Genomic DNA, 55,543 nt, shown 5'->3' on the forward strand with positions numbered 1-55,543 from the left:
CTGTCGCTGATTGCCGGCGTCGCGCTCGGCGTCGGCCTGGTCTACGGCCCGGCGCCGCTGCGCTGGGCGGTGCGCATCTTCTCCGACACCATCCGCGGCATCCCGATCCTGGTGCTGATGTTTTTCGTCTATTACGGCCTGCCGGCCATCGGCCTGCATCTGCAATCCTTCTCGGCGGCGGTGCTGGCGCTGACCTTGTTCAAGACGGCGCAGGTCATTGAGTATCTCCGGGGCGCCGTCGGCTCCATTCCCAAGGGCCAGTCGGAAGCGGCGATGGCCATTGGGCTGACTTTTCGCCAGCGGCTCACCTACGTCATCTTTCCGCAGGCCTTCCGGCGCTTCCTGCCGCCCTGGATCAACGGCGTCACCGATGCGGTCAAGGGCAGCGCCCTGGTCTCGCTGCTCGGCATCACCGACCTGATGCAGGCGATCAACCAGGTGATCGGCCGCACCTATGAGGCGATGCCGCTCTACATCCTCGGCGCCTTGATCTATTTCGCCGTCAACTATGCGCTTTCCTACGCCAGCCGGCGGCTGGAACGGCGCTTTGCCTTCATCCGGGACTAGCACGATGGCCACAAGCTCGAACGACAATGCCGCCCTTCTTGACATTGCCGGGGTCTCGAAAGCCTTTGGTTCCGTCGAGGTGCTGCGCTCGGTCAGCCTCAAGGTGGACAGGGGCGAGGTGGTCACCGTCATCGGCCCTTCCGGCAGCGGCAAGACGACGCTTTTGCGCTGCGTCAACTTCCTCGAAGGCTACGACTCAGGCTCGATCCGAATCGACGGCAAGGAGGTCGGTTTTCGTGAGGCCGGCGCGCGCCAGCGGCGCAGCGAGCGCGACCTTGCCAATATGCGCGCCGAAACCGGCATGGTGTTCCAGAGCTTCAACCTGTTTCCGCACCTCACCGCCGCCGGCAACATCATGCTCGGCCTCACCAAGGTGCGCGGCAAGAGCAAGGCCGAGGCGCGCCAGATCGCGGAGCATTGGCTGAGCCGCGTCGGCCTCGCCCACAAGGCCGACAGCCTGCCGGCGGAACTCTCCGGGGGCCAGCAGCAGCGCGTCGGCATAGCGCGGGCAGTCGCCATAGAGCCAAAGATCCTGCTGCTCGACGAGATCACCTCCGCGCTCGATCCCGAATTGGTCGGCGAGGTGCTGGCCGTTGTGCGCAGCCTGGCCGAAGACGGCATGACAATGGTGATGGTCACGCACGAGATGGCCTTTGCCCGCGACGCTTCGAGCCGCATTGTCTTCATGGCCGACGGCGGTGTCAGCGCTGTTGGCCCGCCGAAGGAGATCCTTGCCGAAGAGACCACCAATGAGCGCCTGCGCTCTTTCCTGGCGCGCTTCCGCGCCTCGCATTTCTGACATGGGCGGCCCAAAGCAATTCCAAGAAAAGTGTAAGCGGTTTTCCCGGGAAAAGCGCGAAGCGCTTTGCCTTGGGAATTGCTTAAAACAACAGGCCGGCCCAAGGAGAATTCTTCCATGACGCCTTATATCCGGCTCGCCGAGCTCGGCCTGACGCTGCCCGAGCCGCCGACGCCGATCGCCAATTTCGTCACCCATGCGGAAAGCGGCCGGCTGATCTTTCTTTCGGGTCAAGGGCCGCTGCGCGCCGACGGCACGCTGTGCACCGGCAAGGTCGGCGAGGACGTCACCGTCGAGCAGGCCTATGAGCATGCCCGCCTCACCGGCCTCAACCTGCTCGCCGTCATGCACGCCGCCGCCGGCGATCTCGGCCGCATCGTGCGCGTCGTCAAATTGCTCGGCTTCGTCAATGCGACGCCGACCTTCAGCGACCACCCGAAAGTGGTCAATGGCTGCTCGGACCTGTTCGCCAGCGTCTTCGACAAGATCGGCGGCCATGCACGCTCGGCGATCGGGGTCGGCTCGCTGCCTGGAAACATCACCGTCGAAATCGAAGCGGTCGTCGAGATCGCCGCCTGACCGTCAAGGGATTGCTGAACATGAAAACCTATTCCGACACCGGCTCCAACACCACGATCCGCGAACGGCTGGGACTGAGGCCGATCATCAACGTCTCCGGCACGATGACGACCCTCGGCGCCTCGATCATCGTTCCCGAGGCGATCAGCGCCATGGCCGAGATCGCCTCGCAATGGGTGGAGATGGACGATCTGCAGCGCGCCGCAAGCGTGATCACCGCCCGCCTCACCGGCGGTGAGGCCGGCTTCATCACCGCCTGCTGCGCCTCAGGCATCACCATGGCGATCGCCGGGGCGATGACCGGCACCAATTTGCTGGCGATCGAACGGCTGCCCGACGATACCGAAGGGCTGAAGTCCGAAGTCGTCATCCAGCTTGGCCATATCGTCAATTACGGCGCACCCATCGACCAGTCGATCCGCGTCGCCGGCGCCAAGGTCATTCCGACCGGCACGGTCAGCGTCACGCAGGATTATCATGTGCGCGAGGCGATCAACGAGCGCACTGCGGCGGCGCTCTACGTCGTGGCGCACCACACCGTGCAATACGGCATGCTTTCCCTCGAGGAATTCTGCGATATCTGCCACGCCAGGGGCGTGCCGGTGATCGTCGACGCGGCTTCCGAATATGATCTGCGCAGCTTCCTGGCCCGCGGCGCCGACATCGTCGTCTACAGCGGCCACAAATTCCTGTCGGGGCCAACCAGCGGCATCGTCGCCGGCCGCAAGGATCTCGTCCGCGCCGCCTATCTGCAAAACCGCGGCGTCGCCCGCGCCATGAAAGTCGGCAAGGAAAGCGTCGCCGGCACGATGGCTGCGCTCGAAGCCTGGGAAAAGCGCGACCATGCCGGCATCCGCCGACGCGAGGAAGCGGCGCTCCATCTGTGGAGGGAGTCGCTGCAGGGAATACCCGGCATCGTCGCAAACATCATTCCCGACCCGACCGCCAATCCGCTCGACCGGCTGCAGATCTTCGTCTCCCCCGAAAGCCGCTTCAGTGCCGCCGGCCTCGCCTCCGCATTGGCGGCCGGATCGCCGCCCATCATCGTGCGCAACCACGAAGTCGAGCGTGGCCATTTCTTCCTCGACCCGTGCAATCTGCACCCAGGCGAGGCCGAGATCGTCGCCGAACGCCTCCGCGCCGTGCTCACCGCGGCCGACAGGCCGGCGGATGCGATGAGACAGCCGCGAAAGGATTCATCCGGCGCCCTGCGCTGGCCGGACTAGGCTGCGGCGGCCGCCATCCTTGCGGGCCAGCCCGAATTCCGCTAAGGCGCGCCTTTACCGCCGGGAGCATGCGCTTGACCGACCACCGCGCCGACGTCGCCATCATCATGGGCAGCCAGTCCGACTGGGCGACGATGCGCCACGCCGCCGAAACGCTGGAGGCGCTGGGCATTCCGCACAAGCGGCTGATCGTCTCCGCCCACCGCACCCCGGACCGCCTCTATGATTTCGCCAAGGGCGCCAAGGCGGCCGGCTACAAGGTGATCATCGCCGGCGCCGGCGGCGCCGCCCACCTGCCCGGCATGACGGCGGCGATGACGCCGCTGCCGGTGTTCGGCGTACCGGTCGAATCGAAGGCGCTGTCAGGCCAGGATTCGCTGCTCTCCATCGTCCAGATGCCGGCCGGCATTCCGGTCGGCACGCTTGCCATCGGCAAGGCGGGTGCGGCCAACGCCGCCCTTCTGGCGGCCGCCGTGCTGGCGCTGAACGACGAAGAACTTGCCGCCCGCCTGGATGCCTGGCGCACCGCCCAAACCGCCAGGGTCGCCACCGAACCGACGGATGCGCCGTGAGCCTGCCCGCGGGATCGAGCATCGGCATCATCGGCGGCGGCCAGCTCGGCCGCATGCTGGCTGTTGCCGCAGCGCGCCTCGGCTACCGCACAATTATCCTCGAACCGCAGGCCGATTGCCCGGCGGCTCAGGTCGCCAACCGCCAGATCACCGCCGCCTATGACGATGCGGACGCCCTTGCCGAACTGGCGGCAGTCAGCGCCGTCGTCACCTACGAATTCGAGAATGTGCCGGTAGCGGCTGCCGGCGCGCTCGCCGCCAAGGTCCCGGTCTATCCGCCGCCCAGGGCGTTGGAAGTCGCCCAGGACCGGGTGGCGGAGAAGCTATTCCTGAACGGCATCGGCATCAGGACAGCGGATTTCCGCTCCGTCGACAATGACGACGAGCTGACGGCGGCGCTGAGAGAGTTCGGTGGCAGCGGCATCTTGAAAACCCGCCGCATGGGCTATGACGGCAAGGGCCAGCGCGTCTTCCGCAACATGGAGACGGGCGGCTTTGCCGGCACATGCGAGACCATGGGCAATGTGCCGCTGATCCTCGAATCCTTCGTCGCTTTCGAGCGCGAAATCTCGGTCATCGCCGCGCGCGGGTTGGACGGCGCGGTCGCCGCCTACGATCCGGCTGAGAACGTCCACCGCGACGGCATCCTGCATACCTCGACCCTGCCGGCCCAGATCAGGCTGGAGACGGCGGCGACGGCACAGGGAGCGGCGGCGAAAATCCTGGCGGCCCTCGACTATGTCGGCGTCATCGGCGTCGAGTTCTTCGTTCTTGCCGATGGCACGCTGCTGGCCAACGAAATGGCGCCGCGCGTGCACAATTCCGGCCACTGGACGGAAGCCGCCTGCATCCTTTCGCAATTCGAGCAGCATATCCGCGCGATTGCCGGCCTGCCGCTGGGCAACCCTGGCCGGCATTCAAACTGCATCATGGAAAACCTGATCGGCGACGATGTGCTGCGCGTACCCGCTTTGCTCGCCGAGCCCGATCTGATGCTGCATCTCTACGGCAAGGCGGAAGCGCGCCCAGGCCGCAAGATGGGCCATTTCACGCGCATCAGCCGCCGTAGCTAAGCCATTCCGGCACTTTGCGCGAGGGCGTGGCTCGAGCCCTATTGCAGCTCGTCGTTCAGATCCCCGTCTTCGTCGGGGCTGGCGCAACTCGCATCGCCTTCCCTACAATTGGCGCCCGCGGTGAGCTGTTTGATGCGCTGGTCCGTCAGTTCGGTCAGGCATTGTGAAACCTCCATCGGATGGATGGAGCCGCCCTCGCTGTCTGTCGTCGCATAGGCGCATTCGGCGTCGCGGAAGGCGATCCAGGCGCGTTGCGCGACCTGCAGCAGCTTCCTGCCCTTGTCGTCGTTGCGACCGACGAGATCCTTGTAGGCCTGGTTGAGCTTGGCATCGGCCGCCTGATAGTCCTCGCCGGCGCAGATGTTCATCATCTGCTGGCTGTCGTCGTTGCGGTCGCATTCCTGCGCCTGCGCGGTGGATGCCGCTGCCACAACGGCAAGGCAGGCGGACACAAACAACAGGCGCATGGAGGTCTCCAAATCGGCTTGCGGGTGCCGCACCATTCCAGCCCGTCTTCGGCTGCGCAATGGCGTGGAGCCGAGATGGCGGATATTTGATGGCCAAAGCCATTCTCGGCCTCTATCCAGCACGCTTGCGGTTGACACGGGCAAGGCTCCTCGTTTATGAGCCACCGCAAGTTCAAGGCGCGCTTTTCAGGCGCGCCTTAATAATTCGGCCCGGATAGGGCCCAGACTGACGGGCAAGACCATGAAGATCAAGAATTCGCTCAAGGCGCTGAAGGCGCGTCACCGCGACAACCAGCTGGTTCGCCGCAAGGGCCGCGTCTACATCATCAACAAGACCGCTCCACGCTACAAGGCGCGCCAGGGCTGAGTGTTCGGCCGGAGGCTCGTTGTCTCCGTCCATACGATGGTAATTGCCTGGTTCCAGGCACTTTCACGCTAATTTCAGTTTGACGATCCGCCGTCCGGGGTTAGATTCCGGTGATGCGGATTCTTTTTGCATTTTTGGCGACCCTGTTTCTTTTCGGCGTCGCTCCGGCGTCGGCGGACGATCCGCCGGCAAAGCCGCCGGTTGCCCTGACCAGGGAAGCCAGGCTCGACCAACTGTTTGCCGAGCTGAAGCGCGAGCGCAACGAAAAGGCGGCCGAGCGCATCGCCGGGCGCATCTGGGGCGAATGGTTCCAGTCCGGCAGCGCCTCGATCGACCTGATGATGCAATGGTCGCAAAAGGCGATGGACGACCAGAAGTTCGACGTCGCCCTCGACTTCCTCGACCAGGTCGTCGTCCTGCAGCCAAAATATGCCGAAGGCTGGAACCGGCGCGCCACCGTGCATTACATGATGAAGAATTTCGGGAAGTCGATGTCCGACATCGACCAGACGCTGCAGCTGGAACCACGCCATTTCGGCGCGCTTTCCGGCCTGGCCCAGATCATGGCCGCCACCGGCCACAAGCAATCGGCGCTAGAAGCCTGGCAGAAGGTGCTTACCATCTATCCGATGATGCGCAGCGCCCAGGACCAGGTCGCGGCAATTTCGGAAGAGCTTGCCGGCGAAGGAATTTGATTAGGCAGTAGGAATTAGGGATTAGTGAGTAGTCAGTAGAGAAGATTGGTCGAGACGCCACCTCCCTACTCCCTAGAACTTATCCCCCTCCACCCCCGTATCTCCGCGCATGAACCTCATTTACGCCGCCTGTGCTTTGCTCCTCGCGCTCGTCTTTGCCCTGGCCGGTGTCACCCGGGCCGGCGCGTGGCTGATCGAGTGGCGCAACCCGCCGGCCGGCGAATTTGCCGACATCGACGGCACCCGCATCCACTATGTCCACGTGCCGGCTCCGCAAAATGCAGAGCTGCCGGCCATCGTCTTCATCCACGGCGCCAGCGCCAATCTCAGGGATCAGATGCTGCCGATCAGGCCTTTGCTCGAAGGCCGCGCCGAGATGGTTTTCCTCGACCGGCCGGGCTTCGGCTGGTCGGCACGCGGCCCCGGCAACAATGAGAGCCCGTCGGCGCAGGCCGACACCATCGCCAGCCTGATGGACCGTCTCGGCATCCACAATGCGATCATCGTCGGCCATTCGTTTGGCGGCGTGATCACCGCCGCCTTTGGCCGCGAACACCCGGAGAAGACGCTCGGGCTGGTCTTTCTGTCGCCGGTCAGCCACCCCTGGCCGGGCGGCGCGACCGCCTGGTACTACAAGCTGACCGCCACCCCCATCATCGGCTGGCTGTTCTCGGAGACATTGACCTATCCGGCAGGCACGCTGCAGATGGACGGCGCCACGGCCTGCGTGTTTTCTCCCAACAAGGTGCCGGAAGGCTATGTCGGCAATGCCTCGATTCCGCTGGTGCTGCGTCCCGGCGCTTTCCGCGCCAACGCCATCGATGTCGCCGGCCTCTACGACTATACGCTGAATGCCGCGCCGCATTACCGCGACATCACAGCGCCGACCATCGTCATCTCGGGCGACCGCGACAAGGTGGTCTATGCCTCGATCCATTCGGTCGGCCTTTTCAGGGACATCCCCGGCGCCGAACTGATCTGGGTCCACAATCTCGGCCACAAGCCGGATTGGATCGCCTCCGACCTCGTCGTCGGCGCGATCGAGAAAGTCGCCGGCAAGGTCGTCGACCTGCAGGCAATGGCAAAAACCGTGGAAGCACGCATCGCCGGCGATGCCTACAACGATGCACAGTGCCCCGACATTACGGTGCCCGACGCGGAACTGGCCCCGACCTGATCGCAATTTATGTCCTGAAACACGGCATCAAGAGAAACCCGGAGAAGCGATGGGCGTTGCCGGACCGCATCTTCTTCGGCTATGGCGCGTGCGCCATTCTTGCCGGCGCCTTTCTCGAGCGTCCTCCTCTGGACGGCTTTTACGGCGAACGGATCATTCCTGGCGAGGGCTTTTCCGGGAACCATATTTACGCGACGAACGGCGTGATCGCGTTCGACTACCACGGCTATTCAGCCCGCGAGCGGCTTTTGGAACACCACAAGAGGGGCTGGGCGTCGCGCAATCCCGGGTGGCACTGCACGATCGCCACGGTCGATTTCGATCTGCTCGACACAGTCGAACTCAACCGGCGAAAGATGCTGGGTCCGGACCAGTACCTGCACGACCCCGTTCCTCGCGCACACCGCTTCCTTCAGCGTATCGATCACGCCGAAGGTGCGGCAAGAGCGCTGCGAACTGTGATGAGTTGAAGCCTCTGTCAACCTATGTTGCGGGTGGCCTGCACGTCCGACCCGACATAGGCGATGCGCAGCATGTTGGTCGAACCCGGCGTCCTCAGCGGCACGCCCGCCGTGATGATGACGCGGTCGCCCGGCTGACCGAACCCCTCTTCGAAAGCGATGCGGCAGGCGCGGTCGACCATGTCGTCGAGGTCGCTGGCGTCGGGCGAGACGACGCAATGCGTGCCCCACAAGAGCGACAGCCGCCGCGCCGTGTTGAGGATCGGCGACAGCGCGATGATCGGCACTTGCGGCCGCTCGCGCGCGGCGCGCAGGCCCGTGGTGCCCGACGCCGTATAGGTGATGATCGCCGACAGTTTCAGCGTCTCCGCAATCTCGCGGGCGGCGAGCGAAATGGCGTCGGCGCCGGTTGCTTCCGGTTCCGAGCGCTGCGCGTTGATGATGCCGGCATAGGTCGGGTCGGTTTCGACCTTGGTGGCGATGCGGTTCATCATCGCCACCGCCTCGACCGGATAGGCGCCGGCAGCGGATTCGGCTGAAAGCATGATTGCGTCGGCGCCCTCGAACACGGCGATCGACACGTCGGACACCTCGGCGCGGGTCGGCACCGGCGCGGTGATCATCGATTCCAGCATCTGCGTGGCGACCACCACCGGCTTGCCGGCGCGGCGCGCGGCGCGCGTGATCTGCTTCTGGATGCCGGGCACCGCTTCCAGCGGCATTTCCACACCGAGATCGCCGCGGGCGACCATCAGCGCGTCGGAGAGTTCGATGATTTCGGCCAGCCGGGCGACGGCCTGCGGCTTTTCAATCTTGGCCATGATCAGTGCCCGGCCGCGCGCGATCTTGCGGGCTTCCGCCAAATCCTCCGGCCGCTGCACGAAGGACAGCGCCACCCAGTCGACGCTTTCCGCCAGCACCGCATCGAGGTCCTTGCGGTCCTTTTCGGTCAGCGCACCGACCGGCAGGTCGGTGTCGGGCAGGCTGACGCCCTTCTTGTCGGAAATGGTGGTGCCGGCGACGACGGTGCAGGTGATAGACTTGCCGTCGCTCTTCACCGCCCTGAGCTCCAGCTTGCCGTCATCGATCAACAGACGGTGGCCGGCCTCGACCGAGCTCAGGATTTCGGGATGCGGCAGGTAGACCCGGGTCGACGTGCCGGGCTCGGGATTGTTGTCGAGGGTGAAGGTCTGGCCCGGCGTCAGAACCTCCTTGCCGTTGGCGAACTTGCCGACGCGCAGCTTCGGTCCCTGCAAATCGGCCAGGATGCCGATCGGACGGCCGACCTTTTCCTCGACCGCGCGGATGCGGCCGACCAGCGTGCGCATCAGCTCGTGATCGGTGTGGCTCATATTGATGCGGAAGACATCGGCGCCGGCTTCGAACAGCTTCTGCAGCATCTCCTCGGACGAGGAGGCAGGACCGATGGTGGCGAGGATCTTGACCTTGCGGCTACGTCTCATTGACTGTTTGTTCCCGGGGCGGCTGGAGCGCCTCCCGTTGTGGACTCATCGGTCAGCTGGACCATCCAGCTTGCCTGCTCGCCCGTGTCATATTCCTGGAATCCGGCGCGCTGGAAGCCCCGGGCGACGCAATCGGTAACGCCTGCGATCTTGAACTCTTTTTCAGCCACGCACATGTTGATCGGGCCATCCCAGCGCCCGCCGCGCTCGGCGTCTTCTGCATAAAGATAGTAAAACCTCGATGACAGCGGACCTTCGATCAGCGTCTTGCAGCTCGATCCTTCGATGTGCCACCACCCCTCGGTGATCCAGCCTGCCTTGGCGCGGTAGCCGATGCCGACGCCGACCAGGTTCTGCGTGGCGTTGCAGACGCGGAAATCGGCGCGGGCAGGCGAAGCCGCGACCAGCGCGGTGAGCCCTAGCGTCAGGGTCAGGAGCGGCACGGCAAAGGCGGTGCGCGCACGCGGCCTGCCGGCGGAACCCATCCCGAAACCCCTCAATAACGTCATCTGCATCTCTCAACGCCCCTTTTCGGAAAAGTCCGGGCGCATGTCAACGCGCCGTTCTGTCCAATTCCAATCGATTTAGAAAGGCCCCCGACACGCGATCTGCCGCGCGTCACAGGATTTTCGCAGAAACCGTGGCCAAACAACGGCATTGCGCAACAGTCCTCTTCGTGGGAATGACGATACCACCCTCCCCGGAAGCCAGCGAACAGACCTTTCCAGCCAATGACCCGATCCACAGTTTTCGCGCCTTTCGATATCGTCGAAGGCGACCGCAAGCGAGGCATCGTGCTTGTCGCCGACCATGCCCGCCGCGACCTGCCGGAGGAGTATGGCAGTCTCGGCCTGCCGGCGGCGGAACTCGATCGCCATATCGCCTACGACATCGGTGTCGAGACGGTGACGCGCGAACTGGCCGCAGCGCTCGACGTGCCGGCGGTGATCGCCAATTTTTCGCGGCTGCTGATCGATCCCAATCGCGGCGAGGACGACCCGACGCTGATCCGCCAGCTCTATGACGGCACTGTCGTGCCGGGAAACTACCCTATGGCGCCGCAAGAACGCGAAAGGCGGCTCGACGGCTTCTACCGGCCTTATCAGGACGCGGTCGGCGCCATGATCGCGTCGGTGGCGCACGCCTCAGGCAAAGCGCCGTTCATCTTCTCCGTACACTCCTTCACCCCTGTCATGCAGGGCTTCATCCGCCCTTGGCATGTCGGCATATTGTGGGACCTCGACGACCGCGTGGCGCGGCCGCTGATCGACATGCTGGCGCAGGATAAAAACCTCGTCGTTGGCGACAATGAACCCTATGACGGCGCGTTGCGCGGCGACACCATGTTCAAGCACGCCATCGTCAACGGCTTTGCCCATGCGCTGATCGAGATCCGCCAGGACCTGATATCAGACCGCAAGGGGGCGCTGGCCTGGGCGGAACGGCTGGCGCCGATCGTTGACGCCATCGACCGCCGTCCCGATATACATCAGGTGAAGATGCTCGGCTCGCGCACCGGGCCGCTGTGAGGATCCAAGGCAATGACCGAACTCAGCGATGACCAGAAACGCGATTTCGAGGCCGCGGCCTTCCGCCGGCTGGTCGATCATCTGCGCGAGCGCAGCGATGTGCAAAACATCGACCTGATGAACCTCGCCGGCTTCTGCCGCAACTGCCTGTCGAACTGGTATCGCGAAGCGGCCGAGGCTGAGGGCGTCGATCTCGGCAAGGATCAGTCGCGCGAAATCGTCTACGGCATGCCCTATGCGCAATGGCAGGCGCTGAACCAGACCGAGGCTTCGGACGCCAAGAAAGCGGAGTTCGAGGCAAGACGGCCGAGGGATCACTGAGGTAGCGCGCGGTTCACAGGATTGACGTCGGCGGGACAGCGCCTAACGGTTTCCCCTTAGATGTGGCCCACAAGCTTTTCGCAGCCAAGCGCTTGACGAGAAATTGAATCGATCTAATTTGCCGCGCAAAGCCATTCTTTGACCGGATTCGGGCCATGAACGCGCAAAACACCATGCAGAGCGCCCTTCAGGGGCGATGGGCCGTAGCAGCGATCTTCCTCGCCAACGGCTTCCTGACCGGCAGCTGGGCGCCGCAGATTCCGGTGTTCCTGACCCGGCTCGACATCTCGAAATTCACCCTCGGCCTGCTGATCCTTCTGTTCGGCGTCGGCGCGGTCGCGGCCATGAGCTGGTGCGGCCATCTGATCTCCAGGCATGGCTCGCGCACCGTGTTGCGCTGGTTCGGCCTGTGCGGCAGCCTCGGCCTGCTGATCGTGGCGCTGGCGCCCAACGTGCCGCTGGCGTCGATCGCCATGATCATCTTCGGCGGCTCGATCGGCGGCATGGATGTCGCCATGAACGCCAATGCCGTGGTGGTCGAGCGCCGGCTGTCCCGCGCCATCATGTCGTCCTCGCACGGCTTCTGGAGCCTCGGCGGTTTCGCCGGTGGCGGTCTGGGCGGTTACGCCATCCAGACTTACGGCCACCTCGCCCATGCGGCTGTGGTCACGGTCATAGCTTTTGCCGTCATTGCCGTGGCGGTCGGCTACCTCATCGCCGAGGACAAGCCGCAGGCCGCCGAGCATCACAGATTAACGCTGCCGGCCAACCCGCTGGTCTATCTTGTAGGGCTGATGGCGCTGCTGACGATGATTTCCGAGGGCGCCGTGCTCGACTGGGCAGCGCTTTATCTCAGGCAGGAGCTCGGCGCCGACCTCGCCATCGCCGGCCTTGCCTACGCCGCCTTCTCCGGCGTCATGGCTGTCATGCGCTTTTTCGGCGACGGCGTGCGCAACCGCTTCGGCGCGGTGGCGACGCTGCGCGGCTCGGCGGTGGTCGCCGCCGCCGGCATGCTGGTCGCCGGCCTGTCGCCTTCGCCCTGGATCGCCATCGCGGCTTTTGCTCTCTGCGGCTTCGGCATCGCCAATATGGTGCCGATCATCTTCTCGGCCGGCGGCAACCAGGAAGGCATGTCGTCGGGCACCGGCATGAGCGTGGTCACCACCATGGGCTATTCCGGTATATTGGTGGCGCCGTCGGCGATCGGCTTCGTCGCCGAGCATTCGAGCTTCGGCCCGATCTTCGTCGCCATGTCGGCGCTGCTGATCGTCGTGCTGTTGATGGCCGGGCTCGCTCACCGCGCCGAATTCGCGGCCGCCCCCGCCGAATAGCGCTTCAGCTCCTCATAGAGGAAATCCGCGACGCGGCGGATGCGCACGCTGGTGCGCACGTCACGATGCATGGCAAGCCACACCGGCAGGCTGGGCAGTGGCAGGCCGGGCAGCAGTTTTTCCAGCAACGGGTCGCTGTCGGCCAGCGGCTCCTGGCCAAGACCGACGCCGTTTCCCGCCCGCAGCGCTTCCCACAAAACGATCTGGTTGTCGGTCCTGAAGCGGAAGCTGCTGCGGGTGACGGGGATGCCGGCCTGGGTAAAGCCCCGGATCATCTCATCGCTGCGGTCGAAGCCGATCAGCGGATGGTCGAGAAGATCGGCGGGCTTGAGCGGGCGGCCGTGCCTGCCGAGATAGGATTTCGCCGCGCAGCAGCAGAGCTTGATATCGCAGACCTTGCGCGCCGTCAGCTCGTTCTGCGCCGGCTTGACCATGCGGATGGCGATATCGGCATCCCTTCGCAGCAGGTTCTCGACCTGGTTCGAGGCGACGATCTCGACCTCGATGCCGGGTTCCTCGATGCCGAGCCGCGCCGTCATCCTCGGCAGCACATAGGCCGCCACCACCTCGCTGGCGGCAATACGCACCGTGCCTTCGATCGCCTCGACCGAGCCCAATGCCAATAGCGAAAACGCGCTCGCCTGCTCGCTCACCGCTCTGCCGCGTTCGAACAGCGTGGCGCCTGCTTCCGTCAGAGCATAGCCGCGCCGCCCGCGCCGGAACAGCGTGACGCCGAGCGCCTGTTCGAGCTCACCGATGTGACGCCCGAGCGTCGGTTGGCTGGCCGACAGTTTGCGCGCCGCGGCCGACAGGCTGCCGGTCTCCGCCACGGTGACGAAACTCTTGATCAGGTTCCAGTCGATATCTCCCATTCATTTATGAATAACAAATCTGCATTCATAGTCAATTTTCATTCGCGTATGAACGCATCATATTCGCCGTGCAAACACAGACACGGAGAAGAAAAATGACCAAGATCGCTATTCTAGGCGCCAATGGCCGGCTCGGCCGCGTGGTTGGCAAGGCCTTCATCGACGCCGGTTTCGACGTCCGCGCCGTCACCCGCAGCGGCAAGGTCCCAGCCGAACTCAAGGGCGCCACCGCCGTCGCCGGCGATGCGCTCGACCGCGAGGCGCTGATCCGCGCCACGCAGGGTGTCGACATCATCTTCAACGGTCTCAACCCGATCTACACCGATTGGAGCAAATGCCTGCCGATGGCGGCGAACGTCATGGCCGCCTGCCATGCCAATGGCGCGCTGCATCTCTTCCCCGGCACTGTCTACAATTACGGCTCGCCGATGCCTCAACTCGTCACCGAAGACACGCCGTTCCGCCCGACGACCGAGAAGGGCCGCATCCGCTGCGCCATGGAAGCGCTGTTTCGCCGCGAGGCCGATGCCGGCCGCGTCCGCACCATCATCCTGCGCGCCGGCGATTTCTTCGGCGGCACCGGCAGCGGATCATGGTTCGACCTCGTCGTCACCGCCAAGATGAGCAACGGTGTCTACACCGCGCCCGGCCCTGCCAACCTCGTGCATGAATGGGCCTATTTGCCGGACTTCGCCATCGGCTTCGTCGGCCTGGCGCGTAATCAGGGCAAGCTCGGCTTCTTTGAGGCGCTCAACTTCCCCGGCCACGCCGTCACCGACATGGACATAAAGGCCGCGGCCGAGAAAGCGTTGGGACATCCGCTGAAGCTGACCTTCATGCCTTGGTGGGTGCTGCGCGCCGGCAGCCCGTTCGTGGCGATGTGGCGCGAGATCGTCTCGATGTCCTATCTGCGCTTCGAACCGCACCGGCTCGTGTCCGACCGGCTGGAAGGCATCATCGGCGAAGTCCCGCACACGCCGCTGGACGAGGCCGTGGCCGAGGCATTGAAGGACATCGGCATCAGCCTCGACAATGCAAAAGACGCCGCTTGAATGCATGTCGCCCAGAAGTGTGCGCGGTTCTGGGACAGCGACATGCATCAAAACAAAGACTTTAGACAAAAATCTCTCTCGCAGTGCTGGCCCAATCGCTGGAAATCAGCAACCGGATGGTCATTATGAGGAGACTGTTTATAACGGTCGGCGAGATCACCATCACCAAGGGGAGACGATGCGTTACATACGTCCGCTTTCAATCGAAGACGCCGTTGGCCTGCTGGCCGACGCTTCCGGCACATCAGCCATTCTCGCTGGAGGCAGTGACCTCCTCGTTCGGATGAAGGGCGGGTTTGTCGATCCCGACCTGATCGTCGACATCAAGGCGATCGAGGGCTTGAGCGAGATCAGGGAGACGGCCGACGGCTTCAGCATCGGCGCCACCGTCCCCTGCGCCGTCCTGGGCGAGAGCTCGGTTCTGAAGAAGGCCTGGCCCGGTGTCGTCGAAGCGTCGAAGCTGATCGGCTCGAAACAGGTCCAGGGCCGCTGCACCATCGTTGGCAATCTGTGCAACGCCTCGCCGGCCGCCGACAGCGTCCCGGCCTTGGTGGCCGCCGACGCCAAGGCAGTGGTTGCCGGCCCGTCGGGCAAGCGCACCATTCCGGTCGAGGCTGTGCCGATCGGGCCTGGCAAGACCTCGCTCACCAAGGGTGAGATCGTCGAGGCGATCCTGCTCGACAAGCGCGCGCCGCGTTCGGGCGACGCCTATCTCAGATTCATTCCGCGCACCGAGATGGACATCGCGGTGGTGAGCGCCGGCGTGAACCTGACGCTCGACGAGCATGGCGTCATAACAGCCGCCCGCGTCGCGCTGGGCGCCGCGGCCCCGACCGTGCTTCTGGTTGAAGAAGCAGCCGAGGCCCTCATCGGCCGGAAGCTGGACGAGGCGGCACTTGAGCGGCTCGCCAAGATCTGCGCCGGGGCCTGCCGCCCCATCGACGACAAGCGCGGCACCATCGAGTTCAGACGAAAAGTTGCGGGCGTGCTGGCCGGACGGGCCGCGACGACCGCCTACGCACGCGCAGGAGGCAAATGATGGCCGGTGTAGCAGTTTCAACGACAATCAACGGCGATCACGTCGAATACCTTTGCCAGCCCGACGAGACGTTGCTCGACGTCCTGCGCGATCGGCTCGGCCTGACCGGCGCCAAGGAAGGCTGCGGCACGGGCGACTGCGGCGCCTGCTCGATCATTCTCGACAATCGGCTGGTCTGCTCCTGTCTTGTGCTTGGCGCTGAAGCCGAAGGCCGGCATATCGAGACCGTCGAAGGCATGGCGCATGGCGATCAGTTGCATCCGCTGCAGCAGAAATTCCTCGAACACGCAGCCTTGCAATGCGGCATCTGCACGCCGGGCTTCCTGATCGCGGCGAAGGACCTCCTGGCCAAGAACCCCGATCCGACCGAGGAAGAAATCCGCTTCGGCCTCGCCGGAAACCTCTGCCGCTGCACCGGCTACGACAAGATCGTGCGCGCGGTCCAGGATGCGGCCAACGTGATGAAGGGAGCACACGCATGAACTTCGATCCACGCTTTTCGGGCCGCAAATTCTCATCCGTCGGCACGCGGCCTATCCGTCCCGACGGCGTCGACAAGGTGACGGGCCGCGCGCGCTACGGCGCTGACTTCAACATGGCGGGACAGCTGGTCGGGCGTGTCCTGCGCAGCCCGCATGCGCATGCCAGGATCCTCAAGATCGACACTTCGAAAGCGGAAAAGCTCGCCGGCGTGAAAGCGGTGATCACCGCCGCCGACCTGCCCGATCTCACCGATGGCGATGCCGCCATGTACGACGTCCTCGACAATTGCATGGCGCGCGGCAAGGCGCTCTATGACGGCCACGCCGTGGCCGCGGTCGCCGCCGTCGATGCCCGCACGGCAAGGCAGGCGCTGAAGCTCATCGAGGTCGAGTACGAGCTGTTGCCGCATGTGACCGATGTCGACGAGGCGATGAAGCACACCGCGCCGTTGATCAACGACACGATCTTCACCGAGGGTCTCGAGGAAAAGCCGGTAAAGCCGTCCAACGTCACCAAGCGCAGCCAGTTTGGCCATGGCGATGTCCATCAGGGCTTTGGCCACGCCGATGTCATCGTCGAGCGCTCCTTCAAGACCGAGCAGACGCATCAGGGCTATATCGAGCCGCATGCCTGCGTGGCGAGCGTCTCGTCCGACGGCACCGCCGACCTCTGGGTCTGCACGCAGGGCCATTTCGTCTACCGCCAGCATTGCGCGCAACTGCTCGGGCTGGAAGCCTCGAAGCTGCGCGTCACCTCGTCTGAAATCGGCGGCGGCTTTGGCGGCAAGACCCACGTCTGGGCCGAACCGGTGGCGCTGGCGCTGTCGCGCAAGGCCGGTCGGCCGGTGAAGCTCGTCATGACCCGCGACGAGGTGTTCCGCGCCTCCGGTCCGACCAGCGCCACCTCGATCGACGTCAAGATCGGCGCCCGCAAGGACGGCACCATCACCGCCGCCGAAGCGACGCTGCGCTACACCAGCGGCCCCTATGCCGGCACCTGGGCCGAGATCGGCGCCATGACGGCCTTCGCCTGCTACAAGCTCGACAACGTCCAGACCGTCGGCTTCGAAGTGCTGGTCAACCGGCCGAAGACCGCGGCCTATCGCGCACCCTCCGCACCGATGGCGGCGTTCGCGGTTGAAAGCGCTGTGGATGAGCTGGCCAAGGAACTCGGCATGGACCCGGTCGAGTTCCGCATCAAGAACGCCGCGCAGGAAGGCACCCGCTCTTCCTACGGTCCGGTCTACGGCCCGATCGGCATCGGCCCGACGCTGGAGGCGGCCAAGCACCATCCGCACATGAAGGCGCCGCTGAGCAAGAACCAGGGCCGCGGCATGGCCTGCGGCTTCTGGTTCAACTTCGGCGGCCAGACCTGCGTGGACCTGAACATCGGCATGGACGGCTCGGTGTCGCTGGCCGTCGGCACGGTGGACGTCGGCGGTTCGCGCGCGTCGCTGTCGCTGGTGGCGGCGGAGGAGCTCGGCATCGACTATGCCCAGCTCAAGGCGGTGGTCGCCGACACGTCCTCGCTCGGCTACAATGACATGACCGACGGCAGCCGCGGCACCTTCTCGTCCTCGATGGCGACCATCTCGGCCGCCCGCAACGCGATCAAGATCCTGCGTGAGCGCGCCGCCCAGACATGGGACATCCCCGTCGACGACGTGGTCTGGGAAAACGGCCACGCCATCGCCAAGGGCGAAAAATACGGCAATCTTGCAGCCCTGTCGCTGAAGGAGATCGCCGCCGCTTCCGGCAAGACCGGCGGGCCGATCGCCGGCCACAGCGAACTCGTCGCCGACGGCGCCGGCGTCTCCTTCGCCACCCATATATGCGACATCGAGGTCGACCCCGATACCGGCTCGACCAGGGTGATCCGCTACACGGTGATCCAGGATGCCGGCAAGGCGGTGCACCCGACTTATGTCGAGGGCCAGTACCAGGGCGGTGCCGCGCAAGGCATCGGCTGGGCGCTCAACGAGGAGTATATCTACGGCAAGGACGGGCGCCTCCAGAATGCCGGCTTCCTCGACTATCGCATCCCGGTCTGCTCGGACCTGCCGATGATCGACACGCAGATCCTCGAGATACCCAATCCCAACCACCCCTATGGCGTGCGCGGCGTCGGCGAAACCTCGATCGTGCCGCCGCTGGCGGCGATCGCCAATGCCGTCTCCAACGCAGCCGGCGTGCGCATGACCCACATCCCGATGTCGCCGCCACGGGTTCTCGCCGCGATCGAGGCGGAACGGGGAGGCTAGGGCAAAATGAGGTTCTTGCCCTAATGGTCGAAGTGACGCTCTGGGGCGCGCTGGGCCAGCTCGCCGGCGGCCAGAGCAAGGTCGAGGTCGAGGCCAAGGACATCAGGGAGCTGTTCAGGAAACTGGCTGAACAGTATCCCGGCATCGAGCCCTGGATCGAGAAGGGCATCGCGGTGGCCATTGACGGGACGATTTATCGCGATACGTGGTCGAAGGAACTGCCGCCGGGGGCGGAGATTTTTCTGCTGCCGCGGCTGGCTGGGGGGTGAAGTGGGGTGTCGCCCTACGTCCCAGAGCGGACCGGCATCCTCGGTCTGCGACCTTCAAGTGCAGGTCGGTCCTCGCCTAGATACCAGTTTTGCTGACCGCGTCTTATCGGCGGCGGGTTGGCCAATAATCCAGAGAACCTGATCCGCTGGATTACTATCGGCAAGGGACATCAGTCCGCACACCGCTCTGAAGTGACTCGAGCGGGTCACCGTTTGACGGACAACACCGGCCCCTTTCTGGAGAGGCCGGCTATCGTTGATCCAGGATCATCAAGCTAGGTTTGGCGCTGAGACGTATCGGAAATACGTTCGCGCACGGCATGCTCGGTCTTGTCTGCTGTGGACTTCACGATCTCGCCGAGCTGATCGGCTATCGTGTCTGCTTCCATATCTTGCCGGCCAGCTTCCTGCTTGATGGTCTCATAGGCTTCGGCGGCGACCTGCTTGGCCTCATCGAGGCCCCTATTGAGCAAAGTTTCGGCGGAATCGCGAAGCTTGTCGCCATAGGCGCCTAGTTGCTCGTCCTCCGTTGCGGTATGGGGCAGCATTGCACCTATAGCGGCGCCGATGGCGAGACCGACGGCCGCTACGGCCAAGGGTTGGTCCTCCAACAGATCTTGCGCGGAGCGGCTGGCTTTCGCCGCCATGTCCCCAGTCGTCGAGCTTGCATTGGCAGCGCTTCCCGTCAGACCCGCCGCAGCGGCTCTTGCGGTGCTCGATATGGTGTCGCCGACGCTGGCAGCGCTCGAGGAGAGCGATTCCGCGGCGTCGGAGAGCGTGCCGCCCAAGCCGCCGCGCTCCCCTGCTACATCATGTCGTCCCGGCGCTGAAGGCAATGGATAGCCAGCCGAACGGTGGGCTGTGTTTGAGGTACCGCTGCCGAACATCAGCCAGGCCAGACCTGCGCCCACCATGGTGACCGGCAAAGGATTGTCTCGGACCTGCGTTCTGAGATTTCTGAGCATGGCCGCGCTCTCCCCTCCCGAGAACAGCCCGGTGAACTCATCCAGCAATTGTCCAGGCGTCATCTTGCCTCGAATGGATTCGGCGGTCTCCATCACCCGAGCGCGAGCAGCCTCGGCCTCGCGTTCAAGTTCGGCTGCGGATTTCTCGTTCATCTCACCTGTTCCTTAATCGCGCTCGCGTCGCGCTTGAGCTGTCCCTGGGTCCGGTCGGGGGTAAGTTCCGAAGGCGCCATGCTGGCCGTCCCCGTCCGCAGCAGGATGACGCCGAGGACCGCCACGACCACACCGACCAGCAGGGAAGACCATCCCGCGCCAAGCCCTGCCCGCGTCAGTGCGATAATGAGCGCCTGCAGCAACACCAAGAGCGCGGCGAGCAGGCAAATCGCGCCGCCCAGCACTTCCGCGGCACCTGCTCCGGCTTTGGTAAGCTTTTCAGAGAGCTCGGCCCGAAACAGCCTCGCCTCGGTTTGCACCAGAGTGGTGACATTCTGGGCCAAATCGGTGACTAGCCCGGCAAGGCTGGGATTGTCCTGGTTGTTCATCTGTCCTGCTCCGCGATCTGCGTGGCCCCATCATCGCCGACCACGCCAAAATCTTGTGGACGATCAGCGGACCAACCCTGTGGCTGATCGGTGTGTGATTTGAGGCCTCCCGGAGCGGCCTCAGAATCGGGCCTTGCCGGCGGAGAAGCCTTGATGAACCGCCCGAGAGCCAATCCGGCCAACACCGATCCCGCAAGCAGGACACCGGGATTTTGCCGGCCGAAGGACTGGACGTCATCAAGGACTTGGCTAAAGGGCTTCTGTTTCAAGGACGATGAAAGCCGCTCAAGGCCACTGGCAGCATCCAAAGCGAACTTCGATGCGTTCCTTTCATCGTTGCTGGCAAGGTGATCGCTGGCCGCTCGCAGTGCACCACCCAACGCCGCCAAGCTCGATCCGATGTCGCGCTGCGCCTCCTCCGCCTTGTCGGAGATGACCTGCGTGGCTTCAGATGCATAGTCGCCAGCCTTACGGGTCACCTCGTCCCGCGCGTCGTGAAGCAACTCGCTGGCACGCTCATTTTCCTGGCGAAGTCTGTCGGAGACGTCGCTTTTCGCCTTGTCGAAATCGGTGGGCTGTCCGCCCTGATCGTTCTCATGCTGCATGAGGCCACCTAGTGAAAACCGAGGAAGGAGAGGACCGCGAGCACGACAACGATAAGGCCGATAAGATAGATGACACTGTTCATGTGCACGTCCTCCGTAGCTTTCCAACTTCGACGAACCTGCGATGTTCCGTAGGTGAGAGCATTTATCTCAGCCGAAACGAAGGGCTTCGTCAGGCACGCACCCAGTCACCAGTGAGTTGCCCTGTCCCTCGTGCGGAGCGCCAGTTGCTCCCCTACGAACCGGTGCGCCCGACTCCGCGGGAACCGAGTGCCGGCTGCGTCCTTATTGCAATCTTTTGCCTATTCGGCGGCCCCGCCTCGGCGTACCGGCGACCAGGGAGAACTCTCCCTTGCCATCCATCGACGGTCCATCGCTCCAACGGCCCCACGCTGGTTCGGCATCTTCGACGAAGCAATGATGAAGGCATAGGATACGGCTTGAGGCGTAAAGCGGCCGGTCATGCATGCCTGAACTGGGCTATTGGTGAACGCGTCTCCATGGGCCAAGTCTCTACTTTGCAGAACGCCCTCCCTAAGCCCCCAGGGTCGGTTCCGTATTCACCTCCAGCGCCTCTTCCGCTTCATCCTCTTCTCCCAGCACCTCGCCATGCACCCCCAGCGGCCGCCCGATCCAGATCGGATCGACCAGATGGTCGCGCTTGGGGTTGGTGGTGTTGGGGTGGATGAGGATGCTCAGGCCGCCATGGTTAAGCATCAGCCAGGGGACCAGCGTGGCGAAGATCTCGGTGGCGAAGGAGACCTGGTACATGGCCTGTTCGTGCGGGCCGACCGGCTCGTCGCGCCAGTTGCCCAGGCGCACGCGGAAGCGTTCGCCGATGCGCAGGCGCAGCCATTCGGCCTGCTGCCGTTCGGCTTGCCCGACATAGTAGATGTGGGCGTGATAGCTGGCGATCTCGGCGAGCGGCCTGGGCGGGCTGGCGGTGTTCACCTTGATGGCTCCCTCGGTGATTGTCGTGCCGGCAGCGTATACGCAAGGGTGCGGGGTGGCCAAGGGGGCACAGCGTGTGCTCGTCATCTCGATTTCGGGCCAATCGCATATGGAGCTCCCCCGCTCCGTCTCGGCTTCGCCCAGCCACCTCTACCCCCACATTCGTGGGGGAGAGGAAATGCTAATCGCCAAGATCGCTGCCTTGAAAAGCTTGGCATTTCCTCTCCCCCATGGACATGGGGAGAGGTGGCCGCGCAGCGGCCGGAGTGGGGGTTGGCACCGCCGTATGCCTATTGCCAGCACTTCATCGGGCGAGGACCCGCTGATCGCAGAGGTCTCCTGCCCCGATCAAACCCTGCCCATCAGCACCAGGATCAGCAGCACCACAAGCACAACGCCGACTATTCCGGACGGCCCATAACCCCAGGAGCGCGAATGCGGCCAGGCCGGTACGGCGCCGATCAGGATCAGGATCAGAACTATGATGAGAATGGTGCTGACGGTCATAAGAGTCCCTCGCTTTGCTCTTCAGATGCGAGGGGACAATGCAAAAGGCCGCCCGGTTGTTCCGGGCGGCCTTTTGTCCGACTGGTCGAATGCAGCTATTCCGCGGCTTTCGGGAAGGCGATTGCCGGCTCATCGAGCGGACCCGGCTTCGGCCCCGTGGACGCATCCCGTTTCTTGTCGCGGCCGAACAGCCGGCGGAAGAAGGCATAGAAGCGGCTGTTCTTGCTGCGCGTGAAGATCATCAGCATGGACGGCGTCACCACCAGCGTCAGCAGCGTGGCAAAGGACAGGCCGAAGACGATCGCCGAGGACAACGAAATCCACCATTGCGTCGACGGCGCGTTGATCGTCGTCTCGTGATGGAAGATTTCGAGGCCGAGACCAAAGGCGATCGGCAGAACGCCGAGGATGGCCGAGACCGCCGTCAGCACCACCGGGCGGGCGCGCTCGCGGCAGGTCTGCAGCACCGCTTCCATCTTGTCCCAGCCTTCTTCGCGCAGCCGGTCATAGGTGTCGATGAGCACGATGTTGTTGTTCACCACCACACCGGCCAGCGCGATGACGCCGATGCCCGACATGACGATGCCGAAGGCTTCGCCTGTCAGCAGCAGCCCCAGGAACACGCCGATCGTCGCCATGACCACGCAGGACAGCACCAGCAGCACGCTGGTGAACTTGTTGAACTGCATTAGCAGCACCAGGAAGATCAGGAAGATCGCGGCGCCAAAAGCCTTGCCGAGGAAGGCGCTGGCTTCGGCGCTGTCCTCGTTCGACCCCGCCAGCTTCCAGCGTATGCCGTTGTCGAGCTTCATGTCGGTGACCGCCTTGGTCACCTCCGCCTGCACCGCCGCAACCTGGTTACCGGCGGCGACGTTGGCCTGGACGACCACGGTGCGGGCGCCATCGATGCGGTTGAGGATGCCGACGGTCGGCTCCGGCTTGCGCACGACGAAGTTCGAGATCGGCACCGAGCCTTGCGCGGTCTGCACCCGGAGTTCGTCGAGCGTCGACAGCGTGCGCCGGTCTTCGGGCAGGCGCAGCCTGATGTCGACGGCATCGTCGGCGCCGGCCGGCCGGTATTCCGACAGCTTCAACCCATTGGTCACCAATTGCACCACCGTGCCGACGGCCGTCGGGCTGATGCCATACTGCGCCGCCTTGGCGCGGTCGACCTCGAGCGCCCAGTCGACGCCGGGCGGCGGCAGGCCGTCCGACACGTCGATGACGCCGGGCACCTTGGCGATGCGCGCCGCAACCGCGCGGGCCTGGTCGTCGAGCCCTTTGGGATCGATGGCCGAAAGCCGGAGCTGGACCGCCTTGCCCGTCGGAGGACCGGCCTCCGGCACGCGCACCTCGACATCGACGCCGGGAATGCCGGCCATGACGGTGCGCAGCTCATCCAGGATATTGTTCGCCGATTTGCGCTCGCGCCAGTCGATGAACTCATACTGGATGACGCCGACGACGTCCTCCGGCACGTCCTGTCCGCCGCCCTGCGTCTTGCCGACGCGGGTATAGACCGATTTGACGCCAGGCCAGCCAAGCAGCCGGTTTTCGGCGATCCTGGTCGCCGTGTCCATTTCGGCCAGGGAGAGATTGCCGCGGGCATGCACATAGAGCAGGCCGTAATCGGGCTCGACGCTGGGGAAGAACTCGACGCCGGCGCCATATTTCGAATAGGCGAAGCCGACGCCGGTGAGCAGCACGGCGGTGAGCACCAGCACGGTGATGGGGAAGCGCACCGCCTGCTTGACCAGCGCCATGTACCAGCCGTCGCGATTTTGTTCCTCGTGATGCTCCGGCGCCTTGGCGAAAAGCGCGCCCAGCGTCGGCGCGAACACCAGCGCATAAAGCATCGAGGCCGACAGCGTGACGATCAGCGTGATCGGCATGTATTTCATGAAGTCGCCGATGATGCCGGGCCAGAACAGCAGCGGCGAAAACGCCGCGATGCGGGTCATGGTCGCGGCGATGACCGGACCGGCCATGCGCTTGGCGGCCAGCGTGAAGGCTTCCGCCTTCGGCATGCCTTCGCCCATGCGCCGTTCGGCGAACTCGGTGACGATGATGGCGTCGTCGACCAGCATGCCGACCGCCAGGATAAGGCTGAACAGCACGATCATGTTGATGGTGTAGCCCATCATCGCCAAGAGCAGGATGCCGATCAGGAACGATGACGGAATGGCAAGCCCGATCAGCAGCGAGGCGCGGCCCGACAGCGCATAGAGGATGACGATGAACACCAGGATGACGGCGATCATCACGTGGTTCTGCAGATCGCCCAGAAGCTGGTTGACGAAGACCGACTTGTCCTGCGTGTAGGTGATGTTCATGCCTTCCGGCATGGTCTTGACATAGGCGTCGGACACTTCCCGCACCTTGGCCAGCGTGTCGATCAGATTGGCGCCGATGCGCTTCTTGACTTCGATGGCGATGGCCGGCTTACCGTTGAGGCGGGTGATGGTCTCGGCGTCGGCGAAGGTCGAACGCACCGTGGCGATGTCCTTCGCCTGCACGACGGCATTGGGGCCGGCGACCACCGGCAAGGACGCGACATCCTCGGGTGTCTCGATCAGCGACGGCACCTTGACCGCGTATTTGCCTTCCGAACCCTCGATGTTGCCGGCGGCGACCAGGCTGTTGGAAGCGCCGACCGCGCCGATCAACTGGTCGAGCTGCAGGCCGTAGGAGGACAGCTTCATCGGGTCGATGACGACTTCGACAAGATCGTCGCGCGCGCCTTGTATGGTGCCCTCAAGAACGCCCGGTACTTCCTCGATGCGGTCGCGCAGTTCGCGCGCCGCCGCCGTAAGCACACGCTCGGGCACATCGCCGGACAGCGTGACGACCAGGACGGGAAACTCGGAAATGTTGACCTCGGTAACAACCGGTTCTTCTGCCGCTTGGGGCAGGTCAGCCTTCGCGTCCTGAACCTTCGAGCGTGTATCTGTCACCGCGGTGTCGACTTTTATAGACGGCAGAAACTCAAGGAAGACAAAGGCGCCGCCCTGATAGGCGGATGATTTCATCTCCTTTAACCCCTTAAGGCTCTTAAGCTTTGCCTCCAGCGGCCTAAGCAGAAGTCTTTCAGCGTCTTCGGGCGCGATGCCTTGATAGGCGACATTTATATAAACATAAGGGGTAGGAACGTCGGGTTCCGCTTCCTTCGGCGTCGACTGATAGGCGACCCAGCCCGCCAGCAGCAGGAAGACCAGCACCGCAATGGTCAGCCGGGCATTGTTGATCGCGAGTTTGACGATATCCATGGCCTGTTCTCAAAATTTCAGGAGCCGCATTGCGGCCGGTTGCCCCCGTCCGGGGCCACCCGGCGCTACTGCGTTGTCGCTTCGCCCAACAGTTTCTGGATGGTCGCCTGGTCGGCCTCGACCGGCTTGACTACGTCGCCTTCCTTCACGAGTTCCTGGCCGGCGACGATGACGCGGGCATCGGCGGGAATGCCGCCAAGCACGAGGCCCTTCGGCGAGTCGTCAACGAGGTCGATCGGGAAGAATACCACCTTGTTGTCCTTGTCGACGGCGCGGATGCCGAGGTCTCCCTTGTCGCCCAGCGTCACCACGGAGCGCGGCAACATGACGGCGTCGGTCGGCTGCGCGCTGAGCGCAATCTCTGCCGTCATGCCGGCCGGCACCGAGCCGTCGGCATTGGGGACGGCGATCTCGACGCGGAAGGTTCGGGTGGCCGACGAGGCGTCGCGGCTGATGTAGCGCACGGTGCCTTCGACGGTCTGGCCGCTGACCAGCCGGACAGTGGCCTTGTCGCCAAGCTTGAGATAGCCGAGGTCGCGTTCGCTGACTTCGCCGCGCGCAATCACCGGATCGAGCTTGAGGATGGTTGCCACCTCGCCGCCCTGCATGATGGAACTGCCGAGCTCCACCGGCACCCGGTCGATGACGCCGTCGAAGGGCGCCTTGACCAGATTGCGCTCGAGTTCGGCCTGCGCCGTTTCCAGCTGCGACTGCGCAGCGGTCAGATTCGAACGCGCCGTGTCGAGCTGCAGCTTGGGCAGATTGCCGGTCTTCATGAGCCGCAGCGATGCGTCGAGTTCAGCCTGGCGCTGCACGACGAGCTGCTTGGCATTGTCGACCATCGAGATCTTTTCTTCCGCCGCAAGCATCAGCACCAGATCGCCGGTCTTGACGTGATCGCCCTGCTTGACCGGCAGCTTTTCGATGACGCCGGCGACGCGCGTCGCCAGCACGGCGCGCTTGTCGGCCTCGGTCAGCCCGGAAATGCGGATGGCGCGGGCATAGGTCTTGCGCGGCGGCGTCACCACAGCGACGGTGCGCAGCGGCGCCTTCGGTTCGGCCTCGGCCGCCTTGGCTGCATCCGGCGCCTTGGCCTGATCGCCCGGCTTGGCCTGATCGCCTGCCTTGCCAGCACCTTCGACAGCGGCGCTGCCGACGGACGAGAACGCGCCTGTTCCCATCCAGGCCGCGAAGCCGATGAGCACAACAATAGCGGCAAGCTTGTGAAACCTGATCTTCGGCATCATTGTTTTTCCACTGCGGGGTTCGGCCAAGTCGTTATCCAACAGGAGTCCGTCGTCTAACAGCTACCGTGTCTTCCAACTCGGGCGCGTCGCCGATATGGGTGCGCGCCAGGCCGTGTTCAATTTGCCGTGAACGGCGAAGCCGCGCTTCTACATCAAAGTTGCATCGCAATACAGTCGAAAAGTTGCAGGAACATTGTGCCAGGCGATGTAGTGTGGCCAACGAAAACGGTTTTATCGGCGCCCCGTCAGGCGGCGGAACCACAGTCTCGGAACCATACGGACGTTGGAGGCGCTTTGTTTTCAAGGCGTTTTGAGCACTGACACCCCCCTGTGCCTTGACGCTCAAATGTGGGCGCGACCTGCGTAGCCACTCAGTGAATGGCAGCAGGCGTCAGTATGATTTTGTATACCGTCACACGCAACGGTTGTTCCGGGACGGAAAGTCATCGGCGCTACTCCGATTTGCCGAACACTTCGCTGATCGTCTTGATCGATCCGGGCGGACTCAGGCCCGCCGGCGTTCCGCGTCCGGCTTCTTGCGGGCGGCGAGAAATTCCTTCACCCGCCGTCCCGGTGCCGGCCCGCGCACCGGTTTGAAGCCGTCATCGAGTTCGCCGGAAAGATCGAGCGTCGGCCGCTTGCCGACGGCGTCGTAATTCTCCTCCAGCCAGTCGCTCGCCGCTATGCGGCCAAGGTCGCGCAAATAGGTCAAAAAAGCCCATTCGGCGTTGACCTTGGATGACGCCGACAGATCCTTGAACGCTTCGTCGGCATCGATGCGGTGCATGCGGATGTCGCGGTATTCGCCAGGCGGCAGCCGGCCGGCGGCGATCAGTTCCTTGACGAAGGCGATCGAGCGGAATTCGTTCAGCAGCCCGGCATTGAAGGTGATCTCGTCGATGCGGTTCTGGATTTCGTTGGCGCTTTTCGGCGTGCCTTCGCGCACCACCGGATTGATCTGCACCAAAAGCACATCCTCCGTCGCCGCCGTCTTGAAGAACGGAAACAGCGCCGGATTGCCGCCATAGCCGCCATCCCAATAGGGCACGCCCTTGATCTCGACGGCGCGGAACAATTGCGGCAGGCAGGCCGAGGCCATCACCGTGTCGAGGTCGATCTCGCCGTCGGAAAAGACGCGCAGCTGGCCGGTCTCGACATTGGTCGCCGAAATGAACAGCTCCATCGACTTGCAGGCGTGAACATTTTTGAAATCGATCTCCTGCTCGACCACGTCGCGCAGCGGGTTCAAGCCCAGCGGATTGGCGACATAGGGCGAAAACACTCGGGACATGGTGTCGAAGAAGAAATAGCCGGGCGTGTTCTCGATCGACCAGTTGCCCCAGGCGACGTCCCACGGCATGCGCTGCACCGGGCTGAAGCGGCCCTTGGCCGCCACCGCGCGCCAGAAGTCGTCCAGCTTTTGCCGTGCACCCTCGACGCCGCCGCGCACAAAACCATCGGCCAGCGCCACCGCATTCATCGCGCCGGCGCTGGTGCCGGACACGGCTGAAATGTCGAGCCTGCCATCCTCCAGCAGCCGGTCGAGTACACCCCAGGAGAAAGCCCCGTGCGAGCCGCCGCCCTGCAGCGCGATGTTGATCTTCTTCGTTTCCTCCGCCTTGCCGTTTTTGGTCATGGCGTTCCTGTTCGGTTTGGTCGCTGCTGCCTCATTCCGCCCGGAAATCGGGCGGGTTCGACGGCAGCGGACTTATATTGCAGTGCAGCATATAAGGGATGACCAAGGCAAGAACACGAACACGGTCGCGTGATCACATGAAATTTCGGTCATGAAGAAAGCCCCGCTTTGAAGGGGCTGCTCCACCGAAACAGGCGGGCCTCAGGCCACGAGGTCCGGCACCGGCCCGACATAGCGCGACTGTGGACGGATCAGCCGCCCCGTCGTCTGCTGTTCGCGCGCATGCGCGATCCAGCCGGCGACACGTCCGGCGGCAAAGACATTGCTGAACGCCTGTGGCGGAAAGCCAGCCGCCTCAAGCACAAGCGCTGTGTAAAACTCGACATTGGTCTGCAGCGAGCGCTGCGGCTTGGCGATCCGCAGCACTTCGAGCGCCGTCTGCTCGACCTGTTCGGCGAAGGCCAGCCGGCGGCCGGCTTCGCCTTCGCTGCCGAGCTGCCGCACGACGGCTTTCAGCACATCGGCGCGCGGATCGCGCACGCGGTAGATACGATGGCCGAAACCCATGATGCGCTCGCCATGCGCGACCTTCTCGCGCAGCCAACCGGCCGCGTCGCCATGCGCCTGGATTGCATCGAGCATCTCGATCACCGGGCCGGGCGCGCCGCCGTGCAGCGGCCCCTTGAGCGCGCCGAGCCCGGCCAGCACCGACGATGTCAGCCCTGCCAGGGTCGATGCGACGACGCGGGTGGCAAAGGTCGAGGCGTTGAGGCCGTGATCGCACACGGTCACCAGATAGGTGTCGAGTGCCCTTGCCAGCGCCGGCGACGGGACGGATCCCTCGAGCATCCTCAGCATGTCGGCGGCATGATCGGCCTTGGCGTCAGGTGCGGTCGGCTGCTCGCCGCGCGCCAGCCGCAGCAGAGCCGGCGTCAGCACGGCGGGCGCCGCGATCAGCCGCAAGGCGTCCGTCAGCGTCTCGCCATCCGGCAGCAGCGCCATGCCGGCGCGCATGGCGCTATAGATCTCAAGCGGTGCGAGCAGCGGCAGCGAGGGTGCAAGCCGCTCGAACACCTCGACGCGAGCCTTGCCCAGCCTCGCTGCCAGTTCGGCATCGCCGGGAAGGCCGTCGAAGAAGCCGTCGAGCAACAGGCGAACCACTTGCGCATAGCGCCATCGTCCCGCCAATTCCGGCAGCGAATGACCGCGGATCGTCAGGCGGCCGCCAAGGCCATCGACATCGGAGAGCACGGTCTCCGCCGCCACCACATCATCGAGCCCGTTCGCCATATCTCATCTCCTTGCAGCTTTTCTGCATGGGAGATAAGGGTTGGGCTGCGCCTCGATCAATCTTGATCAATATAATCAATATGTGAGCTAAAATGTCCGAATGGCTGTCGCGGGAAGAGGCGCTGGAAAGGCTCAAGGTCCGGCCGCAGACGCTCTACGCCTATGTCAGCCGTGGCCGCATCGGCATGCGGCCGGATGAGAGCGACCCGCGCCGCAGCCAGTACCGCGCCGACGACATCGCGGCATTGGCGACCCGCCGGGCGCGGGGCCGCAGTCCCTCGGCCATCGCCGAGAGTGCGATCGCCTGGGGCGAACCCTCGATTGTCACCGCGATTTCGACTGTGCTGCACGGTCGACTGATCTATCGAGGGCAAGACGCCGTTGCGCTCTCCAAAGCGGCGACGCTGGAGGAAACCGCTGCTGTGCTCTGGGCCTCGCCTGAACCGGTGGCTTTCAAAGCTCCGTCACCTGAAGCGCCTCATCCAGTCGGCCGCGCCTCGGCCTTTGCGCAGCTTGCCATGCTTGCAGGCCACGGGCGGCCTTCGCTAGGACGCAGCGCCGCCTCGCTGTGCACCGAGGCCGCGCGCACAGTCGGAGCGCTGGCGCAGTCGCTGGGCGCTGAAGCCGGCACAGCGCCCGTCCATAAGCGCCTGGCGCAGGGCTGGTCGGTGGATGATGCCGGCGCGGAAGCGATCCGCTGCGCCCTCGTCCTGCTCGCCGATCATGAACTCAACGCATCGACCTTTGCCGCCCGCGTCGCAGCGTCCACAGGCGCCTCGCCTGCCGCATGCCTGCTGGCCGGCTTGGCAACGCTGTCCGGCCCGCGCCACGGTGGCGCCGGCGAAGCGGCGATGCAACTGGCTGAAGATGCAGCAGCCCACGGCGCGGATGCGGCGATCCGGCGCTGGCTCGGCCATGATCGGCCCTTGCCGGCGTTCGGCCATCCGCTCTATCCCGACGGCGATCCCCGTGCCACCGCACTTCTGGAAGTCATCCCTGTCGACGAGACGCTGCAACAGCTGCAAAAAGCCGCCATGGCGGCGGTCGGTGCCCAGCCCAACATCGACTTCGCCTTGGCCGCTCTGACGCGCGGCCTTGGCTTGCCGCGCGATGCACCGTTCCAGCTGTTTGCGCTCGGACGCAGTGTCGGCTGGGCCGCGCATATGGTCGAACAGATCATTAGCGGCAGCATCATCAGGCCGCGTGGCCGCTATGAGGGACGCGTGACTTAAGCCGACCTGGCCGTGTTCCCGAACCGCGCACGGTACGCGACGGGCGTCGTGGCGAACTGCTGACGAAAATGATGCCGCAGCGTGCCTGCCGCGCCAAAGCCGGCGGTCTCGGCAATCCGTTCGATCGGCATGGCGGTGTCTTCCAGCAGCGTGCGCGCCCGCGAAAGCCGTTCCGACAGCAGCCAGCGCGCCGGCGTGACGCCGGTCGCGGCCGCGAACCGGCGCAGGAACGTCCGCTCGCTCATCCCGGCAAGCTCGGCCAAGATGGCGACCGGATAATCGGCGGAAATATTGGCGCGCATCCTGTCGATCAACGGTCCGAGCCGGCTGCGCTCGTGCGGCTCGGGAACGGAGCTCTCGACATACTGCGCCTGACCGCCGTCGCGATGCGGCGGCACCACCAGACGCCGCGCCACCATGTTTGCCGCCTTGGTGCCGAAGTCGCGCCGCACCAGATGCAGGCAAAGGTCGATGCCCGCGGCACTGCCTGCCGATGTCAGCACATTGCCCTCATCGATGTACAAAACGTCCGGAATCACGGTGATGTCGGGGTACATCTCCGTCAGCTTCTCGCTGTAGCGCCAATGCGTGGTCGCTCTTTTGCCCGCCAGCAGGCCGGCGGCGGCAAGCACGAACACGCCCGAACAGATCGAAAGAATGCGAGAGCCGCGCTCGTGTGCCTTTCGAAGCGCCTCGATCAGCGCCGGCGGCACCGGAGCCTCCGTTCCGCGCCATCCCGGTACGATCACCGTGCCGGCCTGGCCGATCAGATCGATCCCGCCGTCGGCAACAATACGCACGCCGCCCAGCGCGCGCATTTCACCGGTATCAATACCGGCAACCGCAAAACGGTACCAATCCTCACCCATTTCCGGCCGCGGCAAGGCGAAGATCTCAACCGCCACGCCAAACTCGAACGTGCACAGCCCGTCATAGGCAACGGCAACGACAAGAGGGTTGGCAGGGCGCGGATTCGCAGAGGATGGCATGATCTTGACGATATATGGCAAAGCTGCCAGCTGCAATCGCCCTGCTTCCTGTCTTATCTCTCCGTCGCATCAGCAATGGAGATACGAGGATGAGCCACGTGACAGACATTCCGGCGGCATCGCCGGATATCGCCCGCGACCATTTTCTGCGCCGGCTTTCCGTCGAGACCGACTGTTCCGACGTCGCCGCCGCACTGCGTGCCGGAGAGCCGGACTTTGTTCTCCTGCATGTGGTCGGTTCGCCGGAAGCCTATGGACGCCGCCATGTGCCGGGCGCGCTGCATCTGCCCCACCGCGAAATATCGGCCGGGCGGATGGTGCAATGGCCCGAAAGGACGCTGTTCGTCGTCTATTGCGCGGGACCGCATTGCAATGGCGCGGATCAGGCGGCCTTCAAGCTGGCCAGCCTCGGTCGTCCCGTGAAGATCATGATCGGCGGCATAACCGGTTGGCAGGACGAGGACCTTCCTTTCGCTTCAGGCAAGGAGCCCGGTGTCTTGCACGCGTGAGGCCACGCGATATGGTCGGCCTTGAAGACTGAGCAAGCATGCAGAAGGCGATGGTTAGAATTCGTCCATTCGAGCGCCAGGATGTCGGTGCGGTGCTCGCCCTCATGCGGGCGCTAGCCGTCTTCGAGGGTTATGACGACAAGCTTCGCGTCACCGAAGCGAACCTCATCGAGCACGGGCTGGGGCCATCGCCCCGGTTCGGCGTGTTGGTGGCGGAGCGAGAGTGCGTGATCGTCGGCATCGCCGTCCACTACCTCATCCCCTGGACCTACGACCTGAAGCCGGTTGTCTGGCTGAAGGAACTCTACGTCACTGAAGCGACGCGCGGCATGGGGGTCGGCCATGCGCTTGTTGAACAGCTTCGCCAACACGCTTTGAGCATTGGCGCCTCCGCCATCAAATGGACGGTGCTGAAATCCAACTCGCCGGCCAAAGCCTTCTACCGCTCGCTCGACGGCCAGCCCGACGATATCTGGGAACCGTGGCAGCTGAAAATCGACCCGTGACGGCCGCCTCGACCAACTGAGGGCGGTCGACCATGCGGCGGTCGCTTACGACATCGTATCGAGCTTGCGCTGCATGGCGGCGATCTGTTGCTTCAGTTCCTGAAGGTCGTCGCCGCTCTTTTCCGGGACGTCCTTGCGGGCCGGCTCGGGTGCAGCCGCGGCCGCAGCATTTGTGGCGGCGGTCGGGAACGGCGTGAACAGGCGCATCGCGTTCTGGAACATTTCCATGTTGCGGCGTGTCTGCTCTTCCAGCGCCTTGATCGGCGTGGCGATCTTCATCACATCCAGCGGCGACTTGCCGATCGCGCCCTTCATCTGTTCGCGGAACCGCTCCTGCTCCTTGGAGAAGGCCATCATCGACTGTTCGAGGAAGCTCGGCACGATCTGCTGCATCTGGTCGCCATAGAAAGCGATCAGCTGGCGCAGGAACGGGATCGGCAGCATGTTCTGCCCATCCTTGTTCTCCAGTTCGAAGATGATCTGCGTCAGCACCGGATGGGTAATGTCGTCACCGGTCTTGGCGTCCTGGACGGTGAACTCCTCGCCCTTCTTGACCATCTCGGCCAGATCCTCGAGCGTCACATAGGTGCTGGTGCCGGTATTGTAGAGCCGGCGATTGGCATATTTCTTGATAATGATAGGGTCGTCTTTCGCGGCCATCAGCATCCTCCCGGGACACCGGCGCGCCTGAGTAAGCCGCCGGTAACGATTGCGCCATTTTTAAGGATATGCGCAAAAGCTCTATAATTCCAAGCGCTTTGTGCAGTGCGGCATCATTTATTGCTGCATGGCCGGCCAATTATGCTGCGCAGCAAAGGTTGGGCGATCCCGCCGGCCGCTCACGCCCTGCTTGCGGCGCTTGGCCGGCATGCCCATTTCCGGTTTGACTTGGGGTGTGGAACGGGCAAGAAAAGTCCCAACAAGCCCCCAAGAACACGACACCTCGAAGTCTGGAGAGAAAAATGTCCGCTTCCAATTCAATCGTCGTTGCCAGCGCCGCACGCACGGCTGTCGGCTCCTTCAACGGCGCCTTCGCCGCCACCCCGGCGCATGAACTTGGCGCCGTCGTGATCAGGGAGCTTTTGGCGCGCGCCGACGTCGAGCCGGGCGAAGTCGACGAGGTCATTCTCGGCCAGGTGCTGACCGCCGCGCAGGGCCAGAACCCCGCCCGCCAGGCGTCGATCAATGCCGGCCTGCCCAAGGAGACCACCGCCTGGGGGCTCAACCAGGTTTGCGGCTCTGGCCTGCGCGCCATCGCGCTCGGCATGCAGCAGATCGCCGCCGGCGACGCCACGGTGATCATCGCCGGCGGCCAGGAATCGATGTCGCTGTCGCCGCATGCCGAGCACCTGCGCGCCGGCGTCAAGATGGGCGACTACAAGATGATCGACACCATGATCAAGGACGGGTTGTGGGACGCCTTCAATGGCTACCACATGGGCAACACCGCCGAGAACGTCGCCCGCCAGTTCCAGATCACCCGCGACGACCAGGACCAGTTTGCGCTGGCCTCGCAAAACAAGGCCGAGGCCGCGCAGAAGGCCGGCAAGTTCAAGGACGAGATCGTCGCCTTCACGATCAAGGGCAGGAAGGGCGACACTGTCGTCGACCAGGACGAGTACATCCGCCACGGCGCCACCATCGACGCCATGTCCAAGCTGAAGCCGGCTTTCGACAAGGACGGCACCGTGACCGCCGCGAACGCGTCGGGCATCAATGACGGCGCCGCCGGCGCGCTGCTGATGAGCGAGGCTGAAGCCACAAGGCGCGGCATCACCCCGCTGGTGCGCATCGCATCCTGGGCGACGGCCGGCGTCGATCCGGCGATCATGGGAACCGGACCTATTCCCGCCTCGAAGCGGGCGCTCGAGAAGGCCGGCTGGTCGGTCAAGGACCTCGACCTTGTCGAGGCCAATGAAGCCTTCGCCGCGCAGGCCTGCGCCGTCAACAAGGGCATGGGCTGGGATACGTCGATCGTCAACGTCAATGGCGGCGCCATCGCCATCGGCCATCCGATCGGCGCGTCGGGCGCCCGCGTCTTCAACACGCTGGTTTTCGAGATGCGCCGCCGCGGCGCCAAGAAGGGCCTTGCCACGCTGTGCATCGGCGGCGGCATGGGCGTCGCTCTGTGCGTGGAAGCGCTGTGAACAAGAAGTGAGTAGTGAATAGGGAGTAGTGAATAGGGAAGAAGGAGCAGCGCGGCGGGATATCGATCCCTACTCGCTATTCCCTACTCCCTATTCCCTTCTTCCGACCAAAGGGAGGAAGAACTTTCAATGACCAAAGTAGCGCTCGTCACCGGTGGATCGCGCGGCATCGGCGCCGCCATATCGATCGGCCTGAAGAATGCCGGTTACACCGTTGCCGCCAACTATGCCGGCAATGACGAGGCAGCGGGGAAGTTCAGCGCACAAACCGGCATCAAGGCCTACAAATGGTCGGTCGCCGACTACGACGCCTGTGCCGCCGGAATCAAACAGGTCGAGGCCGATCTCGGCCCGGTCTCGGTGCTGGTCAACAATGCCGGCATTACCCGCGACGCCATGTTCCACAAGCTGACGCGCGAGCAGTGGAAGGAAGTCATCGACACCAATCTGTCTGGCGTCTTCAACATGACGCATCCGCTGTGGGGCGGCATGCGCGACCGCAAATTCGGCCGCGTCATCACCATCTCCTCCATCAACGGCCAGAAAGGCCAGGCCGGCCAGGTCAACTATTCCGCCGCAAAGGCCGGCGACATCGGCTTCTCGAAGGCGCTGGCGCAGGAGGGCGCGCGCGCGGGCATCACAGTCAATGTCATCTGCCCCGGCTACATAGCCACCGAGATGGTCAAGGCGATCGACGAGAAGGTGCTGAATGAACGCATCATCCCGCAGATCCCGGTCGGCCGCCTCGGCGAACCGGAAGAGATCGCGCGTTGCGTCGTCTTCCTCGCGTCCGAAGACGCCGGCTTCATCACCGGTTCGACCATCACAGCCAATGGCGGCCAGTACTTCGCCTGAACGACAGCAATTTCGCCCGGTAGGACGGGCCGCCTTATGGCCCGTTTTTCATCGCCGGGCGGCGATGTTCCCCGGGCCGCGCGCGAGACATTGACCCGTTCCGGCACGCAAAGATTAACGATTTTTAGGCGCCCTGTGCAAAACCCGGTTCGCAAGCTGTGAATTCTCGGTGGACAAGCTGTGGATAACACAAGATGTTGGGGTGAACAAACCAGGAAAATCCCGCGATCGCTGATTCGTCACCGATTCGTTCCGGCTTTGAGCGGAACGTTAACGACCAAGGCCGGGAACCACCGGAAACTGGTTAAGGCCGATTAAGAAAATTCAACAATTTCACAACGTTAGCCGAGGCGTATCGGATCACGACGATGCCCCGCCGGCAAAGGTTAACGCCAATGGTCGCCTTGCAGGAATCGGGCCAGTTTCCGCGATTCAGCATATGGTGAGACTCAGGCTCGCAAAATCCACATGTAGCCGTGAACAAAAGCTGAATCTGCCGGAGTCACTGATTCGTCGCCGATTCGTTCCAGACTCGTTCCAACTGTTAATTGAGACCTCAACGACGAACCGTGGGACTGCCGGCCGGAACATTCCGCTTTCGCTTCGCGCCTGAAATCCCTATGTGTCGCCTGTCATACGCGCCATGCGAGGCGCGCTCCCGACAACACGATGCAGAAAGCCTCATCTCCAGGCCGATGAACATCCAGCCGAAACACACCGAGCCGCTGATCCTGTCGGGCCGCGACGTGACTGCCGTGCTGGGTCCGACCAACACCGGCAAGACCCATCTCGCCATCGAGCGCATGGTGGCGCATGAGAGCGGCATTATCGGCCTGCCGCTCCGCCTTCTGGCGCGCGAGGTCTATGCCCGCGTCTGCGAAAAGGTCGGCGCCCACAAGGTGGCGCTCATCACCGGCGAGGAAAAAATCCAGCCGCCCGGCGCGAAATATTCGGTCTGCACCGTCGAAGCCATGCCGCGCGAGACCGACGTTGCCTTCGTCGCCATCGACGAGGTGCAACTCGCCGGCGACCTCGAGCGCGGCCACATCTTCACCGACCGTATCCTGCACCTGCGCGGCCGCCAGGAAACGCTGCTGCTCGGCGCGGCCACCATGCATGGCATCCTGCAAAAGCTGCTGAGAGGCGTCTCGGTGGTGACGCGCCCTCGCCTGTCGCACCTGGCCTATGCCGGCTCGAAGAAATTGACCCGCCTGCCGCGGCGTACGGCGATCGTCGCTTTCTCCGCCGACGAGGTCTATGCCATCGCTGAGCTGATCCGCCGCCAGCAAGGAGGAGCGGCGGTCGTGCTCGGCGCGCTGTCGCCCCGCACCCGCAACGCCCAGGTGGCAATGTTCCAGGCAGGCGACGTCGACTATCTCGTCGCCACCGACGCCATCGGCATGGGGCTCAACCTTGATCTCGATCATGTCGCCTTCGCCCAGAACCGCAAATTCGACGGCTACCAGTACCGCAACCTGACGGCGGCCGAGCTCGGCCAGATCGCCGGCCGCGCCGGCCGGCATCTGCGCGACGGCACCTTCGGCGTCACCGGCCAGGTCGATCCGCTGGACGAGGAACTGGTCAAGCGCATCGAGGGGCACGAGTTCGATCCGGTGAAGGTGCTGCAATGGCGCACCGCGCATTTCGACTTCGCCAGCCTCGACGCGCTGAAGCGCTCGATCGAGGCCAACGCGCCGGTCGAAGGCCTGACGCGCGCGCTGCCGGCGGTCGATGCGCAGGCGCTCGAACATCTCTCCCGCGACGAGGACATCCGCGCGCTGGCTACCAATGCCAAGCGCGTCGCGCTGCTGTGGGAAGCCTGCGCGTTGCCGGACTACCGCAAGATCGCGCCGGCCCAGCACTCCGACCTGATCGCTTCTATCTACACCGACCTCGCCAAACACGGCCATGTCGACGAGAACTACATGGCCGAGCAGGTGCGCCGCGCCGATACGACCGAGGGGGACATCGACACGCTGTCGCACCGCATTGCGCAGATCCGCACCTGGACATTCGTGTCCAACCGGCCGGGCTGGCTGGCCGATCAGGCACACTGGCGGGAAAAGACGCGCGAAATCGAAGACAGATTGTCGGATGCGCTGCATGAGCGGTTGACGAAACGGTTTGTAGACCGCAGGACTTCCGTCCTCATGCGGCGCCTTAGAGAAAATACAATGCCTGAAGCCGAAATCAGTCCTACCGGAACCGTCCTTGTCGAAGGCCATCATGTCGGCGAGTTGCAAGGGTTCCGCTTCACCGCCGACCAGAGCGCCGGCGGCGAAGACGCCAAGGCCGTGCGCACGGCAGCGCAAAAAGCGCTGGCCGCCGAGTTCGAGGCACGTGCCGAACGCTTCGGCGCCTGCGCCAATGGCGACCTTGCGCTCGGCTCCGACGGCACGCTGCGCTGGATCGGCGCGCCGATCGGCACGCTGGTTGCCGGCGAGGACGCGCTGAAGCCGCGCCTGGTGCTTTTGGCCGACGAGCAGTTGACTGGTCCCGCCCGCGACAAGGTCGCCGCGCGCGCCGAGCGCTTCGTCAATTTCCAGATCGAATCCTTGCTGAAGCCGCTGGTCGACTTGAAGAATGCCGAGCAGATCGCCGGCATCGGCCGTGGCATCGCCTTCCAGCTCGTCGAGCATTTCGGCCTCATCAACCGCCGCGACATCGCCGAGGAAATGAAGTCGCTCGACCAGGAGGGTCGCGCCGCCTTGCGCCGGCTCGGTGTGCGCTTCGGCGCCTACCATGTCTTCGTGCCGGCGCTGATCAAGCCGGCGCCCGCCGGACTGATCACGCTGTTGTGGGCGCTGAAGAACGACGGCAAGGACAAGCCCGGCTTTGGCGACGTGGTGCACGCCCTGGCTTCCGGCCGCACATCGGTGGTCATCGACCCGGCCTTCGACAAGAGCTTCTACAGGCTCGCCGGCTACCGCAATCTCGGGCGCCGCGCCGTGCGCATCGACATTCTGGAACGGCTGGCCGACCTGATCCGGCCTGCGACCAACTGGAAGCCCGGTCTGGGACAGCGCCCCGACGGCGCTTATGACGGCCAGTCCTTCATGGTGACGCCGCCGATGATGTCCATCCTCGGCGCCACCGCCGACGACATGGAAGAGATCCTGAAAGGTCTCGGCTATCGCGCCGAGCCGAAGCCGCCGGCAGAGGTGAAGGCGCGGCTCGAAGCGCAGGACAATGCCGCGCGGCAAGCGGCTGCGGCCAAGCTGGCGGAAGCCGCAGCAAAGGCCGAGCAGGCTCAGGCGGCGGAAGCCGTGGCAAGTGAAGCCGTCGCTGAGGCGCCGGCCGTTGGGTCGGAGCCGGATGCAGCCACCGAGATTACGGCTGAGGAGCCCGTCGCCGAAGTCGCAGCGGCCGTTGCTGCGGACGCTCAGCCGGGCGCGCCTCCCGAGGGTTCGGAGCCAACTGCGGCCGTTGAAGCCACCGCCGAAGCTCCAGCCATCGAGGAAGCAACGGCGGAGCCCGTCGCGGAAGAACAGGTCGAAGCTCCCATAGAAATCGCGGAAGAAGCTCCGGCTGTTGCAGAAGCTGACGACACCGTCCCCGAAAGCGCCGACGCCACCGTCGCCGAAAACGCCGACGCCCTTACCTCCCCCTCGATGGCGGAGGTCGCGGCGCGAAGCGACGCGGGTGGGGGTGACAGCGTTAACGAAGCAGGTGCAGACACAGCAGACGCTTCAGGCGCAACCGCCGACGCCGGCGCTGCCCCCACCCCGGCGCTGCGCGCCGACCCTCCCCACGAGTGGGAGGGTGGAAGCGCTGAGCCTGTCCCCGAGGCCGAAGCGCCAAAGCCCATCTTGCTGTGGCGGCAGGGTCGTTTCGAGCAGCGCCCGCGCCATCGTCAAGGCCGGGACAATCGCCCGCGTAACGGCCAGGCTGGCCGCGCCGATGCGCCGGCCGACGCTGCCGGCGGACAGCCGGCACCGGGCGAACGGCCGGCCTATCAGGGCCGGCGCGACCAGCGCGACGGTGCCGCCAAGCCACGCTTCGACCGTTCGAAGTTCAAGCCCAAGCCGCAGGCCGAGGGCGAACAGCGCCGCGACGGCAAGCCGCAAGGCGAGCGTCCGCGCGAGGGCCGGCCTGACTGGAAAGGCGGCAGGCCGGAAGGCAAAGGCGGACCGCAAGGCGCCAAGCCGGCTTTCCAGGCCAAGCCACGCGAGGAACGCCCTGCGCGCTTCGATCCGGACTCGCCCTTCGCCAAGCTCGCCGCCTTGCGCGACCAGCTGAAGAAGTAGGCTCTGAGCATGATCCCGAAAAGTGGAACCGGTTTTCGGACAATATCATGCTCCAACAAGAGATAACTCGCTGCGATGGTTGCTGAAGGTCGTCAGCGCATCGACAAGTGGCTGTTCTTTTCGCGCGCGATAAAATCGCGCTCGCTGGCGGCCAAGCTGGTTGTCGCCGGACGCGTCCGCATCAACAGCGACAAAGCAGCGCAGGCCTCCGATCTGGTCCAGCCTGGCGACGTTTTGACCATTACGCACGAGCGCCGCATCTTCGTTTGGAAGGTGCTTGGCACCGGCGTGCGGCGCGGTCCGGCCGAGGAAGCGCGCACGCTCTACGAGGACATGTCCCCGCCGCCGGCGCCGAAAGGCGAGGCTGTTGCCGATGCCATTCCGGCGCTGCGCGACGCCGGCAGCGGCCGGCCGACCAAGAAAGAGCGCAGGCAAACCGACCGGCTGTTCGGCGAAGACTGAAGCCTTGGCCGTCTGCGCCATGCCGGCGGTCTGGAATTTCATTCCGGACACGCGGGCCCCGCCTGCAATGGCTGCCCTTGCAAGCGGCAGGCAAAGGCGTTACCTCACCAAAAAAGCCGCCGCATCGGCCCGAAAATCGGAAATCGATTTTTCGGAAGGCACGATGCGCAGATTCAAAGTGTCAGAGCGGACTTTGTGCGTCCAATTGGACGCACGTCGCTCTAGCAAGAACGGGACGTCCCGGAGCCGACCAATGACCTATGTCGTGACCGACAACTGCATCAAATGCAAGTACATGGACTGCATCGAGGTCTGTCCGGTCGACTGCTTCTACGAGGGCGAGAACATGCTTGTCATACATCCCGACGAGTGCATCGACTGCGGCGTCTGCGAACCGGAATGCCCGGCCGATGCAATCAAGCCCGACACCGAGCCGGGCCTCGACAAATGGCTGCAGGTCAACACCGAATACGCCGAGAAATGGCCCAACATCACCGCCAAGAAGGAGCCTCCGGCAGATGCCAAGAGCTTCGACGGCGAAGCCGGCAAGTTCGAGAAATATTTCTCCGCCGAGCCCGGCCAAGGCGACTGAGCACATGACGCTGAAATCGGAATCGATTTCGGAAAGGGTGATGCGCAAAGCAAAAAAGTGCGGCCTATTGGATCGTCATAACGCTGCGTAACGCGCCTCATACATTAACTGCCTTGACAGGCGGCGATGGCGCTCGACCTTCGCGTTTGCAGCAAAACCTTGATTCTTCCGACTTTTTGTGCTACACCAGTTGAAACATGCCGGTGACACAACGTCGATTTATGGCGCAAGCGCCCCAAATCACTGAAAGGTGAAATCCCCAATCGGACCAGAGCGATCTGGGCCAGGCAGTCGCTATGTATGCGGTTTGCCGGTCCCGGCTTTTTCCGATGGGTTCATCTGTTGTGCGGCTAACGATCGGTGTCCCCGGTCGCATGCGTTCGGACCGGCAGGCCGCCGGTGCCACAACAAGGAGTTCAGGGCGTAATGGCAACGATCACCCCGCAGAAGAAGTCCACCTCGGCACGCCACGGTTTCAAGACCGGCGAGTACATCGTCTATCCGGCGCACGGCGTCGGCCAGATCGTCTCGATCGACGAGCAGGAAGTTGCGGGCCACAAGCTGGAACTGTTCGTCATCGACTTCCAGAAGGACAAGATGCGCCTGAAGGTTCCGGTCGCCAAGGCGACCTCCATCGGCATGCGCAAGCTGTCGGAAGAGGATTATGTCGAGCGCGCGCTGAAGGTCGTCCAGGGCCGCGCCCGCGTCAAGCGCACCATGTGGTCTCGCCGTGCGCAGGAATATGATGCCAAGATCAATTCGGGCGACCTGATCTCGATCTCGGAAGTCGTGCGCGACCTCTACCGTGCCGACAACCAGCCGGAACAGTCCTATTCCGAGCGTCAGCTCTATGAGGCGGCACTCGACCGCATGGCGCGCGAGATCGCGGCAGTCAACCGCATGTCGGAAACCGAAGCCGTGCGCCTGATCGAGGTCAACCTCAACAAGGGCCCGAAGCGCGGCGCCAAGGCCGACAATGAGGAAGCCGAGCAGGAAGAAGCTGCCTGATCGCTTTCACCGTCGAATTCATGAAAAACCCGGCCTTGTGCCGGGTTTTTGTTTTTACCCCCTTGTGGGGTTCCAAGGACGGGCGGGACCCGTGGCTCGCCCAGGCAGGTGGCTGCGAAGCAGCGAGGATGGGGACGACACCAGACCGCACCCGGACCTTCCGTCCGACCTCTTCACAAGGGGAACGTAGAAGGCTCAGCCGCCGGCTTCCTTCTTCGCCTCCTGCTTCAGCGTCGCAATAAAACGCTTGGTCCGTTCACGCTCCGGGTTGGAGAACACCACGGCGGACGGCCCCTTCTCGACGATGACGCCGGCGTCGAGGAACACCACCTCCTGCGCAATCTTGGAGGCAAGGCGAAGGTCGTGCGTGGCCATCACCATGGTCGTGCCTTCGCTGGCGAGTTTTCCCAGCACGTCGACCACTTCCTGCGCCAGTTCCGGATCGAGCGCCGAGGTCGGCTCGTCGCAAAGCAGCACTTTCGGCGACGGCGCCAGGGCGCGGGCGATCGCCACACGCTGCTGCTGGCCGCCCGACAGCGTTGCCGGCCAATCGTCCGCCTTGTGCGCCATGCCGACCTTCTCGAGCAGCGCCAGTGCCCGCTCGCGCGCCTTTGCCGTCGGCCATTTCAGCACCGTCACCAGGCCTTCCATGACGTTCTCGATCGCGGTGCGATGCGGGAACAGCTGGAAGTTCTGGAACACCATGCCGGTCTGCAGCCGCAGGCGCTGGATGTCGCGGCTGGGGATCTTGATGCCGGGACGGAATTCCAGCGTCTCGTCGCCGATGCGCACCATGCCCGAGGTCGGGATCTCCAACAGGTTGATGCAGCGCAGCAGTGTGCTCTTGCCGCCGCCGGAGGGGCCGACGAGCGCGGTGACGCTGCCTTCGGCAATGGTGACCGTCACGCCCTTCAGCACCAGATTGTCGCCGAAGCGCTTTTCGATGTCGGTGAGGCCGATCATGAGCGCGCCTCCAGGAAGCCGCCATAGCGGTTGAGCCGCTCCTCCAGCCGCGTCTGCAAGGCCGAAAGCACCGAGCTCATCGCCAGATAAAGGATCGCCGCCTCGACATAGAGGATCAGCGGTTCATAGGTGGTGGCGACGATGCGCTGCGCCGCCTGGAACATCTCCGGCACAGTGATGGCGGCGGCCAGCGACGTATCCTTGACCAGCGAGATGAAGGTGTTGGACAGCGGCGGCACGGCGACGCGGCCGGCTTGCGGCAGGACGGTGCGCCGCATCGCCTGGCTCCAGGTCATGCCGATCGAATAGGCCGCCTCCCACTGGCCCTTCGGCACCGAGCCGATCACGGCGCGGATAATTTCCGAACTGTAGGCGCCTATGTTGAGGGTGAAGCCAATCAGCGCCGCCGGAAAAGCGTCCAGCAATATGCCGACCGAAGGCAGGCCGTAAAAGATCAGGAACAGCTGCACCAGAAGCGGCGTGCCGCGAAAGATCCAGACATAGAAGCGGACCACGGCAACCAGAGGCTTGGGACCGAACAGCCGCACCAGGGCGACAACCAGGCCGACGAACAGGCCGAGTGCGAACGATAGCAATGTCAGCGGTACGGTGAAGATCAACGCCGCCCACAGCAGTGTCGGCAACGAGTCCAGCATCAGGTGTAGCCAGTGCGGCACGAACGGCTCCTCCTTCACAGACCGCCGCGGTGACGGCAGTGCGATTGTGTGCTTCTCATATCATGCGAAAAACGGCGAGCCGTCAAAGACGGCCCGCCGCTATTGGTCATTGCCGGCAAACCGCCGGGAGATGGTCTTTACTGCGAGACATCCTGGCCGAAATAGGTATCGGCGATCCTCTTGTAGGTGCCGTCGGCCTTGATGTCGGCCAGCGCCTTATTGATCGCCGCGACCAGCTCCGGATCACCCTTGCGCACGATGACGCCGGAATAGTCGGCGTTCTCTTCCTGCGCGGCGATCTTCACATTGGCGTCCGGCTTGTGCTTCTTGAAGTCGAGGAAAGACAGGCTGTCATTGATGGTGGCGTCGGCGCGGCCGGTGAGCAGCAGCTGGATCGACTGGTCGAAGCCGTCGGTGCCGACGAGTTCGGCGCCGTTGGTCTCGGCGAGCTTGCCGAAATTCGATGTCAACGACTGTGCCGACTTCTTGCCCTTGAGGTCGGCGAAGGTCTTGATGTCGGTGTTGTCGCCGCGCACGATCAGCACGGCCTTGGAGGCGATGTAAGGATCGGAGAAATCGTACTTGGCCTTGCGCGCGTCGGTGATGCCGACCTCGTTGATCACGGCGTCGTAGCGGTTGGCGTCGAGGCCGGCGATCAGCCCGTCCCATTTGCCTTCGAGGAACTCGACCTTGACGCCGAGCTTGTCGCCGATCGCCTTGGCGATCTCGACGTCGAAGCCGACCAGCGCGCCGGAAGCATCATGATAGGTGAAGGGCGCATAGGTGCCTTCGGTGCCGACTTTGAGGGTGCCGGCCTGCTTGATCTGGTCAAGATTGGCGCCGGCATGGCCTGATGTAACAGCCAGAACCTGAAGCGTTCCGGCAACGATGAGCGAATTGAGCCATTTCATTTCTGTGTGATCCCGTCCTTGGCCGGTGTCCGGCGCTTGTGAGAGCCGGAAACTGACAGATACAGCGCAGCAAAATAAGGAACCAGATTTCAAAAAAACGACGATCCAGAAATCAGATTCTCAAAGCAGCTCGGATCGGTGCCAATAGTCCCGATCTGCGGCGTCGATGCGCCCTGTCGGACCGCACAAAACAACCGCCCTCGGCGGCGGAACCAATCCCCGGTGTGGCACGTTCATGGCTTGTTGTAGGGCGCCGCGTTTCCATTTCAAGAACCCTTGGCTGCGCTAGGCCCGAAGCAATTCCAGGAAAGTGGGAAAGCGGTTTCCTTCGGAATTGCGTCAAACAGAGATAACGGCCGCCAGGCCGTCCGAAAATGTCCGGGAGCAGGAGCGCGGCATGATCGAAGACACGGCAGGACGGACCATGGTCCGCACGGCAATGAAAGCCCCCTACCTCGAGCGCGATGAGGAACATGTTCTCGCCTTGCGCTGGAAGGAAGACCAGGATCAGCAGGCGCTGCATCAGATCACCGTCGCCCATATGCGGCTGGTCATTTCCATGGCTTCGAAATTCCGACATTACGGCCTGCCGCTCGGCGATCTGGTCCAGGAGGGCCATGTCGGGCTGCTGGAAGCAGCCGCGCGTTTCGAGCCGGAGCGCGAGGTGCGCTTCTCGACCTATGCGACCTGGTGGATCCGCGCTTCGATGCAGGATTATATCCTGCGCAACTGGTCGATCGTTCGCGGCGGCACCTCTTCGGCGCAAAAGGCGCTGTTCTTCAACCTGCGGCGCCTGCGCGCCCGTCTTGCCAATGGCGCCGAGCCGATTTCCAACGCCACGCTCTACCGCGAAGTCTCGGTAGCCCTCGGCGTCTCCGAGGCCGATGTCGCGAAGATGGATTCCAGGCTTTCAGCACCTGACTCTTCGCTCAACGCACCGCTCGCCGACGAAGCCGGCACCACCGAGCGGATGGACTTCCTGATTTCGGACGATCCATTGCCCGACGAGGTCGCCGGCGACACCATCGACGTCGAACGGCGCCTGATGTGGCTGAAGACGGCGCTCCGCGCGCTCAATGCCCGCGAACTCAGGATCATCGAGGAGCGCCGGCTGACCGACGAAGGTGCGACGCTTGAGGCGCTCGGCGAGACCCTCGGTATTTCCAAGGAGCGTGTCCGCCAGATCGAGGCCCGCGCCATGGAAAAGCTCAAGCTCGCGCTGGTCAAGCAGAACCCCGAATTCATGGCAGCGTGAGATTGCCAGGAACAGGGGTACCGCCCTGAGTTATCTCAGAAAAAAGCACTACGAAGGCTGGGGTTTCTGACGAAGACCGGCGCTATCTGTCCGTGACGATCTTGACCTTGTCGCCGGCCGAAACCGAGGCGCCCGGCGACATCGCGTTGAGCACGCGGAACAGATCGAGCTTGCGGTCGACGCCGACCATCTGCGCCGAAAGTGTGCCCATCGTCTGCCCGGCCTGTACCGTGACGACGCGGATATGCAGCGGCTTCAGTGCCGCCTTCTCGGCGGGGCTGAGCACGCGGAACGAACCGCTGACCGAGCGTGCCACCGGATCGAGTGTCGTGCTGGCCGAGGGGGCCGCTGTCAACAGCCGGTAGACCTGACCGCCGGCGCGGATCACCGCAATGTCGAACTGCCAGCCATCGGCGCCGGCGTGCGCGGTCGCCGCCTGGTTGCCGTCGATCGTCTCCTGGCGCACACTGGTCTCGTCGAGACCGGCCACCCAGCCGCTTCTGATGTAGTCGGTCAGCGCACGATCCTTGTCGATCGACACACCGTCGAAGCGGATCGCCATGTCGCCGGGACCGGTCGCCGTCACTGCCGCCGCCGAATTGTCGATGATGAAGCCGTCGGGCACCGTGAACGAAACGCCGAGGCCCGGATGCAGGAAGGTCTGGCCGCGCACATAGCCCTCTTCCGGCGTGTCGCCATAGAGCAGGCCGTCTATCCCGGCCAGGAAGGAATCGCGGTCGCGGGTGCCGATGCCCGGCGCGCCGAACTGGCGGGCGTGGCGCTGCGCCAGATCAATTCGCTGCGGCGTGTTGGGGTGCGTGGCCAGGAAGTCGAGGCTGGCGTCGGTGGCGCCGCTGATCGAGCGGAAATCGGTATAGGCCGACATCGACTGCAGGAAACGCCCGGCGGCATAGGGATCGTAACCCGCCTCGCCGATCGACTTGATGCCGATCGCGTCTGCCTCCAGCTCCTGGTTGCGCGAGAACTGCGCCAGCCTCAGCTTGCCGCGGATCAATGCCTGCTTGGCGGTCGGGCTGTCGCCCAGCACATCGGAGACCACCTTGGTCGCCAGGCCTTCCTCGGCCTCGAGCTGCTGGCGCTGCAATCCGTGATTGGCGGTGACGTGGCCCATCTCATGCGCGATGACGGCGGCGAGTTCGGCCGAATCATTGGCCAGCGCCAGCAGGCCGCGGGTGACGTAGAGATAGCCGCCCGGCAGCGCGAAAGCGTTGACGTTGGGCGAATTGAGGATGGTGATGCGATAGGTCTGGGTCGGATTGGCCGACACCACGGTCAGGCTGCCGACAACCTTGGCCACCATGCGCTCGAGCTTGGGATCGGAATATTCGCCGCCATAGGTGGCAAGGATGCGCGGATGTTGCGCCTTCGCCAGTTCGGCAAGCTTGCTGTTGGCGGCGACATTGTCGACCGTGATCGGCTTGTCGGAAGGCTGGAAGCCGGATTCCTGCACTTCGGGAGGCGTGAACATCTGGCAGCTGGCCAGCGCCACGGCAAGGCCGGCCAGCGCGAGGAAGCGCACCAGCGGTCTGCGTTTCAAAGTGTCAGTGCCGGTCGGCAGCACGGCGTTCCTTCAGCTCTCGGCGCATGATTTGGACCGGGGTCCGCGCCAGCGAAAAATCGGTTTTCGTTGGCAATCCTGCACACATCAAAAAACCTACAGCGTTTACGCATCCGGCCGGGTGCGGCGCTGTAGGGGCAAATCACGGCTCGTGCCGGACCAGTACTAAGCGGACCTAGCCACATCGACTGGACCATGGCAAGCAAGCGCCACATCACCTGTAGCCGGTTTGGTCGTAAATTATGTCCGCTTCCGGGCAATATCGCGTGATCCGCCCGAACTTGCGCCGATATAGCGCCGAAACGCTTCAGGGCCAGTGCCGTCGAAAAAATCGGCGGCAGGTCCCGTCGCGGCAACCCTGCCATTGTCCAGAAAAACCATCTGCTCGCCGATACGGCGAGCGTCTTCCGGCTGATGCGTGACGAACAGCACCGTCATCGCCCGCTCGGCATGAACGCCGGCCACCAGGTCGAGCATGTCGTCGCGCAGTGCTGGCCCGAGCGAAGCGAACGGCTCGTCGAGCAGCAGCACTGGCCGGTCGCGCACCAGAACGCGGGCGAGCGCCACGCGCTGCCTTTCGCCGCCGGAGAGTTCGCGGGGCAGGCGCATTTCCTTGCCGGCCAGGCCGACGCGGTCAAGCGCCTCGGCGATTGCGGCGCGATCGGCGTCGGTCAGGTTGAGCGATGGCGAGCGGCCGAGCCCGACATTCTTCTCCACCGAGAGATGAGCAAACAGATTGTTTTCCTGGAATACCATCGATACCGGCCGCGCCGAAGGCGGCTCGGCGCCGACATCGGCGCCGCCGATCAGCACACGACCGGACTCCGGCGTCTCGAAACCAGCCACCAGATTGAGCAAGGTCGATTTGCCCGAACCACTTGCCCCCATGATGGCGGTGATCTTAGATGTATCGAATTCGACATCGAACAGGAATGACGTTTCGCCATAGCTGAACGAGACCTTGTCCAGCCGGACAGTCGTGCCTTTCTCCACAGCGGACGTCACGATCTCTCTCCCCGTCCCAGCCAGTCTGCCGCGACCACCAATGCAAGGCAGACCGCCCCGAGCAGCAAAGCCAGCCCGGCAGCATCGGCCGTGCGATAGCTGCCCATGCGCGCCAGCAGGAGATAGGGCAAGGTCTGCACCGAATCGCTGCCGAACAGCGCGATGACGCCGAGATCGCCGAGCGACAGCGCCACGGCGAAGGCAAAGCCGGTGGCCAGCGGCCGCCGGAGCGATGGCCAGTCGACCAGAAGCAGCCGGTTCCAGCCCGCAATGCCGAGCTGCGCGCACAGCTTTTCGTGGCGCTCGCTGGCCGCATCATAGGCCGGGCGCATCGCGCGGATGGCAAAGGGCATCGCCATCACCGCATTGACGGTGACGACCATGACCGGCGCGATGGCAAAGACATCGCTGACCGTGCGCAGCAGGAGAAACCAGCCGGCGCCGATGACGACGGGCGGCACGACGAGGACGAAGCCGGCGCCGGTGTCGGTGGCATGCTCGAGCAATGAACGGGCACTGGACCGGCGGCGCAGCGACAATGCCCGACGCGCCATGATCAGCGACAGCGACAGCGCCACCGAAAGTAGCGCCGCCGAGAAGGCGAGACCGGCGCTGGTCAGCGTCGCCTGACGCACGGCACTCTCGCCCGCCAACCGGCCGAGATCGGCGTCGAGGCCGGACGCGACGGTGGCCGCCATTGGTCCGGCGACGAACAGCAAGGCGAGCACGATCAGGACGGCGTTGAACGCTGTTTCTGCTTTGCCGGCCAAGTGATAGCGGCGCGGCGCGACAGGCAAATTGGCGTCGCCGGTCACATTGGCGCCGAGCCGCGTCAGCGCCAGCATGACGGCAAAAGTCAGCGCGATCTGCAGCACCGTCAGCGTCACCGCTCGCGCCGGATCGAAGTCGAAACGCAGCGCCTGATAGATGGCGACTTCCAGCGTCGTCGCCGCCGGCCCGCCGCCGAGGATCAGCACGATGGTGAAGGAGGTGATGCAAAGCATGAAGACAAGCCCGGCGACGCCCGGCAGCGCGGCGCGCAGCACCGGCCACTCGATCAGCCGGAAGGCTGGCCTCGCCCCCATGCCGAGCTGGCTCGCCAGCCGCCATTGATCGGCCGGCACCGTTCCCAGCGCTTCGAGGAACAGCCGGGTGGCCAGCGGCAGGTTGAAGAAGACGTGGGCGACGAGGATGCCTGGCAGCCCATAGATGTCGGGCCAGCTCTGGCCACCGATCGCGGCGAAATAACCGGCGCGGCCATAGAGCGCCAGTATGCCCAGCGCTGCGACAATCGCCGGCAAGGCAAGGGGCACAGTAAACAGCTGCAGGATGAAGCCGCGTCCGAAGAAGCGCGGATGCCGCGACAGCGCGCGGGCGACGAACAGCGCCGGTACGACGGAAAGCAGAGTCGAGAGCGCAGCCTGCCAGAGCGTGAAGCGGACAACGCGCACGAGATAGAGGTCAAAGGCGGACGCGGCGCCGGAAAGGTCGTGCGCGCCTTCCCGGATAAGGCCGGCGAAGGCGCCACCGATCAGCAGCGCGATTGCCGCAAGCGCGACAATGCCGGCCGTGATGCGGGGGTCAGAGGGATAGTGCGCACGCATTTCGTGCTATCCAACCCTACATCGCATGTTGGCTGCTGACGGAAATATTTCACGGAGGTCGAGTTCCCGCCCACCCCCCTCTGTCCTGCCGGACATCTCCCCCGCAAGGGGGGAGATTAGCAGCTTCGCTCCCCGCCCCATCCTCGCCGCGTTGGAGGTTGACGAAAGCTTTCGAGCGCTTGATCTCCCCCCTTGCGGGGGAGATGGCCGGCAGGCCAGAGGGGGGTGTTCAAGCGCCATCCTGAATTCCTACTTGCTCATCACCGCCAGCCATTCATCCACCCAGGCCTTGCGATTTGCCGCGACCTCTTCCGGGCTGAACAGCAAGGTCTTCGCCGGCTTGACCAGCCTATCAAAAGCCGGATTGAGCGGCTTGTCGGTTTTCCCGGCCGGGAACATCCAGTTGGTCTCCGGAATGACATCCTGGAATTTCGGCCCGGTCATGAAGGCCAGGAACTTCGCCGCCAGCGGGTTCTTCGCGCCCGTGGTGGTGATGCCGGCGACCTCGACCTGCAGATACTCGCCCTCCTCGAACGACGCCGCCTGGAAGCGCCCGGTGTTCTCGGCCACCATGTGGTAGGCCGGCGACGTCGTATAGGAAAGCACCATCGGCGCCTCGCCCTTGGTGAACAGGCCGTAGGCCTCGCTCCAGCCCGGCGTCACCGTCAGCACTTTGCCCTTGAGTTTCGCCCAGGCTTCCGGCGCCCTGTCGCCATAGACCGACTTGACCCACAGCAGCAGGCCGAGGCCCGGCGTCGACGTCCTCGGATCCTGGATGACGATCTTGTCGGCGGCATCGCCCTCGACCAGTTCCTTCAGGCTCTTCGGTGGGTTCTTCAGCTTCTCGGTGTCGTGGACGACGGCGAAATAACCATAATCATAGGGCACGAAAGTGTCGTCGCTCCAGCCGCCCGGCACGTTGTTTTCAGCCACCGCGCCATGTCGGACAAACAGGCCGGAAGCCTTGGCTTCCGCGGTGAGGTTGGTGTCGAGGCCAAGCACGATATCTGCTTTGGTCGAGGCTCCTTCCAGCTTGACGCGGTTGAGAAGTGCGACGCCGTCGGCCGCCGAGACGAAGTCGACGCTGCAGCCGCACTCGGCTTCGAATTCCTTCTTCACCTGGGGGCCCGGACCCCAGTCGGCAGTGAAACTCTCATAGGTATAGATCGTGAGTTTTTCCTGCGCGGACGCAGAGCTTGCCAGTAGCGAAACAGCAAGCCCCAGCGCTGGGACAAGACGGGACAAAAACATGCGCATCGGCGCCTCCTTCATTCGTGTTGAAAGGAATTGAGGCGTCGGGCTGTCCGAAGCGTCTAATCCCTCCGCCGGTACAAACCGGATCAGGTTCAGCGGGTTGGCGAGACTGCCTCTCAGCCGGTCCGCGAAGATCGCGTCCGGCACCCCGTTAGAGCGTTTCGACACATAGGCCCGGCCAAGGTGCCACGCAAGTGGAAGTTTGCCCGAGCATGATCCCGGAAAGTGGAATCCGTTTCCGGAAAAAGATCATGCTCCAACAAAGAGTGACGGTGCCGCTCGGCCTTCCGTTTCGTCGGCGGGGCTGGTAAGGGCCAGCGGATATGAGCACATTCACCATCCTGCTTGGCGGCGATCTCGTCCGCACGCCGCGGCTCGACCGCCAGGTCGCGGGCACGCGCGTCATCGCCGCCGACGCCGGCATCGATCATGCCCGCCTGCTCGGCGTGATGCCGGAGCTGTGGGTCGGCGATTTCGATTCCGTGCCGGCGGACCTGCCTGCCGATCTCGCCGCCGTGCCGCGGGAGGTGTTTCCTCCCGAAAAGGACAAGACCGATGGCGAACTGGCGATCGCGGCGGCATTGGAACGCGGCGCCACCAGCCTGGTGCTGGCCGGCGCTTTCGGCGGCAAGCGCGCCGACCACGCCTTCCTCCATCTGGCGCTCAGCCTGCGGCTGGCCGAGGCCGGCACAAAATTGCTGTTGACCAGCGGAGCGCAGGAAGGCGCCCCTCTGCTGCCTGGCAAGGCCGGCTTCGACTATGCCGACGGAACGCTGTTTTCGGTGCTCGGCTTTTCCGATCTTTCGGGCCTCACCGTGTCCGGCGCGAAGTGGCCGCTCGACCATGTCGAGGTCGTGTTCGGCTCGTCGCTGACCATCTCGAACGAGGTCAAGTCCAACACGACCGGGGGCGGCCTCGAAATCGCGCTCGGCCATGGCCGCGCGCTGCTGCTCGCCCACCCCTACCCCTTGCCTGAAAGCTGACATGGCCCCGCCCCTTCTCAACCTCGACGGGATAAGACTGACCTTTGGCGGCACGCCGCTGCTCGATGGCGCCGAACTGACGGCGTCCGCCGGTGACAAGATCGCGCTCGTCGGCCGCAACGGCTCCGGCAAGTCGACGCTCCTGAAGATTGCTGCTGGTCTGATCGAGCCGCAAGACGGCGAGGTCTTCCGCCAGCCTTCGGCAACGGTGCGCTATCTCCCGCAAATGCCCGACATGGACGGCTTTGCCAATGTGCGTGCCTATGTCGAGGCTGGGCTTGGGCCTGCCGACGATCCCTACCGCGCCACATATCTGATGGAGCATCTCGGCCTCGCCGGCACGGAGAACCCCAACGATCTCTCCGGTGGCGAGGCGCGCCGCGCAGCACTTGCCCGCGTCATGGCGCCCGAACCCGATATTCTGCTGCTTGACGAGCCGACCAACCATCTCGATTTGTCGGTCATCGAATGGCTGGAAGAGGAGCTCGTCCGGACGTCTTCGGCGCTGATCGTCATCTCGCACGACCGACGCTTCCTCGAACGCGTCTCGCGCGCCACTGTCTGGCTCGACCGTGGCCAGACCCGCCGCCTCGACAAGGGCTTTGGCCATTTCGAGGAATGGCGCGACCTTGTGCTGGAAGAGGAAGAGCGCGAACAGCACAAGCTGGGCCGCCAGATCGTGCGCGAGGAGCATTGGCTGCGCTATGGCGTGACGGCTCGCCGCAAACGCAACATGCGCCGCCTGGGCGAACTGCAGACCATGCGCCAGCGTTTTCGCGGCCATCGCGGCGCCGAGGGCTCGGCCACCATGGTGGCCAGCGACGCCGCCGAATCCGGCAAGCTGGTGATCGAGGCCAAGAACATCGAAAAGAGCTTTGGCGACCTCACCGTGGTCAAAGGCTTCTCGACCCGCATCCAGCGCGGCGATCGCATCGGCCTTGTCGGGCCGAACGGCGCCGGCAAGACGACGCTGTTGAAGATGCTCACCGGCGAGATGAAGCCCGACGCCGGCTCGGTGCGGCTCGGCACCAATCTGGAAATCGCCACGCTCGACCAGAAGCGCGAGGCGGTCGATCCGGCCGAGACCCTGGCGCAGTATCTCACGGACGGGCGCGGCGAAAACCTCGTCATCAATGGCGAGCAGCGCCATGTCGTGTCCTACATGAAGGATTTCCTGTTCAAGCCGGAACAGGCGCGCACCCCGGTGCGCGAGCTGTCCGGCGGCGAACGGGCGCGGCTGCTCCTGGCGCGTGTTCTGGCGCGGCCGGCCAACCTTCTGGTGCTCGACGAGCCGACCAACGATCTCGACATGGAGACGCTGGAACTGTTGCAGGAACTTGTCGCCGGCTTTGCCGGCACGGTCATCCTGGTCAGCCACGACCGCGACTTCCTCGACCGCACCGTCACCAGCATCATCGCCCCGGACGGAGGCGGCCGCTGGATCGAATATGCCGGTGGCTATTCCGACATGGTCGCGCAGCGCGGCGGCACCCGGCTCGACGACCGCAAGGCGCGCGCCAAGGCCGAAGCCAGCGATGCGCCGGCGCCGGGCAAGAGCGAGCCGGCAGCGCCAAAAGGGCCGTCTAAGAAACTGTCGTTCAAGCAGAAATTCGCTCTGGAATCCTTGCCCAAGAAGATCGAGGCGATAATGGCCTCGATCTCGCGGTTGGAAAACAACATTGCCGATCCCGCCTATTACGAGCGCGACCCGGCCTCGTTCCAAAAGACCATCGCCGCCCTCGACAAAGAACGCGCCACGCTGGCCGCACTCGAGGAAGAGTGGCTGGAACTGGAAATGCTGCGTGAGGAGATGGAGGGGTAGCATTGCCTGCGGTCTTTTATGCGCGTATGTTGTGCGCATGAAAGGAGGCATCTCCGTGCTTCAATCGACGCCAAAAACTCAGCGGACCTCTGTGAACACGTCCATTGACTCTCAGTTGATCAAGGACGCCAAAGCGTTGGGCATCAACATCTCCCGCGCTGCCGAAGCAGGGATCGCGAAAGCGATTGCGGCGGAGAAAACGCGTCGATGGCAAGAAGAAAACAGGGAAGCCATCGAAAGCTCCAACGAATATGTCCGAAAGAACGGACTGCCATTGGCTAAACACCGGCCGTTCTGATGGCGCGTTACGATTTCTATCGGAGTACCGAGAGCGACGGTTATCTTCTCGACGTGCAGTCAGATATGCTTGAAGGGCTGAGCACGACGGTGGTCGTTCCTTTGATGCCGCCCGAGATTGCCCCGCTTCCTGGCCGCCGCCTGAACCCGACCTTCGCTATAAACGGCAAAGATCTTGTGATGGTGACACAGTTTGTGTCGGCCTTCAGCGCGTCCGAATTGCGGATGCCAGAGGGAAACCTTTCTAGACATCACGACGACATCGTCGCCGCGCTCGACATGCTGTTCCAGGGCTTCTGAGCGAAGGCAGCCGCTACTGCCGCCCGTCAACCTGCCGTCTTGGCCTGCCAGGCCTTCAGCGCCTCGTCGAACACCTTCTCGCCCGGAATGCCCTTTTCCATGGTCAGCAGCGCCCGGCGTCCGGTCTTGTAGACCACCGGCACGTCGATCCAGTCCTGGCCTCGAAGCAAGGTCATATTGGCGTCCTCGTCGGCCTTGGTGTCGTTGAGCGCCACCAGGAAGAAGCCGTCGGCGATCTTGGCCGGAATGCCGATCAGCGGGCTGCCGGCATCCTGTTCCGAACTCTTCATGGCGACGCGCAGGATGTTGTCGACGCCACCGCCGTCAAAGCCCTCGGGCGTCAGGAAGATCATCTCGATGATGTGGCTGGCCGGCAGCGTCTGGTCGGTATTGCGGCGGATGGTCATGCGCAGCTGGATGTCCTTGCCGGGAATGGTCGCCTCGGCGCGGATCGCCGGCTCGGGCGGCAGGTCGCCGCCGGGCGATTCCTGCACCAGTGACCAGACGATGCTGCCGGGTTCGGCCGAACCTTGCGCCGTCGAGGTGCGTTCCTCGTAGAAGATCGCCTTCTGGCCGACCGCAACGGTCGGCGCGGGAGCGGCGGCCGCCGGCGCAGCGGGCGGCGTGCCGGCCGCGGGCGGCGTGGCGGCGGCATCAGCCGGTGCTGCCCCGTTGGCCGGCGGAGCGACGCCATCGGCGCGCGGCGTTGCCGGTGGCGTGGCGGAAGCGTCGGGC

Annotated in this window: 55 protein-coding genes and 1 riboswitch (2 of these 56 only partly in view); of the genes, 32 read left to right on the forward strand and 23 right to left on the reverse strand. The window is 64.1% G+C overall.

Annotated features, from left to right (window positions below; genetic code table 11):
• From NKJ78_RS23435 to NKJ78_RS23460, 6 genes are all read left to right on the forward strand, one after another.
• Positions 1-567 carry the 3' portion of an amino acid ABC transporter permease gene (locus tag NKJ78_RS23435; protein WP_023684027.1) on the forward strand. Its footprint begins 84 nt before the window's first position, so the window shows 567 of its 651 coding nt (coding positions 85-651); its start codon lies beyond the left edge, outside the window; its stop codon occupies positions 565-567.
• A 4-nt stretch (positions 568-571) separates the two neighbouring features.
• The gene (locus NKJ78_RS23440) at positions 572-1,366 is read left to right on the forward strand and encodes an amino acid ABC transporter ATP-binding protein (RefSeq protein ID WP_352562648.1); all 795 of its coding nucleotides are present in this window, start codon (positions 572-574) and stop codon (positions 1,364-1,366) included.
• A gap of 117 nt (positions 1,367-1,483) precedes the next feature.
• Entirely contained in the window at positions 1,484-1,945 is a 462-nt protein-coding gene (locus tag NKJ78_RS23445) for a RidA family protein (protein ID WP_023673109.1), read from the forward strand.
• 20 nt (positions 1,946-1,965) lie between these two features.
• Complete coding sequence (locus NKJ78_RS23450; protein WP_352459707.1) at positions 1,966-3,171, forward strand: aminotransferase class V-fold PLP-dependent enzyme; 1,206 nt, start codon at positions 1,966-1,968, stop codon at positions 3,169-3,171.
• Positions 3,172-3,245: 74 nt separating this feature from the next.
• Positions 3,246-3,743, forward strand: coding sequence for a 5-(carboxyamino)imidazole ribonucleotide mutase (purE, locus tag NKJ78_RS23455; RefSeq protein ID WP_023745755.1), 498 nt, complete (start codon positions 3,246-3,248; stop codon positions 3,741-3,743).
• Positions 3,740-4,816, forward strand: coding sequence for a 5-(carboxyamino)imidazole ribonucleotide synthase (locus NKJ78_RS23460; protein WP_352459706.1), 1,077 nt, complete (start codon positions 3,740-3,742; stop codon positions 4,814-4,816). The genes purE and NKJ78_RS23460 overlap by 4 nt, the downstream gene beginning before the upstream one ends.
• A gap of 38 nt (positions 4,817-4,854) precedes the next feature.
• Here NKJ78_RS23460 and NKJ78_RS23465 read toward each other — a convergent pair whose 3' ends face one another.
• Complete coding sequence (locus NKJ78_RS23465) at positions 4,855-5,283, reverse strand: lysozyme inhibitor LprI family protein (protein WP_031215498.1); 429 nt, start codon at positions 5,281-5,283, stop codon at positions 4,855-4,857.
• 241 nt (positions 5,284-5,524) lie between these two features.
• Here NKJ78_RS23465 and ykgO point away from each other — a divergent pair, with 241 nt between their 5' ends.
• The 4 genes from ykgO to NKJ78_RS23485 all read left to right on the forward strand — a co-directional run bounded on the left by ykgO (position 5,525) and on the right by NKJ78_RS23485 (position 7,992).
• Complete coding sequence (gene ykgO / locus NKJ78_RS23470) at positions 5,525-5,650, forward strand: type B 50S ribosomal protein L36 (protein WP_006327841.1); 126 nt, start codon at positions 5,525-5,527, stop codon at positions 5,648-5,650.
• A 113-nt stretch (positions 5,651-5,763) separates the two neighbouring features.
• Positions 5,764-6,345, forward strand: a complete 582-nt coding sequence (locus NKJ78_RS23475; RefSeq protein ID WP_023711628.1) for a tetratricopeptide repeat protein — start codon at positions 5,764-5,766, stop codon at positions 6,343-6,345.
• A 109-nt stretch (positions 6,346-6,454) separates the two neighbouring features.
• The gene (locus NKJ78_RS23480; protein WP_352459705.1) at positions 6,455-7,522 is read left to right on the forward strand and encodes an alpha/beta fold hydrolase; all 1,068 of its coding nucleotides are present in this window, start codon (positions 6,455-6,457) and stop codon (positions 7,520-7,522) included.
• Positions 7,523-7,527: 5 nt separating this feature from the next.
• Complete coding sequence (locus NKJ78_RS23485) at positions 7,528-7,992, forward strand: hypothetical protein (RefSeq protein ID WP_023684034.1); 465 nt, start codon at positions 7,528-7,530, stop codon at positions 7,990-7,992.
• A gap of 8 nt (positions 7,993-8,000) precedes the next feature.
• On the opposite strand, the gene pyk is transcribed toward NKJ78_RS23485, so the two are convergent.
• Positions 8,001-9,446 carry a pyruvate kinase gene (gene pyk, locus NKJ78_RS23490; RefSeq protein WP_023673117.1) on the reverse strand — a complete coding sequence of 482 codons (1,446 nt, stop codon included), beginning with the start codon at positions 9,444-9,446 and terminating at the stop codon, positions 8,001-8,003.
• Positions 9,443-9,931, reverse strand: a complete 489-nt coding sequence (locus NKJ78_RS23495) for a DUF1036 domain-containing protein (RefSeq protein ID WP_023673118.1) — start codon at positions 9,929-9,931, stop codon at positions 9,443-9,445. The genes pyk and NKJ78_RS23495 overlap by 4 nt, the downstream gene beginning before the upstream one ends.
• Positions 9,932-10,177: 246 nt before the next feature.
• Here NKJ78_RS23495 and NKJ78_RS23500 point away from each other — a divergent pair, with 246 nt between their 5' ends.
• From NKJ78_RS23500 to NKJ78_RS23510, 3 genes are all read left to right on the forward strand, one after another.
• Positions 10,178-10,975, forward strand: a complete 798-nt coding sequence (locus NKJ78_RS23500) for an N-formylglutamate amidohydrolase (protein ID WP_352459704.1) — start codon at positions 10,178-10,180, stop codon at positions 10,973-10,975.
• 12 nt (positions 10,976-10,987) lie between these two features.
• Positions 10,988-11,296, forward strand: a complete 309-nt coding sequence (locus tag NKJ78_RS23505) for a DUF1244 domain-containing protein (RefSeq protein WP_023673120.1) — start codon at positions 10,988-10,990, stop codon at positions 11,294-11,296.
• Between the two features lie 155 nt (positions 11,297-11,451).
• Positions 11,452-12,627, forward strand: a complete 1,176-nt coding sequence (locus tag NKJ78_RS23510; protein ID WP_352459703.1) for an MFS transporter — start codon at positions 11,452-11,454, stop codon at positions 12,625-12,627.
• On the opposite strand, the gene NKJ78_RS23515 is transcribed toward NKJ78_RS23510, so the two are convergent.
• Complete coding sequence (locus tag NKJ78_RS23515; RefSeq protein ID WP_352459702.1) at positions 12,591-13,499, reverse strand: LysR family transcriptional regulator; 909 nt, start codon at positions 13,497-13,499, stop codon at positions 12,591-12,593. The two genes, NKJ78_RS23510 and NKJ78_RS23515, sit on opposite strands and share 37 nt — an antisense overlap.
• Before the next feature lie 95 nt (positions 13,500-13,594).
• On the opposite strand from NKJ78_RS23515, the gene NKJ78_RS23520 reads away from it, so the two are divergent.
• The 5 genes from NKJ78_RS23520 to NKJ78_RS23540 all read left to right on the forward strand — a co-directional run bounded on the left by NKJ78_RS23520 (position 13,595) and on the right by NKJ78_RS23540 (position 18,602).
• The gene (locus NKJ78_RS23520; RefSeq protein WP_352459701.1) at positions 13,595-14,551 is read left to right on the forward strand and encodes an SDR family oxidoreductase; all 957 of its coding nucleotides are present in this window, start codon (positions 13,595-13,597) and stop codon (positions 14,549-14,551) included.
• 178 nt (positions 14,552-14,729) lie between these two features.
• A complete protein-coding gene (locus tag NKJ78_RS23525) occupies positions 14,730-15,590 on the forward strand; it encodes an FAD binding domain-containing protein (RefSeq protein ID WP_352459700.1) in 861 nt (286 codons plus the stop codon).
• Complete coding sequence (locus NKJ78_RS23530; protein ID WP_023684040.1) at positions 15,590-16,072, forward strand: (2Fe-2S)-binding protein; 483 nt, start codon at positions 15,590-15,592, stop codon at positions 16,070-16,072. Before NKJ78_RS23525 ends, NKJ78_RS23530 begins: the two co-directional genes overlap by 1 nt.
• Positions 16,069-18,333, forward strand: coding sequence for a xanthine dehydrogenase family protein molybdopterin-binding subunit (locus NKJ78_RS23535; protein ID WP_352459699.1), 2,265 nt, complete (start codon positions 16,069-16,071; stop codon positions 18,331-18,333). Before NKJ78_RS23530 ends, NKJ78_RS23535 begins: the two co-directional genes overlap by 4 nt.
• Before the next feature lie 23 nt (positions 18,334-18,356).
• A complete protein-coding gene (locus NKJ78_RS23540; protein ID WP_023684042.1) occupies positions 18,357-18,602 on the forward strand; it encodes a MoaD/ThiS family protein in 246 nt (81 codons plus the stop codon).
• A 275-nt stretch (positions 18,603-18,877) separates the two neighbouring features.
• Here NKJ78_RS23540 and NKJ78_RS23545 read toward each other — a convergent pair whose 3' ends face one another.
• The 9 genes from NKJ78_RS23545 to NKJ78_RS23585 form a co-directional block, all read right to left on the reverse strand.
• Complete coding sequence (locus NKJ78_RS23545) at positions 18,878-19,720, reverse strand: hypothetical protein (RefSeq protein ID WP_352445323.1); 843 nt, start codon at positions 19,718-19,720, stop codon at positions 18,878-18,880.
• A complete protein-coding gene (locus NKJ78_RS23550) occupies positions 19,717-20,109 on the reverse strand; it encodes a phage holin family protein (protein ID WP_023693628.1) in 393 nt (130 codons plus the stop codon). The genes NKJ78_RS23545 and NKJ78_RS23550 overlap by 4 nt, the downstream gene beginning before the upstream one ends.
• Positions 20,106-20,714: a hypothetical protein gene (locus NKJ78_RS23555; protein ID WP_352459698.1), complete on the reverse strand. Its 609-nt coding sequence runs from the start codon at positions 20,712-20,714 to the stop codon at positions 20,106-20,108. The genes NKJ78_RS23550 and NKJ78_RS23555 overlap by 4 nt, the downstream gene beginning before the upstream one ends.
• Before the next feature lie 534 nt (positions 20,715-21,248).
• Complete coding sequence (locus NKJ78_RS23560) at positions 21,249-21,665, reverse strand: DOPA 4,5-dioxygenase family protein (protein ID WP_245260353.1); 417 nt, start codon at positions 21,663-21,665, stop codon at positions 21,249-21,251.
• A gap of 348 nt (positions 21,666-22,013) precedes the next feature.
• The gene (locus NKJ78_RS23565) at positions 22,014-22,172 is read right to left on the reverse strand and encodes a DUF3309 family protein (RefSeq protein WP_023702789.1); all 159 of its coding nucleotides are present in this window, start codon (positions 22,170-22,172) and stop codon (positions 22,014-22,016) included.
• A gap of 95 nt (positions 22,173-22,267) precedes the next feature.
• Positions 22,268-25,438, reverse strand: coding sequence for an efflux RND transporter permease subunit (locus NKJ78_RS23570; protein ID WP_023737354.1), 3,171 nt, complete (start codon positions 25,436-25,438; stop codon positions 22,268-22,270).
• A 65-nt stretch (positions 25,439-25,503) separates the two neighbouring features.
• Positions 25,504-26,682 (reverse strand): efflux RND transporter periplasmic adaptor subunit, encoded by a 1,179-nt coding sequence (locus NKJ78_RS23575; RefSeq protein ID WP_023715055.1) that lies wholly within the window; start codon positions 26,680-26,682, stop codon positions 25,504-25,506.
• Between the two features lie 508 nt (positions 26,683-27,190).
• Entirely contained in the window at positions 27,191-28,321 is a 1,131-nt protein-coding gene (locus tag NKJ78_RS23580) for a patatin-like phospholipase family protein (protein WP_023825035.1), read from the reverse strand.
• Between the two features lie 201 nt (positions 28,322-28,522).
• Positions 28,523-29,611, reverse strand: a complete 1,089-nt coding sequence (locus NKJ78_RS23585; RefSeq protein WP_023737352.1) for a citrate synthase/methylcitrate synthase — start codon at positions 29,609-29,611, stop codon at positions 28,523-28,525.
• A gap of 92 nt (positions 29,612-29,703) precedes the next feature.
• On the opposite strand from NKJ78_RS23585, the gene NKJ78_RS23590 reads away from it, so the two are divergent.
• On the forward strand, positions 29,704-30,843 hold the full coding sequence (locus NKJ78_RS23590; protein WP_023737351.1) for a citrate synthase: 1,140 nt from the start codon (positions 29,704-29,706) through the stop codon (positions 30,841-30,843).
• Here the strand turns inward: NKJ78_RS23590 and ftrA are convergent.
• On the reverse strand, positions 30,840-31,832 hold the full coding sequence (gene ftrA, locus NKJ78_RS23595; RefSeq protein ID WP_023737350.1) for a transcriptional regulator FtrA: 993 nt from the start codon (positions 31,830-31,832) through the stop codon (positions 30,840-30,842). The two genes, NKJ78_RS23590 and ftrA, sit on opposite strands and share 4 nt — an antisense overlap.
• 89 nt (positions 31,833-31,921) lie before the next feature.
• On the opposite strand from ftrA, the gene NKJ78_RS23600 reads away from it, so the two are divergent.
• Together NKJ78_RS23600 and NKJ78_RS23605 are read left to right on the forward strand one after the other, a co-directional pair.
• Positions 31,922-32,341 carry a rhodanese-like domain-containing protein gene (locus tag NKJ78_RS23600; RefSeq protein ID WP_023702797.1) on the forward strand — a complete coding sequence of 140 codons (420 nt, stop codon included), beginning with the start codon at positions 31,922-31,924 and terminating at the stop codon, positions 32,339-32,341.
• 50 nt (positions 32,342-32,391) lie between these two features.
• Positions 32,392-32,847 carry a GNAT family N-acetyltransferase gene (locus NKJ78_RS23605; RefSeq protein WP_031199718.1) on the forward strand — a complete coding sequence of 152 codons (456 nt, stop codon included), beginning with the start codon at positions 32,392-32,394 and terminating at the stop codon, positions 32,845-32,847.
• A gap of 45 nt (positions 32,848-32,892) precedes the next feature.
• Here the strand turns inward: NKJ78_RS23605 and phaR are convergent, their stop codons facing one another.
• Positions 32,893-33,507: a polyhydroxyalkanoate synthesis repressor PhaR gene (gene phaR, locus NKJ78_RS23610; protein ID WP_023685813.1), complete on the reverse strand. Its 615-nt coding sequence runs from the start codon at positions 33,505-33,507 to the stop codon at positions 32,893-32,895.
• A 302-nt stretch (positions 33,508-33,809) separates the two neighbouring features.
• Here phaR and NKJ78_RS23615 point away from each other — a divergent pair, with 302 nt between their 5' ends.
• The 6 genes from NKJ78_RS23615 (at position 33,810) to NKJ78_RS23640 (ending at position 42,158) form a co-directional block, all read left to right on the forward strand.
• Positions 33,810-34,994: an acetyl-CoA C-acetyltransferase gene (locus tag NKJ78_RS23615; protein WP_023712818.1), complete on the forward strand. Its 1,185-nt coding sequence runs from the start codon at positions 33,810-33,812 to the stop codon at positions 34,992-34,994.
• A gap of 129 nt (positions 34,995-35,123) precedes the next feature.
• On the forward strand, positions 35,124-35,849 hold the full coding sequence (gene phbB / locus NKJ78_RS23620; protein WP_023698448.1) for an acetoacetyl-CoA reductase: 726 nt from the start codon (positions 35,124-35,126) through the stop codon (positions 35,847-35,849).
• 695 nt (positions 35,850-36,544) lie between these two features.
• Positions 36,545-40,096 carry a helicase-related protein gene (locus NKJ78_RS23625; RefSeq protein WP_352459865.1) on the forward strand — a complete coding sequence of 1,184 codons (3,552 nt, stop codon included), beginning with the start codon at positions 36,545-36,547 and terminating at the stop codon, positions 40,094-40,096.
• A gap of 75 nt (positions 40,097-40,171) precedes the next feature.
• A complete protein-coding gene (locus NKJ78_RS23630; RefSeq protein ID WP_352459866.1) occupies positions 40,172-40,558 on the forward strand; it encodes an RNA-binding S4 domain-containing protein in 387 nt (128 codons plus the stop codon).
• A 253-nt stretch (positions 40,559-40,811) separates the two neighbouring features.
• On the forward strand, positions 40,812-41,150 hold the full coding sequence (gene fdxA / locus NKJ78_RS23635; protein ID WP_352459867.1) for a ferredoxin FdxA: 339 nt from the start codon (positions 40,812-40,814) through the stop codon (positions 41,148-41,150).
• Between the two features lie 426 nt (positions 41,151-41,576).
• Positions 41,577-42,158 (forward strand): CarD family transcriptional regulator, encoded by a 582-nt coding sequence (locus NKJ78_RS23640; RefSeq protein ID WP_023673664.1) that lies wholly within the window; start codon positions 41,577-41,579, stop codon positions 42,156-42,158.
• Positions 42,159-42,353: 195 nt separating this feature from the next.
• On the opposite strand, the gene NKJ78_RS23645 is transcribed toward NKJ78_RS23640, so the two are convergent.
• The 3 genes from NKJ78_RS23645 to NKJ78_RS23655 all read right to left on the reverse strand — a co-directional run bounded on the left by NKJ78_RS23645 (position 42,354) and on the right by NKJ78_RS23655 (position 44,709).
• Positions 42,354-43,121, reverse strand: coding sequence for an amino acid ABC transporter ATP-binding protein (locus tag NKJ78_RS23645; protein ID WP_352459868.1), 768 nt, complete (start codon positions 43,119-43,121; stop codon positions 42,354-42,356).
• Positions 43,118-43,798, reverse strand: coding sequence for an amino acid ABC transporter permease (locus NKJ78_RS23650; protein ID WP_023713270.1), 681 nt, complete (start codon positions 43,796-43,798; stop codon positions 43,118-43,120). The genes NKJ78_RS23645 and NKJ78_RS23650 overlap by 4 nt, the downstream gene beginning before the upstream one ends.
• Before the next feature lie 137 nt (positions 43,799-43,935).
• On the reverse strand, positions 43,936-44,709 hold the full coding sequence (locus NKJ78_RS23655; RefSeq protein ID WP_023707253.1) for an amino acid ABC transporter substrate-binding protein: 774 nt from the start codon (positions 44,707-44,709) through the stop codon (positions 43,936-43,938).
• 397 nt (positions 44,710-45,106) lie between these two features.
• Between NKJ78_RS23655 and NKJ78_RS23660 the strand changes: the two genes are divergently transcribed.
• The gene (locus NKJ78_RS23660) at positions 45,107-45,964 is read left to right on the forward strand and encodes an RNA polymerase factor sigma-32 (protein WP_023731851.1); all 858 of its coding nucleotides are present in this window, start codon (positions 45,107-45,109) and stop codon (positions 45,962-45,964) included.
• 82 nt (positions 45,965-46,046) lie between these two features.
• On the opposite strand, the gene NKJ78_RS23665 is transcribed toward NKJ78_RS23660, so the two are convergent.
• The 4 genes from NKJ78_RS23665 to thiB form a co-directional block, all read right to left on the reverse strand.
• Positions 46,047-47,453 (reverse strand): M48 family metalloprotease, encoded by a 1,407-nt coding sequence (locus NKJ78_RS23665; protein ID WP_245260137.1) that lies wholly within the window; start codon positions 47,451-47,453, stop codon positions 46,047-46,049.
• Between the two features lie 330 nt (positions 47,454-47,783).
• A complete protein-coding gene (gene thiQ, locus NKJ78_RS23670) occupies positions 47,784-48,548 on the reverse strand; it encodes a thiamine ABC transporter ATP-binding protein (RefSeq protein WP_352459869.1) in 765 nt (254 codons plus the stop codon).
• The gene (thiP, locus tag NKJ78_RS23675; protein ID WP_352459870.1) at positions 48,545-50,152 is read right to left on the reverse strand and encodes a thiamine/thiamine pyrophosphate ABC transporter permease; all 1,608 of its coding nucleotides are present in this window, start codon (positions 50,150-50,152) and stop codon (positions 48,545-48,547) included. Before thiP ends, thiQ begins: the two co-directional genes overlap by 4 nt.
• Before the next feature lie 249 nt (positions 50,153-50,401).
• Positions 50,402-51,409, reverse strand: a complete 1,008-nt coding sequence (gene thiB, locus NKJ78_RS23680) for a thiamine ABC transporter substrate binding subunit (RefSeq protein ID WP_352459871.1) — start codon at positions 51,407-51,409, stop codon at positions 50,402-50,404.
• Positions 51,410-51,452: 43 nt separating this feature from the next.
• Positions 51,453-51,567: riboswitch (TPP riboswitch) on the reverse strand.
• Positions 51,568-51,729: 162 nt separating this feature from the next.
• Here thiB and NKJ78_RS23685 point away from each other — a divergent pair.
• From NKJ78_RS23685 to NKJ78_RS23700, 4 genes are read left to right on the forward strand one after another with little or no spacing between them, the layout of a single operon-like run.
• The gene (locus NKJ78_RS23685) at positions 51,730-52,389 is read left to right on the forward strand and encodes a thiamine diphosphokinase (RefSeq protein ID WP_023690494.1); all 660 of its coding nucleotides are present in this window, start codon (positions 51,730-51,732) and stop codon (positions 52,387-52,389) included.
• A gap of 1 nt (position 52,390) precedes the next feature.
• The gene (locus NKJ78_RS23690; protein WP_352459872.1) at positions 52,391-54,211 is read left to right on the forward strand and encodes an ABC-F family ATP-binding cassette domain-containing protein; all 1,821 of its coding nucleotides are present in this window, start codon (positions 52,391-52,393) and stop codon (positions 54,209-54,211) included.
• 37 nt (positions 54,212-54,248) lie between these two features.
• Positions 54,249-54,509, forward strand: coding sequence for a type II toxin-antitoxin system CcdA family antitoxin (locus tag NKJ78_RS23695; protein ID WP_023685800.1), 261 nt, complete (start codon positions 54,249-54,251; stop codon positions 54,507-54,509).
• A complete protein-coding gene (locus tag NKJ78_RS23700) occupies positions 54,509-54,808 on the forward strand; it encodes a CcdB family protein (RefSeq protein WP_023707245.1) in 300 nt (99 codons plus the stop codon). The genes NKJ78_RS23695 and NKJ78_RS23700 overlap by 1 nt, the downstream gene beginning before the upstream one ends.
• A 26-nt stretch (positions 54,809-54,834) precedes the next feature.
• Here the strand turns inward: NKJ78_RS23700 and NKJ78_RS23705 are convergent, their stop codons facing one another.
• Positions 54,835-55,543 carry the final stretch of a hypothetical protein gene (locus NKJ78_RS23705; RefSeq protein ID WP_352562649.1) on the reverse strand. It continues 950 nt past the right edge of the window, so only the last 709 of its 1,659 coding nucleotides appear in the window; the start codon falls outside the window, past its right edge — the gene reads right to left on this strand; the stop codon is at positions 54,835-54,837.

The sequence above is a fragment of the Mesorhizobium sp. M0037 genome (assembly GCF_040323635.1).
GTDB lineage: Bacteria > Pseudomonadota > Alphaproteobacteria > Rhizobiales > Rhizobiaceae > Mesorhizobium.

What these genes read in the sequence shown, in the direction of transcription:
- NKJ78_RS23440 (WP_352562648.1), top strand. Translation starts at nt 572, where the DNA reads ATGGCCACAAGCTCGAACGACAATGCCGCCCTTCTTGACATTGCCGGG.
- NKJ78_RS23445 (WP_023673109.1), top strand. Translation starts at nt 1,484, where the DNA reads ATGACGCCTTATATCCGGCTCGCCGAGCTCGGCCTGACGCTGCCCGAG.
- NKJ78_RS23450 (WP_352459707.1), top strand. Translation starts at nt 1,966, where the DNA reads ATGAAAACCTATTCCGACACCGGCTCCAACACCACGATCCGCGAACGG.
- NKJ78_RS23465 (WP_031215498.1), bottom strand. Translation starts at nt 5,283, where the DNA reads ATGCGCCTGTTGTTTGTGTCCGCCTGCCTTGCCGTTGTGGCAGCGGCA.
- ykgO (WP_006327841.1), top strand. Translation starts at nt 5,525, where the DNA reads ATGAAGATCAAGAATTCGCTCAAGGCGCTGAAGGCGCGTCACCGCGAC.
- NKJ78_RS23475 (WP_023711628.1), top strand. Translation starts at nt 5,764, where the DNA reads ATGCGGATTCTTTTTGCATTTTTGGCGACCCTGTTTCTTTTCGGCGTC.
- NKJ78_RS23480 (WP_352459705.1), top strand. Translation starts at nt 6,455, where the DNA reads ATGAACCTCATTTACGCCGCCTGTGCTTTGCTCCTCGCGCTCGTCTTT.
- pyk (WP_023673117.1), bottom strand. Translation starts at nt 9,446, where the DNA reads ATGAGACGTAGCCGCAAGGTCAAGATCCTCGCCACCATCGGTCCTGCC.
- NKJ78_RS23495 (WP_023673118.1), bottom strand. Translation starts at nt 9,931, where the DNA reads ATGGGTTCCGCCGGCAGGCCGCGTGCGCGCACCGCCTTTGCCGTGCCG.
- NKJ78_RS23500 (WP_352459704.1), top strand. Translation starts at nt 10,178, where the DNA reads ATGACCCGATCCACAGTTTTCGCGCCTTTCGATATCGTCGAAGGCGAC.
- NKJ78_RS23505 (WP_023673120.1), top strand. Translation starts at nt 10,988, where the DNA reads ATGACCGAACTCAGCGATGACCAGAAACGCGATTTCGAGGCCGCGGCC.
- NKJ78_RS23510 (WP_352459703.1), top strand. Translation starts at nt 11,452, where the DNA reads ATGAACGCGCAAAACACCATGCAGAGCGCCCTTCAGGGGCGATGGGCC.
- NKJ78_RS23515 (WP_352459702.1), bottom strand. Translation starts at nt 13,499, where the DNA reads ATGGGAGATATCGACTGGAACCTGATCAAGAGTTTCGTCACCGTGGCG.
- NKJ78_RS23520 (WP_352459701.1), top strand. Translation starts at nt 13,595, where the DNA reads ATGACCAAGATCGCTATTCTAGGCGCCAATGGCCGGCTCGGCCGCGTG.
- NKJ78_RS23525 (WP_352459700.1), top strand. Translation starts at nt 14,730, where the DNA reads ATGCGTTACATACGTCCGCTTTCAATCGAAGACGCCGTTGGCCTGCTG.
- NKJ78_RS23530 (WP_023684040.1), top strand. Translation starts at nt 15,590, where the DNA reads ATGGCCGGTGTAGCAGTTTCAACGACAATCAACGGCGATCACGTCGAA.
- NKJ78_RS23535 (WP_352459699.1), top strand. Translation starts at nt 16,069, where the DNA reads ATGAACTTCGATCCACGCTTTTCGGGCCGCAAATTCTCATCCGTCGGC.
- NKJ78_RS23540 (WP_023684042.1), top strand. Translation starts at nt 18,357, where the DNA reads ATGGTCGAAGTGACGCTCTGGGGCGCGCTGGGCCAGCTCGCCGGCGGC.
- NKJ78_RS23545 (WP_352445323.1), bottom strand. Translation starts at nt 19,720, where the DNA reads ATGAACGAGAAATCCGCAGCCGAACTTGAACGCGAGGCCGAGGCTGCT.
- NKJ78_RS23550 (WP_023693628.1), bottom strand. Translation starts at nt 20,109, where the DNA reads ATGAACAACCAGGACAATCCCAGCCTTGCCGGGCTAGTCACCGATTTG.
- NKJ78_RS23555 (WP_352459698.1), bottom strand. Translation starts at nt 20,714, where the DNA reads ATGCAGCATGAGAACGATCAGGGCGGACAGCCCACCGATTTCGACAAG.
- NKJ78_RS23565 (WP_023702789.1), bottom strand. Translation starts at nt 22,172, where the DNA reads ATGACCGTCAGCACCATTCTCATCATAGTTCTGATCCTGATCCTGATC.
- NKJ78_RS23570 (WP_023737354.1), bottom strand. Translation starts at nt 25,438, where the DNA reads ATGGATATCGTCAAACTCGCGATCAACAATGCCCGGCTGACCATTGCG.
- NKJ78_RS23575 (WP_023715055.1), bottom strand. Translation starts at nt 26,682, where the DNA reads ATGCCGAAGATCAGGTTTCACAAGCTTGCCGCTATTGTTGTGCTCATC.
- NKJ78_RS23580 (WP_023825035.1), bottom strand. Translation starts at nt 28,321, where the DNA reads ATGACCAAAAACGGCAAGGCGGAGGAAACGAAGAAGATCAACATCGCG.
- NKJ78_RS23585 (WP_023737352.1), bottom strand. Translation starts at nt 29,611, where the DNA reads ATGGCGAACGGGCTCGATGATGTGGTGGCGGCGGAGACCGTGCTCTCC.
- NKJ78_RS23590 (WP_023737351.1), top strand. Translation starts at nt 29,704, where the DNA reads ATGTCCGAATGGCTGTCGCGGGAAGAGGCGCTGGAAAGGCTCAAGGTC.
- ftrA (WP_023737350.1), bottom strand. Translation starts at nt 31,832, where the DNA reads ATGCCATCCTCTGCGAATCCGCGCCCTGCCAACCCTCTTGTCGTTGCC.
- NKJ78_RS23600 (WP_023702797.1), top strand. Translation starts at nt 31,922, where the DNA reads ATGAGCCACGTGACAGACATTCCGGCGGCATCGCCGGATATCGCCCGC.
- NKJ78_RS23605 (WP_031199718.1), top strand. Translation starts at nt 32,392, where the DNA reads ATGGTTAGAATTCGTCCATTCGAGCGCCAGGATGTCGGTGCGGTGCTC.
- phaR (WP_023685813.1), bottom strand. Translation starts at nt 33,507, where the DNA reads ATGGCCGCGAAAGACGACCCTATCATTATCAAGAAATATGCCAATCGC.
- NKJ78_RS23615 (WP_023712818.1), top strand. Translation starts at nt 33,810, where the DNA reads ATGTCCGCTTCCAATTCAATCGTCGTTGCCAGCGCCGCACGCACGGCT.
- phbB (WP_023698448.1), top strand. Translation starts at nt 35,124, where the DNA reads ATGACCAAAGTAGCGCTCGTCACCGGTGGATCGCGCGGCATCGGCGCC.
- NKJ78_RS23625 (WP_352459865.1), top strand. Translation starts at nt 36,545, where the DNA reads ATGAACATCCAGCCGAAACACACCGAGCCGCTGATCCTGTCGGGCCGC.
- NKJ78_RS23630 (WP_352459866.1), top strand. Translation starts at nt 40,172, where the DNA reads ATGGTTGCTGAAGGTCGTCAGCGCATCGACAAGTGGCTGTTCTTTTCG.
- fdxA (WP_352459867.1), top strand. Translation starts at nt 40,812, where the DNA reads ATGACCTATGTCGTGACCGACAACTGCATCAAATGCAAGTACATGGAC.
- NKJ78_RS23640 (WP_023673664.1), top strand. Translation starts at nt 41,577, where the DNA reads ATGGCAACGATCACCCCGCAGAAGAAGTCCACCTCGGCACGCCACGGT.
- NKJ78_RS23645 (WP_352459868.1), bottom strand. Translation starts at nt 43,121, where the DNA reads ATGATCGGCCTCACCGACATCGAAAAGCGCTTCGGCGACAATCTGGTG.
- NKJ78_RS23655 (WP_023707253.1), bottom strand. Translation starts at nt 44,709, where the DNA reads ATGAAATGGCTCAATTCGCTCATCGTTGCCGGAACGCTTCAGGTTCTG.
- NKJ78_RS23660 (WP_023731851.1), top strand. Translation starts at nt 45,107, where the DNA reads ATGATCGAAGACACGGCAGGACGGACCATGGTCCGCACGGCAATGAAA.
- NKJ78_RS23665 (WP_245260137.1), bottom strand. Translation starts at nt 47,453, where the DNA reads ATGTTCACGCCTCCCGAAGTGCAGGAATCCGGCTTCCAGCCTTCCGAC.
- thiP (WP_352459870.1), bottom strand. Translation starts at nt 50,152, where the DNA reads ATGCGTGCGCACTATCCCTCTGACCCCCGCATCACGGCCGGCATTGTC.
- thiB (WP_352459871.1), bottom strand. Translation starts at nt 51,409, where the DNA reads ATGCGCATGTTTTTGTCCCGTCTTGTCCCAGCGCTGGGGCTTGCTGTT.
- NKJ78_RS23685 (WP_023690494.1), top strand. Translation starts at nt 51,730, where the DNA reads ATGAGCACATTCACCATCCTGCTTGGCGGCGATCTCGTCCGCACGCCG.
- NKJ78_RS23690 (WP_352459872.1), top strand. Translation starts at nt 52,391, where the DNA reads ATGGCCCCGCCCCTTCTCAACCTCGACGGGATAAGACTGACCTTTGGC.
- NKJ78_RS23695 (WP_023685800.1), top strand. Translation starts at nt 54,249, where the DNA reads ATGAAAGGAGGCATCTCCGTGCTTCAATCGACGCCAAAAACTCAGCGG.
- NKJ78_RS23700 (WP_023707245.1), top strand. Translation starts at nt 54,509, where the DNA reads ATGGCGCGTTACGATTTCTATCGGAGTACCGAGAGCGACGGTTATCTT.